This is a genomic window from Clostridia bacterium (assembly GCA_034926675.1).
In the GTDB taxonomy this organism is placed as follows: domain Bacteria; phylum Bacillota; class DTU025; order DTU025; family DTU025; genus JAYFQW01.
In genome coordinates this window covers 1-57,671 of the sequence record JAYFQW010000059.1, presented here as the reverse complement: position 1 = coordinate 57,671, position 57,671 = coordinate 1, and the positions used below count along the sequence as shown (strand labels likewise).

Annotated in this window: 52 protein-coding genes (1 of these 52 running past the window's edge); 37 read left to right on the top strand and 15 right to left on the bottom strand. The window is 59.3% G+C overall.

Annotation, left to right across the window (positions count from 1 at the left end; translation table 11 throughout):
• Positions 1-679, top strand: partial view of an anaerobic ribonucleoside-triphosphate reductase gene (gene nrdD, locus VB144_12820; GenBank protein MEA4884512.1) — the 3' end only. The gene continues 1,028 nt to the left of window position 1, outside the view; 679 of the gene's 1,707 nt are visible here — the last part of the coding sequence; the start codon falls outside the window, past its left edge; it ends in the stop codon at positions 677-679.
• 82 nt (positions 680-761) lie between these two features.
• A complete protein-coding gene (locus VB144_12815) occupies positions 762-1,430 on the top strand; it encodes a 4Fe-4S single cluster domain-containing protein (GenBank protein MEA4884511.1) in 669 nt (222 codons plus the stop codon).
• On the opposite strand, the gene VB144_12810 is transcribed toward VB144_12815, so the two are convergent.
• On the bottom strand, positions 1,369-2,529 hold the full coding sequence (locus tag VB144_12810; protein MEA4884510.1) for an aminotransferase class V-fold PLP-dependent enzyme: 1,161 nt from the start codon (positions 2,527-2,529) through the stop codon (positions 1,369-1,371). The two genes, VB144_12815 and VB144_12810, sit on opposite strands and share 62 nt — an antisense overlap.
• A complete protein-coding gene (locus VB144_12805) occupies positions 2,501-3,433 on the bottom strand; it encodes a selenium metabolism-associated LysR family transcriptional regulator (GenBank protein MEA4884509.1) in 933 nt (310 codons plus the stop codon). The genes VB144_12810 and VB144_12805 overlap by 29 nt, the downstream gene beginning before the upstream one ends.
• A gap of 262 nt (positions 3,434-3,695) precedes the next feature.
• Here VB144_12805 and yedE point away from each other — a divergent pair, with 262 nt between their 5' ends.
• Genes yedE through VB144_12790 form a run of 3 tightly spaced genes read left to right on the top strand, consistent with a single transcriptional unit; the run spans position 3,696 to position 5,374 of the window.
• On the top strand, positions 3,696-4,814 hold the full coding sequence (yedE, locus tag VB144_12800) for a YedE family putative selenium transporter (protein MEA4884508.1): 1,119 nt from the start codon (positions 3,696-3,698) through the stop codon (positions 4,812-4,814).
• The gene (locus tag VB144_12795; GenBank protein MEA4884507.1) at positions 4,804-5,097 is read left to right on the top strand and encodes a sulfurtransferase TusA family protein; all 294 of its coding nucleotides are present in this window, start codon (positions 4,804-4,806) and stop codon (positions 5,095-5,097) included. The genes yedE and VB144_12795 overlap by 11 nt, the downstream gene beginning before the upstream one ends.
• Positions 5,063-5,374 (top strand): DUF3343 domain-containing protein, encoded by a 312-nt coding sequence (locus tag VB144_12790; protein MEA4884506.1) that lies wholly within the window; start codon positions 5,063-5,065, stop codon positions 5,372-5,374. The genes VB144_12795 and VB144_12790 overlap by 35 nt, the downstream gene beginning before the upstream one ends.
• 75 nt (positions 5,375-5,449) lie before the next feature.
• On the opposite strand, the gene VB144_12785 is transcribed toward VB144_12790, so the two are convergent.
• Positions 5,450-6,196 (bottom strand): hypothetical protein, encoded by a 747-nt coding sequence (locus tag VB144_12785; GenBank protein ID MEA4884505.1) that lies wholly within the window; start codon positions 6,194-6,196, stop codon positions 5,450-5,452.
• A 757-nt stretch (positions 6,197-6,953) separates the two neighbouring features.
• Between VB144_12785 and VB144_12780 the strand changes: the two genes are divergently transcribed.
• From VB144_12780 to VB144_12770, 3 genes are all read left to right on the top strand, one after another.
• Positions 6,954-8,129, top strand: coding sequence for an alanine--glyoxylate aminotransferase family protein (locus VB144_12780; protein ID MEA4884504.1), 1,176 nt, complete (start codon positions 6,954-6,956; stop codon positions 8,127-8,129).
• A gap of 146 nt (positions 8,130-8,275) precedes the next feature.
• Positions 8,276-9,562: a nickel-dependent lactate racemase gene (gene larA, locus VB144_12775; protein ID MEA4884503.1), complete on the top strand. Its 1,287-nt coding sequence runs from the start codon at positions 8,276-8,278 to the stop codon at positions 9,560-9,562.
• A gap of 192 nt (positions 9,563-9,754) precedes the next feature.
• Positions 9,755-10,480 (top strand): GntR family transcriptional regulator, encoded by a 726-nt coding sequence (locus VB144_12770; protein MEA4884502.1) that lies wholly within the window; start codon positions 9,755-9,757, stop codon positions 10,478-10,480.
• 201 nt (positions 10,481-10,681) lie between these two features.
• Here VB144_12770 and VB144_12765 read toward each other — a convergent pair whose 3' ends face one another.
• Positions 10,682-12,235, bottom strand: a complete 1,554-nt coding sequence (locus VB144_12765; GenBank protein MEA4884501.1) for a C69 family dipeptidase — start codon at positions 12,233-12,235, stop codon at positions 10,682-10,684.
• A gap of 290 nt (positions 12,236-12,525) precedes the next feature.
• On the opposite strand from VB144_12765, the gene VB144_12760 reads away from it, so the two are divergent.
• From VB144_12760 to VB144_12665, 20 genes are all read left to right on the top strand, one after another.
• Positions 12,526-13,176 carry a DUF6305 family protein gene (locus VB144_12760; GenBank protein ID MEA4884500.1) on the top strand — a complete coding sequence of 217 codons (651 nt, stop codon included), beginning with the start codon at positions 12,526-12,528 and terminating at the stop codon, positions 13,174-13,176.
• A gap of 23 nt (positions 13,177-13,199) precedes the next feature.
• The gene (locus tag VB144_12755) at positions 13,200-14,486 is read left to right on the top strand and encodes a C4-dicarboxylate ABC transporter (protein ID MEA4884499.1); all 1,287 of its coding nucleotides are present in this window, start codon (positions 13,200-13,202) and stop codon (positions 14,484-14,486) included.
• Positions 14,487-14,505: 19 nt separating this feature from the next.
• Entirely contained in the window at positions 14,506-14,661 is a 156-nt protein-coding gene (locus VB144_12750; GenBank protein ID MEA4884498.1) for a hypothetical protein, read from the top strand.
• 29 nt (positions 14,662-14,690) lie between these two features.
• Positions 14,691-15,857, top strand: coding sequence for a succinylglutamate desuccinylase (locus VB144_12745; GenBank protein MEA4884497.1), 1,167 nt, complete (start codon positions 14,691-14,693; stop codon positions 15,855-15,857).
• 95 nt (positions 15,858-15,952) lie between these two features.
• Positions 15,953-17,605, top strand: coding sequence for a C69 family dipeptidase (locus VB144_12740; protein MEA4884496.1), 1,653 nt, complete (start codon positions 15,953-15,955; stop codon positions 17,603-17,605).
• Positions 17,606-17,700: 95 nt separating this feature from the next.
• A complete protein-coding gene (locus VB144_12735; protein ID MEA4884495.1) occupies positions 17,701-19,293 on the top strand; it encodes a C69 family dipeptidase in 1,593 nt (530 codons plus the stop codon).
• A gap of 256 nt (positions 19,294-19,549) precedes the next feature.
• Positions 19,550-20,440, top strand: coding sequence for a MurR/RpiR family transcriptional regulator (locus tag VB144_12730; GenBank protein ID MEA4884494.1), 891 nt, complete (start codon positions 19,550-19,552; stop codon positions 20,438-20,440).
• 45 nt (positions 20,441-20,485) lie between these two features.
• On the top strand, positions 20,486-21,877 hold the full coding sequence (locus VB144_12725) for a neutral/alkaline non-lysosomal ceramidase N-terminal domain-containing protein (protein ID MEA4884493.1): 1,392 nt from the start codon (positions 20,486-20,488) through the stop codon (positions 21,875-21,877).
• The gene (locus tag VB144_12720; GenBank protein ID MEA4884492.1) at positions 21,871-22,650 is read left to right on the top strand and encodes an SIS domain-containing protein; all 780 of its coding nucleotides are present in this window, start codon (positions 21,871-21,873) and stop codon (positions 22,648-22,650) included. The genes VB144_12725 and VB144_12720 overlap by 7 nt, the downstream gene beginning before the upstream one ends.
• Positions 22,634-24,307 (top strand): beta-N-acetylglucosaminidase domain-containing protein, encoded by a 1,674-nt coding sequence (locus tag VB144_12715; protein MEA4884491.1) that lies wholly within the window; start codon positions 22,634-22,636, stop codon positions 24,305-24,307. Before VB144_12720 ends, VB144_12715 begins: the two co-directional genes overlap by 17 nt.
• Before the next feature lie 112 nt (positions 24,308-24,419).
• Entirely contained in the window at positions 24,420-25,676 is a 1,257-nt protein-coding gene (locus VB144_12710) for an ABC transporter substrate-binding protein (GenBank protein MEA4884490.1), read from the top strand.
• 76 nt (positions 25,677-25,752) lie between these two features.
• Positions 25,753-26,652 (top strand): sugar ABC transporter permease, encoded by a 900-nt coding sequence (locus VB144_12705; protein ID MEA4884489.1) that lies wholly within the window; start codon positions 25,753-25,755, stop codon positions 26,650-26,652.
• Positions 26,653-26,683: 31 nt separating this feature from the next.
• Positions 26,684-27,544, top strand: a complete 861-nt coding sequence (locus tag VB144_12700) for a carbohydrate ABC transporter permease (GenBank protein MEA4884488.1) — start codon at positions 26,684-26,686, stop codon at positions 27,542-27,544.
• Between the two features lie 42 nt (positions 27,545-27,586).
• The gene (locus VB144_12695; protein ID MEA4884487.1) at positions 27,587-28,843 is read left to right on the top strand and encodes a GNAT family N-acetyltransferase; all 1,257 of its coding nucleotides are present in this window, start codon (positions 27,587-27,589) and stop codon (positions 28,841-28,843) included.
• Between the two features lie 40 nt (positions 28,844-28,883).
• Positions 28,884-30,662 (top strand): glycoside hydrolase family 3 N-terminal domain-containing protein, encoded by a 1,779-nt coding sequence (locus tag VB144_12690; GenBank protein ID MEA4884486.1) that lies wholly within the window; start codon positions 28,884-28,886, stop codon positions 30,660-30,662.
• A gap of 51 nt (positions 30,663-30,713) precedes the next feature.
• Positions 30,714-31,877 carry a family 10 glycosylhydrolase gene (locus VB144_12685; protein MEA4884485.1) on the top strand — a complete coding sequence of 388 codons (1,164 nt, stop codon included), beginning with the start codon at positions 30,714-30,716 and terminating at the stop codon, positions 31,875-31,877.
• Positions 31,878-31,955: 78 nt separating this feature from the next.
• Positions 31,956-32,885, top strand: coding sequence for an ROK family protein (locus VB144_12680; GenBank protein MEA4884484.1), 930 nt, complete (start codon positions 31,956-31,958; stop codon positions 32,883-32,885).
• 61 nt (positions 32,886-32,946) lie between these two features.
• Positions 32,947-33,996, top strand: coding sequence for a BadF/BadG/BcrA/BcrD ATPase family protein (locus tag VB144_12675; GenBank protein MEA4884483.1), 1,050 nt, complete (start codon positions 32,947-32,949; stop codon positions 33,994-33,996).
• The gene (locus VB144_12670) at positions 33,993-35,138 is read left to right on the top strand and encodes an amidohydrolase (GenBank protein ID MEA4884482.1); all 1,146 of its coding nucleotides are present in this window, start codon (positions 33,993-33,995) and stop codon (positions 35,136-35,138) included. Before VB144_12675 ends, VB144_12670 begins: the two co-directional genes overlap by 4 nt.
• A complete protein-coding gene (locus tag VB144_12665) occupies positions 35,135-35,992 on the top strand; it encodes a class II fructose-bisphosphate aldolase (protein ID MEA4884481.1) in 858 nt (285 codons plus the stop codon). The genes VB144_12670 and VB144_12665 overlap by 4 nt, the downstream gene beginning before the upstream one ends.
• Positions 35,993-36,052: 60 nt before the next feature.
• Here the strand turns inward: VB144_12665 and VB144_12660 are convergent, their stop codons facing one another.
• The 3 genes from VB144_12660 to VB144_12650 form a co-directional block, all read right to left on the bottom strand.
• Entirely contained in the window at positions 36,053-37,114 is a 1,062-nt protein-coding gene (locus tag VB144_12660; protein MEA4884480.1) for an SIS domain-containing protein, read from the bottom strand.
• 73 nt (positions 37,115-37,187) lie between these two features.
• Entirely contained in the window at positions 37,188-37,913 is a 726-nt protein-coding gene (locus VB144_12655) for a GntR family transcriptional regulator (GenBank protein ID MEA4884479.1), read from the bottom strand.
• A 122-nt stretch (positions 37,914-38,035) separates the two neighbouring features.
• Positions 38,036-38,863 (bottom strand): M55 family metallopeptidase, encoded by an 828-nt coding sequence (locus tag VB144_12650; GenBank protein ID MEA4884478.1) that lies wholly within the window; start codon positions 38,861-38,863, stop codon positions 38,036-38,038.
• A gap of 220 nt (positions 38,864-39,083) precedes the next feature.
• Here VB144_12650 and VB144_12645 point away from each other — a divergent pair, with 220 nt between their 5' ends.
• From VB144_12645 to VB144_12625, 5 genes are all read left to right on the top strand, one after another.
• Positions 39,084-40,343: a capsule assembly Wzi family protein gene (locus VB144_12645; GenBank protein MEA4884477.1), complete on the top strand. Its 1,260-nt coding sequence runs from the start codon at positions 39,084-39,086 to the stop codon at positions 40,341-40,343.
• A 91-nt stretch (positions 40,344-40,434) separates the two neighbouring features.
• Entirely contained in the window at positions 40,435-40,887 is a 453-nt protein-coding gene (locus VB144_12640) for a VanZ family protein (GenBank protein ID MEA4884476.1), read from the top strand.
• 130 nt (positions 40,888-41,017) lie between these two features.
• Positions 41,018-41,812, top strand: a complete 795-nt coding sequence (locus VB144_12635) for a hypothetical protein (GenBank protein MEA4884475.1) — start codon at positions 41,018-41,020, stop codon at positions 41,810-41,812.
• 53 nt (positions 41,813-41,865) lie between these two features.
• Positions 41,866-43,122, top strand: coding sequence for a hypothetical protein (locus VB144_12630; protein MEA4884474.1), 1,257 nt, complete (start codon positions 41,866-41,868; stop codon positions 43,120-43,122).
• A 27-nt stretch (positions 43,123-43,149) separates the two neighbouring features.
• Positions 43,150-43,872, top strand: a complete 723-nt coding sequence (locus VB144_12625) for an HAD family hydrolase (protein MEA4884473.1) — start codon at positions 43,150-43,152, stop codon at positions 43,870-43,872.
• A 30-nt stretch (positions 43,873-43,902) separates the two neighbouring features.
• Here VB144_12625 and VB144_12620 read toward each other — a convergent pair whose 3' ends face one another.
• The 7 genes from VB144_12620 to VB144_12590 all read right to left on the bottom strand — a co-directional run bounded on the left by VB144_12620 (position 43,903) and on the right by VB144_12590 (position 50,944).
• Positions 43,903-44,232 (bottom strand): P-II family nitrogen regulator, encoded by a 330-nt coding sequence (locus VB144_12620; GenBank protein ID MEA4884472.1) that lies wholly within the window; start codon positions 44,230-44,232, stop codon positions 43,903-43,905.
• Entirely contained in the window at positions 44,229-45,062 is an 834-nt protein-coding gene (locus VB144_12615) for a DUF1538 domain-containing protein (GenBank protein MEA4884471.1), read from the bottom strand. Before VB144_12615 ends, VB144_12620 begins: the two co-directional genes overlap by 4 nt.
• Positions 45,050-45,754 (bottom strand): DUF1538 domain-containing protein, encoded by a 705-nt coding sequence (locus tag VB144_12610; GenBank protein ID MEA4884470.1) that lies wholly within the window; start codon positions 45,752-45,754, stop codon positions 45,050-45,052. The genes VB144_12615 and VB144_12610 overlap by 13 nt, the downstream gene beginning before the upstream one ends.
• Before the next feature lie 442 nt (positions 45,755-46,196).
• On the bottom strand, positions 46,197-47,378 hold the full coding sequence (locus VB144_12605; protein ID MEA4884469.1) for an ABC transporter ATP-binding protein: 1,182 nt from the start codon (positions 47,376-47,378) through the stop codon (positions 46,197-46,199).
• A gap of 39 nt (positions 47,379-47,417) precedes the next feature.
• Positions 47,418-49,133, bottom strand: a complete 1,716-nt coding sequence (locus VB144_12600; protein MEA4884468.1) for an iron ABC transporter permease — start codon at positions 49,131-49,133, stop codon at positions 47,418-47,420.
• Positions 49,134-49,224: 91 nt separating this feature from the next.
• A complete protein-coding gene (locus tag VB144_12595) occupies positions 49,225-50,223 on the bottom strand; it encodes an ABC transporter substrate-binding protein (GenBank protein ID MEA4884467.1) in 999 nt (332 codons plus the stop codon).
• 139 nt (positions 50,224-50,362) lie between these two features.
• Complete coding sequence (locus VB144_12590) at positions 50,363-50,944, bottom strand: DUF6305 family protein (protein ID MEA4884466.1); 582 nt, start codon at positions 50,942-50,944, stop codon at positions 50,363-50,365.
• A 624-nt stretch (positions 50,945-51,568) separates the two neighbouring features.
• Here VB144_12590 and VB144_12585 point away from each other — a divergent pair.
• The 4 genes from VB144_12585 (at position 51,569) to VB144_12570 (ending at position 55,531) form a co-directional block, all read left to right on the top strand.
• Positions 51,569-51,964 (top strand): GntR family transcriptional regulator, encoded by a 396-nt coding sequence (locus VB144_12585; protein MEA4884465.1) that lies wholly within the window; start codon positions 51,569-51,571, stop codon positions 51,962-51,964.
• Positions 51,957-52,688 carry an ABC transporter ATP-binding protein gene (locus VB144_12580; GenBank protein ID MEA4884464.1) on the top strand — a complete coding sequence of 244 codons (732 nt, stop codon included), beginning with the start codon at positions 51,957-51,959 and terminating at the stop codon, positions 52,686-52,688. The genes VB144_12585 and VB144_12580 overlap by 8 nt, the downstream gene beginning before the upstream one ends.
• Before the next feature lies 1 nt (position 52,689).
• Positions 52,690-53,355 (top strand): ABC-2 transporter permease, encoded by a 666-nt coding sequence (locus VB144_12575; GenBank protein MEA4884463.1) that lies wholly within the window; start codon positions 52,690-52,692, stop codon positions 53,353-53,355.
• Between the two features lie 91 nt (positions 53,356-53,446).
• Positions 53,447-55,531, top strand: coding sequence for an acetate--CoA ligase family protein (locus tag VB144_12570; protein ID MEA4884462.1), 2,085 nt, complete (start codon positions 53,447-53,449; stop codon positions 55,529-55,531).
• A gap of 140 nt (positions 55,532-55,671) precedes the next feature.
• Here the strand turns inward: VB144_12570 and VB144_12565 are convergent, their stop codons facing one another.
• Positions 55,672-57,309, bottom strand: a complete 1,638-nt coding sequence (locus VB144_12565; protein MEA4884461.1) for a carbon starvation protein A — start codon at positions 57,307-57,309, stop codon at positions 55,672-55,674.
• Positions 57,310-57,671 lie beyond the last annotated feature (362 nt).

Below are 57,671 nucleotides of genomic sequence, written 5' to 3'. Positions count from 1 at the left end.
AGGAGGAAATGACGAGATCGGGGAGGTCATTGTCCACGGGACACTGTCAATCGGGTTCATCGGGCTTGCGGAGACCCTGACGGCGCTGATAGGCCCATGCGCGGACCGAAGTGTCCATGATTCGCTGGGCTACGACATCGTATCGTTCATGCGCAGGCGTATCGACCAATATGCGGAATCATATGACCTGAATTTCACTCTTCTCGCCACTCCTGCCGAGGGTCTATCGGGAAGATTCGTCACCATGGACCGGGATAGATTCGGGCTAATGCAGGGTGTAACTGACAAGGCCTACTACACCAATAGCTTCCATCTTCCCGTCGGGCTCCACACGACAATCTGGAACAAGATTGCCTTGGAGGGAAGGTATCACAAGCTCACGAACGCCGGGCACATAAGCTACGTTGAGCTCGATTCGCCGCCCATACACAACGTCGACGCTGTGGAGTCCATCGTGCGGGCCATGGCTGCAGCCGACATGGGTTATGGCGGGATCAACTTTCCTATCGATGAATGCCGTGCATGCGGCCACTCGGGCATCATTGGCGCAGCATGTCCGGTGTGCCAATCGGCCGATATCAGCCGCATAAGGCGCATAACCGGATACCTCTCTACGGTGGATCGGTTCAACGATGCGAAGCGAGCGGAACTCGCCGACAGAGAGTCCCATGAGTGGTGAAGGAATGAACGCCAGGCCCTTCGGGCTGGATGAAGCGAGTGGGAGTGGCGAGCGCCTTGTGCTCGCGAACGCGAACGGCCATGTGCGGCTTGCGGGGTTGATTGGCGAGAGTGTAGTAGATGGTCCAGGTGTACGACTGGTGGTCTTTGCGCAGGGCTGCCCTCATCATTGCGCGGGCTGCCACAACCCTGGGACGTGGGATTTCCGTGGGGGCGATGACGTTTCCCTTGACGATATCCTGGAGAGCCTGACGGCGAATCCGATGCTTTCAGGCATCACCATCAGTGGAGGGGAGCCGTTCGCCCAGGCCCGGGCATTCGAGATCCTCGCGAGTTTGGTTCGCCGCGTACTTCCTATTAACGCAGCGCAGTGTGGTTCTAGAGACTATGGTGTGGCTTCAGCTGTGGCTTCAGCTGCGGCTTCAGCTGTGGCTTCAACTGTGGCTTCAACGGAGGCGCCAGTGGTGGTCTACACCGGTTACACGTGGGAGGCGCTCTCCGCCATCGATGACGCGGACGTAAGCGGACTGCTGCTGGCAACGGATATCCTAATCGACGGTCCATACGTGGAGGCCTTGCGTGACCCCGGGCTTGCCTGGCGAGGGTCATGCAACCAGCGAATACTCGATGCCCAGGCATCTATGCGGACTGGGCGTCCAGTGCTGTGGCGCCCGCGCTCCCATGGAGCGCCTACGCCGCCGCCAGCCTGCTCAGGGCGTCCACGGCTCGGGCAACGTCCGCCTTCGTGTTGAACCAGCCGAAGCTGAACCTCAGGGCGCCCTCGGGGAATGTGCCGATGGTCTTGTGCGCCAGTGGCGAGCAGTGCAGGCCGGAGCGGACCATGATCCCATACTCCACGTCGAGCCTATAGGCTATCTCTGCCAAATCGAGATCGGCCATGGTGATCGATACCGTCGCGACTCTTCTTGCCATGTCCTCCGGGCCATACACCCTTATTTTCGGAATCGCCTTGACTCCATCAATGAACTGCCCTGCAAGGCTCATCTCATGGGCGCGGATGGTTTTGATGCCTGTCTCCATAACGAATGCCACTCCTGCCGCCAGGCCGGCGATTCCCACCGTGTTGGGGGTCCCAGCTTCGAACTTGTCCGGTAGGAAACTCGGCTGATGCTCGTCATCAGACTTGCTCCCAGTGCCTCCGGCGACCATCGGCGCGAACCGTTCTGCGGTCTTCGTGTTGACGATGAACCCGCCTGTCCCAGGCGGGCCCAATAATGACTTGTGCCCGGTGAATGCCAGAACGTCCGGGTTCAGTTGCGCGAAGTCGATATCTAGGAACCCGGCTGTTTGCGCGGTGTCGACAACGAAGTAGGCATTGGCATCGTGAGCTATCCCGCTTACAGCCTCGATTGGCAGTATGCTGCCCGCCACGTTAGAAGCATGGGTGAGGATGATCATCTTCGTATTGGGGCGAAGGGCCTTGCGCATGTCGTCCGGGTCCAGCAGGCCACGGCTGTCGCAGCCTACGACAGTCACATCTATGCCCACACGCTCCTGCATTAGCCGGAGCGGACGGATCACCGAGTTATGCTCCATACTGCTGGTCAACACGTGATCGCCCGCGGAGAGAAGGCCGCGCATTGCGCAGTTCAGGGCGTGGGTGACGTTCAGGGTGAACACTACCTGTTCCTCTGAGGGGGCGTGAAAAAGCGCCTGAATGCCTTCCCGGGCATGATACTCAATCCTGCCCGCGTCGAGGCTCAGGCTGTACCCGCCCCGCCCAGGGCTAGCACACACATTGGTCATATAGTGCTGCATGGCCTGCCATACCGCGGGAGGTTTCGGATTTGATGTTGCTGCGTTATCCAAGTAAGCTATGGTTCGGTTCATCCTGGCTGCCTCCAAGCTGCCCAATTGTGAAACGTCGGAACTCATCCACTGCGGGGGACAACACCTTCTTGCGGTGTGTGATCATATAGAAGCTGCGCCTGAGATCAAGGCCTCTGATCCTTATTTCCCTCAAGGATCCAGAGGCCACATCGCGTGCTACTGCCAGTTGCGACATGACTGCAAGGCCGGTTCCACGGGCCACCGTTTCCCTGATGGCCTCGGGGCTTTCCAGACGGGCGCGGATGTTCAATGTTTCAGGGTCAACGTTCGCTCTTCGCAGGGCGTCTTCGAACGTTTTCTGCGTGCCTGACCCGGCGCCGCGGCACACCATCGGTTCTGCGATAATGCGATCGAGGCTCATCGTGGGATCCCAGTCAGAATACTTGCCTGTAGCCTGGGCGATAAGGACGATCTCATCTTCCATTATGGCGGTGTGATCAATGTCGGAATCGGGGCCTAGTGTGCCGACGACGCCGAGTTCAGCCTCGTAATTCAGCACCCTTTTCCACACTTCCTGTGAGGGAGCTCGAGATAGAGCGATCATGACTTTGGGGTGAATCTGAAGGAATAGTGAGACCAGACGGGGCAGTACGTAATCCGCCGGAACGGTGCTTGCGGTCACCTTCACGTTCCCACATATCTCGCATCTATACTGGTCCACGGCTGAGATTGCCTGGTCGCGCAGCATCAGCATGTCAGCGGCGTATCGTTTCAGGATCTGACCGGCTGGGGTAAGAGCAACCCCGCGGCTCTGCCGCTGCACGATGGCCACCCCAAGCTCTCTCTCAAGGGAGGCTATCTGGACACTGATGGTCGGCTGGGAGATGAAAAGCGCCCTGGCGGCTTCAGTGAAAGAGCCGTGATTCGCCACGCTCATGAATATGGTGAGCTGCCTGAGGTCCACCGCGAACACCTCCATGTCACCAGTATCCCATCTCTGAAGGGTGCACGTCAATTAGGTATGCACGCAGGTTATGGGATCCATATCAAACATTAATGATTCGTATTTGATCAACAGCGCTGCTTGACAGTATAATGCAGGTCGTAGACGGCGTTTCAGGTGAGGCTTTGCAGCGCCATATGTGAAGGCATGAACTAACGGCCATGGCTCCGGCATCAATCAGGTCCGGGCCAGCCTACGGCCACTGGAAGGGGTTCGAGGTCAGATGCGCGACAACAGATGGACCGTAATCGCAGCCGGAGCGGTGATCGGAGGGCTTTCCGTCGGCCTTGTTAAGCTAGGAAACCCGGCCAACATGGGAATATGTGTCGCCTGCTTTATTCGTGACATCGCGGGAGGGCTCGGGCTCCACAGAGCTGAGGCAGTGCAGTACATCAGGCCTGAGGCACCAGGGTTCATACTTGGATCAATGATAGTCGCTCTTGCGACTAGGGAGTTCAAAGCCCGCGGCGGCGCCTCGCCCCTGCTCAGATTCGTCATGGGCTTCTTCCTGATGATTGGGGCGCTCGTGTTCCTTGGGTGTCCGCTGCGCATGGTGCTGCGCCTTGCCGCTGGCGACCTGAACGCGCTGGTTGGCCTTCTTGGCTTCTCCGCTGGGATACTAGCCGGAATCGCCTTCCTGCGCCGTGGCTTCAGCCTGGGCAGGAGCGGAAGTGCTACGCTTGCTAACGGGGCCGTGATGCCTGTGCTATCAGTTGGACTGCTGATTGCCGTGGCTACGGCGCCGGCTTTCATATACTTCAGCGCCAAAGGACCTGGTTCGGCTCATGCACCCATACTCGCATCCCTCGCTGCCGGGCTCATCGTGGGAGCGCTGGCACAGCGTGCGCGTTTGTGCATGGCCGGGGGCATAAGGGATCTCTTCCTGATCCACGATGCGCACCTGTTCCGCGGGTTCGTGGGCATATTCGTTGTGGCGCTTGCTCTAAACCTACTTACGGGCGGGTTCAAGCTCGGATTCGCGGGGCAGCCAATTGCCCACACAGATGGACTGTGGAACTTCCTGGGCATGTCTCTGGTTGGTTTGGCCGCTGTGCTTCTCGGCGGGTGCCCGCTTCGCCAGTGCGTTCTTGCTGGCGAGGGTGATGCCGATGCTGGCGTGACGCTGCTTGGGATGCTCATGGGCGGGGCATTCGCCCACAACTTCGGAACTGCGGCATCGGCTGCCGGGGCGCCACTAAATGGCAAGATTGGAGTTGTGATTGGCCTTGCCGCCATGGCGCTGATAGGCTGCGTGAGCGTGCCATCCAAGGCCGATGCACGGGCAAAACGAGCAGGGGCGAAGCGAGCCAACCGGGAGGAGGGAGCAGCAGATGCAGCGTAAACAGGACGATGCAATGATGGCCTCAGGGAATGGCGCCGGAGCGAGCGGGCACGGAGTGGCGCAGACGATTGACGCCAGAGGCCTCTCCTGCCCTCAGCCAGTGGTGCTTACCAGGAACGCATTAGGCAACATCGAATCGGGGAGGCTCGATGTGCTAGTGGATAATGTGGTTGCCAAGGAGAACGTGATGCGTTTTGCCAGGCACGAAGGGTGTATAGTTGACGTGAACGACACTGAGGAGAATTGTTATGTCATTCACATCGACAAGCAATCCCGCAGGTAATCCAAGCGGCAGAGGGCTTGTGGTGACCTTTCCATCTGTGCACCAGGCGCTCAAATCGGAGGCTCTTCTCAAGCCGTGCGGAATTGACTTGCACCTCGTTCCAGTTCCGAGGCGGATCAGCTCCAGCTGCGGCCTAGCCGCGGAGGTCAAGGGGATGGCCCTCGGCGAGCTTCAGGCATCCCTCGATGAGAACAGAATCGACTTCGAGGGGATTTACATGCTCGCCATGGGCAAGCGGCCTGAACTGCTTCTGGAGGGGCAGGTGTCGGGTAGGTGAGCGGTGGCGCCGCGATGCGAGGGGGGTAGGTGAGCGGTGGCGCCGCGATGCGAGGGGGCTAGCATCGTGGTGCTTCTAGCTGCCGCCTCGCAGCCTCCTGGAATTCGATGCGTAGTTTTCGCTGAGGTTCGATAGTGCCTGCATTATGGGGCTGTTCGCTTCGTAGTACCTCAGCGTGAGGGGTGGGGGGACCTTGGCCACCATACCTTGGAGTGAGAGATCGGTCTCAACCACCTCCACCAGTTGGATCCCATGCCTCGCACACTGCCCGGCCTTGACCAGGTCAAGTGTCTGGCGGTGTGCGAGTCTTTCGTCATCCGGGTACAGTTCTGTCTTGGCGAAATGCTGCCACCCCTGGAATTCGAAACCCACGCCAACGTGATAGAGACGGTCTACCTCCAGCGGCCTGCCGGTCGACGGGTTCACGAGGAATCGCGGCCTGGCGTTGTCAAGGAATTCACGGGAATCTACCAGCCAGTCGAGCCACAGACGCATCAGGTGTTCGCCTGCGTATGCGGCTGCCCACCTGTCGGCCTCTATCTGCCTGGCCAGCACTTTCTGCACAGACCGTGGGATGGTTGCAGCGTACACTGCTCCCTTCGCACCACTGGCCGTCTGGACCAGCCACCCACTCTCTAGCAAGATCTCGCATGCTTGCCTAATGGTCCCCCGGCTCATTCCGGAATTCCTGCTGAGCTCGGATATGGAGGTGGGTCTCGTGAAGGCTATAAGGAGGTACACTTCCTTGGCAGTGGAGCCGAGGTGTCGGTCTAAGGCGAAGTCCGAGTACGTAATGGTTGAGCCGAGTGCAGGGATTACCATTGGGGACACTCCCGCCATGTATTGTTGGGCGCCGCACGACATCACGATGAGGGAGAGCGGAGACGTAGCCTGGCTGCGCGGCGCCTACGAGATACACTGTACTACACTTATGCCATTATGTTCCATAGCCCTTTTGGGCGATTTCCGCTTGCCTCGGGTTCACCCACATTCACCGACTTCGCTCAACGTTGCGGGCTGGATCGTTTCAGTCCAACCACTGAACCGGAAATGCGCAGCCTTAACCCATAGATGGACTGCTTCTGACCACCCCAGCTGTCTGGCCTAGCTGTCTGCACGAGGAGAAACACCACGACAAGCCAGGCGCTTACAGGTTGGCATTGAGCCGTCAAGCCGACCATCAGCTCCTGCATCTAGCTGGTCTTATCGTTGATGCGCCGGTGCTGCCCTGTACCACTCGAGGCCGTTCCCATCGGCGTATCTGATATCGGCCGTCGTGGCGGTGGGGGGATGGACGGGAATCGGCCATCGGAAGGCGGCTGGTTGGAGAACCAGTGTCCAGGGGATGGACACTCCGGGACCACCCGCACCCGCGCCCGCACCCGCCCGCCCCGCCCAGCGCGTCACGGCATATGCGCGCGCTCTCTGGGGACCACCCGCACCCGCACCCGCACCCGCACCCCCGCCGTGATGCGATGCCTGCTTCAGCCGCAGCCTCCCGCAGTTCGATGTCTGGAGGATTAGGGGCGATAATGGAGAAGAACGCTGGCAGCGCATACGTGAAGGGGGATTTGGCGCCATGAACGCAGCAAATTCGCCGAGGCCTTCGGTGAAACGCTTGTTGATGGGCCCAGGGCCGTCGAGCGTGAGCCCACGGGTCCTACAGGCCATGGCGATGCCGACCATAGGGCACCTCGATCCTGAGTTTCTCGCCGTGATGAACGATACTGCCGTGCTGCTAAGAGAGGCATTCGAGACCGGCAACTCCCTCGCGATCCCCATATCAGGCACTGGAAGCGCAGGAATGGAGGCTGCCCTCGTGAACGTCGTTGAGCCCGGCGATCGCGTGCTCGTGGCGATCAACGGCTTCTTCGGCCTGAGGATGGCCGATATCGTGCAGCGCTGTCGTGGTGAGCTCACAACCATATCCGCACCATGGGGCCATGCCTTCGATCCTGCCGATGTGATTCGGGCCATTCGCGAGAAGCACCCGAAGGTGGTGGCTATCGTCCATGCGGAGACATCCACTGGGGTATTGCAGCCGCTTCGAGAAATCGGGAAGGCCTGCAGGGAAGCTGGCGCCATGTTTGTGGCGGATATGGTCACGTCCCTGGCCGGGACCCACGTGGGCGTGGATGATAACCTGGTCGATGTTGCCTACAGTGGAAGCCAGAAGTGCCTGAGCTGCCCGCCTGGCATGGCGCCCATTACGCTTAACGATAGGGCGACCACCGTTGTGATGGGACGCAAATCACCAGTGCAGAGTTGGTACCTGGATCTTTCCATGATCAACCGCTACTGGGGGTCGGAGAGGTTCTACCATCACACAGCCCCAATCAACATGGTGTATGCCCTTCATGAGGCGCTCCTGGCAGTGTCAGAGGAGGGGCTCGACGCAAGGGCATGCAGGCATTCTTCGATTAGCGCACGATTTGCGTGTGCCGTGGAGGCCATGGGGCTGGCGCTGCTGGTTCCGAAGGAGTTCCGAACTCCCATGCTTGCATGCGTGATTACGCCGGAGGGAATCGACGAGGCAGGAGTAAGGAAGGAGCTCCTCTTGGAATACGGGATCGAGATCGGGGGCGGGCTCGGTGAGCTCAAGGGCAGAATATGGCGCATAGGGCTCATGGGGGAGTCCTGCACACTTGCCAACGCAACGCTGGTCATTGCCGCCATAGGTCAGATCCTGCACAGGCGCGGGTGCAAGGTGGATGTAGGCGCGGGGCTCCGAGCTCTCGGCGAATCCTTGTCGTAGCGGGAGATCATAAATCGCACGGACAGAATCGCATCAACGGTCGCACGGACACAATCGCATCAACGGTCGCACGGACAGAATCGCATCAACGGTCGCACGGACACGATCACATCAACAATGCTATAGCTATGGAGGACTGCATTCAAATGCGGATCAAACTGGCCTACGGAAAGGCCGGGTTTGACTGTGATGTTCCAGATAGGAACGTCACAGTCGTTGAGCCGGTGTTCACCCCGGGGCTTCACAACCCCGAAAGCGCAATAGTGGAGAGCCTTCGCAATCCGATAGGCGTTGGGCCATTGCAGAGCCTTGTCGATAGCTCCGATGCGGTTGCAATCGTGTTTTGCGATGCTACTAGGCCGGCGCCGAACCGGACAATCCTTCCCCTAATCCTTGCTGAGCTGGCTCTGGCTGGCGTGGCGCGCGATAGAATCGTGCTGGTAAACGCGCTGGGAACCCATCGAACCAGCCCCCACCGGGAGCTAGTGGAGATGCTGGGGGAGGAGATTGTGGAGGATTACCGCATTGTCCAGCACGATTGCCACGATCAGGCTGGGATGGCGTTGGCGGGCACACTCAGGTCAGGGCGAGAAGTCCGGGTTAACAGAGAGTATCTGAATGCCTCAGTGAGGATCTTGGTGGGATTCATAGAGCCCCATTTCTTTGCAGGGTTCAGCGGAGGCGGGAAGCTCGTGTTGCCAGGCGTGGCCAGCATGGAGAATGTGATGGACGCCCATGGGTATGGGATAATCGCGGATCCCAGATCGACCTGGGGCATAACCCATGGCAATCCTGTGTTCGAGCTTGTCACGGAGGCCGCGGAGCTTACAAAGCCCACCTTCATTGTGAATGTGACGTTGAACAGGTATAAGGAGATCACTGGAGTGTTCGCAGGCGCTCTTAGGCAGGCGCACGCAGCAGGCATTGAGTACGTCCGAGAGTCTGCGATGCGCGCTGTCCCACACGAGTTCGACATCGTGATCACTACGAACAGCGGCTACCCTCTTGATCGAAATCTGTACCAAACGGTCAAGGGAATGTCGGCTGCGGTCGGCATCGTGCGAGATGGAGGCGCCATAATCGCGGCAGCGGAGTGCATCGACGGGGCGCCGAAAGGCAGCCCTTACCAGCAACTCCTCGCAATGGCGCGCACCCCTGAGGGTGCAATGAGGCTCATATCATCACCTGGATTCACCATGCCCGATCAATGGCAGGTTCAGCTTCAGGCCAGGACACAGCTTAGGGCAAAGATCTACCTGCACACTGCTGGACTTTCGGAGGATGAGATTCGCGCCGCGATGCTCATACCCTGCGTGAGTATAGAACACACCCTGCATGAGCTGCTTACAGAGTACGGACCAGACGCACGCATCTGCGTCCTGCCTGAGGGACCGCAGACAATCCCCTACGTTGACCAGTTGCTAGGCTCATAGCGCGGGAATGGCATGCCAGGCGCGGCGCCCGGACACAAGCTTTGCGGTACTCGAATTTGTGCCATTTATCTCTTCATTCCTCTGCAATTGGATAGCAGGAATTGTGGCAGCGACGTGGAACCACGCTCGGTATACCAGAAGCCGCATGCATACTGGATGCAAATTCATGATCTGGAGGAACGCGAGGCTGCCATGAGACTGCTGCTAGAGGATTGCGACGGTTCGCAGCCAGTGGCCTGCGAGGTTTTCCGGCGTGTGCGAACCATGATTCTCGATGGAGAGATCCCTCCAGGATCCCGCCTTGTTGAACGGAGGCTCGCGGAGCAGTTCTATGTGAGCCGTACACCAGTTCGCGAGGCTCTGAAGAGGCTTGAGTCAGAGGGGCTCGTCTGCCGCTCGCGCGACGGCGGACTCACGGTCACCGAGGTATCGCCAGCCGACGCCATAGAGATATTCACAATCCGTGAGGTGCTTGAGGGGCTGGCCACTGGGCAGGCGGCCGTAAGTCGCACCGAGTCGGATCTTGAGGCGCTGACTGCTGCCCTGTGCCACATGGACTCCTCCGCCCTGATGGGCGATGAAGAGGAATGGGGGAAATGGAATCTGGCCTTTCATGAGAGGATATACATGGCGGCGAATAGCCCTCGCCTCACGCGTCTGCTGTCGGATGTCCGCGCCTACCTGCGCAGGTTCACGAGGGTAGGCTTCCAGAAACCAGGCCGCATGCTGGACTCCAATCGTGGACACGAAGAGATCCTGTTGCATCTGTCGGAGGGGGACGCGGTTGAGGCAGAGGCGGCCGCCAGGCGCCACACCAGGCGTTCTCTGGAGACGATTCTCAGTGCCCTGGAAGGCGGCGACGCGCACATCGCGCACACGGGCGATGACTCGCACGAGAGCAGATGCGTTTTGAACTGATGGCCTAGCGATGCAGGCGGCACGGGAATGCAGGGTCTGATTTGATGCAATAGTCGCCGCGGGCGCGGATGACACGCGGATGACACGAGGATGACACGAGGATGACGATGACACGCGTGAGCCGCAGAACCGTAAGGTTCTGCGGCTCCTTTCGCAGTGCTCACATTGCTGCCCGCGGAGGGTGCTCTTGGGATCGCGCGACTAGAACCCCTTGTCGTCGTACTTGGTAATCAGCTGCTCTGCGGTTCTCCAGTACAGGTCCACGGCCTTTTCACACCGGGAGTTGGTGTACTGGGTCAGGAAGCTCACCGCGAGCTCGGGGTTGGTCTTGTAGAGCTCGGCCGCGGTCTTCTCGATCGCTGGCTGAAGCGCGAACTGCTCAGCCTCGAAGGGGTCGCGCACAGCCACAAGGTCCTTGATCATGTCCTGGTAGCGGCGGTTAACGAGGTTATCCATGAAGTCAAACGCCCACCAGGCAGATTCCTTGTAGTTGTCCAGGTTGAACTTGGTCCTGTCGTTCACGGCGTAGTTGGCAGGCAGGTTCCTTACGCCAGCGTACACCGGTACATAGACGGAGGTGTCAGTGCTGTTAAGCCCAAACCAGGCGAGTCCGCCGATGGCGCTCGGGAGCCATCCGCGGGCCTGGATGATGGTGAAGTAGGAGCAGCCGGGGATGGATATGTTGCGCTCCGACGGAGCGTCAACGAGCTTCGCGAATTCGGATGACACATCTGGAGTGGCGAAGGGGCTCTTGTAGAAGCCGCCCTTTCCATCCGGCACGTACCAGTCGTTCACGTTGGCCTTGTCGTAGATGGTGCCAGTGTAGGTGTCGCGGTAGATGGTCATCATGTCCTGCACGGTGATGGGCCTCTCGGCCTTCACCGAGAAGGGATACCGCTCTGCTGTGGAGTCGAGCTTCAGGGATGGGGCTGCCCACGACAGCACTCTCCACTCACGCCTGCGGCTTCCCTGGGAGTTGCTGAAGCCATAGGCCTTGTAGAAGAGGAACGGATCGCTCGACTGAGGATCCCACCAGCCGTTCTCAATGGCCAGATCGAACACGTTTGAGGACGCCATGAAGTTCTCGGTGTCCTTCGGATCGATCGCGCCGATGCGGCTGCGGTTTGCGGAAACGCTTACGTGTCCCTCGGGAAGCCGAACTGCCGCCCAGACTGCGCCTTTCTTGAATGCGCCCGGAGGCATCACTTCGAAGAACCAGATCTCATTGGGATCGCCAACGGTGAGGCACTCGCCGCTGTCGATGTAGCCGTACTTCTCAGCCAGCTCGCCCATTACCTTCACGGCCTCGCGGGCGGTCTTGGCACGCTGCAGGCCGAGGATCTGCAGGGTCTCGATGAACATGAGGCCTTCGCCGGAGGTTAGCTCCCTGCGGTTGCCTATGGTCGTCTCGCCCATGATCACCTGGTGCTCGTTCATGTACGGATATGCTGCGTAGAAGTAAGTGTAGGTCTCTTCGGCCTCTGGGATTTCGCCGATCTTCACAGGGGCCTTGCGGTCGGAGTGAAGAAGCCCACTATAGCATGGGAAGGTATCTCCTGGCTGATGCTTCTTGCCGGGCACCACGAAGGTTCTGGCATCGTACCATCCGTCACAGGTGTGTGCAGTCATGGTCGAGCCGTCCGCCGAGGCCGCCTTCTCCACCGGAATGGATGTACAGGCGTAGGCAGGGATCGCAACGGTTAGGATCGCCACGAGAATTAGGACGATGGCGCTGAACCTGATCCTTGATCTCATCACGCGGGCACCTCCAGCTATTACTGAGCGGGCTCTGGTCCGGACTCTGCCCATCTCGCCATGCTCCTCCGCGGGCGCGTTGGCCTTGATACGATGGCGAAATCCCTAGCGCAGAGGCGAACAGCCGCCCTCATCGAGGGCCGGTATTCTACGATGTGCAGGTCGTTCCTGCCTGGGATGAAAATCAGTACCACATGATGGGAGGAGTTGAACTCGCACCGAAGAAATAGGTTAACAGCAGATGAACGCCAATTCGGCTCTGCAATGCAATCATCGGGGGTGCTTAAGTGATGTTCAGAATCAGTGCACACCGCATTCTGGGGAGGACTGCTATGGTCGCCCTCATCGGTGTAATCCTGCTGGCTGGGGTGGCATCCGGCGAGGTCACAATCCCCAAGCCTGCCGGAATCGAAATCCCGGCTAAGCTTCCGCAGCTCAAGGGGCCGGTTGCAATCACCACAATTGGTCAGGCGCCTGGAGCGTCGTGGGTCAATGTGCTTCTCAAGGGCCTCAAGATTCCTTCCACCATGGAAGACATGCTGAGCCCCAATGATCTGGTCGCTGCGAGCAAGAACCCGTCGACTGCGTTCAAAACTCTCGTCCTTACCATGGGCACCAGCGGCAAGGGCATGGGCGGCGCCGGCGTTGATATTGATGCGGAGATAGCCCGCTGCAACGCACTTGTGACACAGGCCAAGAAGCTAGGGATCTTCGTCGTGGGCGCGCAGATCGAGGGCGCCGCCCGCCGTACTGACCAGGGCGACGAGAGGTCCAACAAGGTCGTATCATCCCAGTCGGATCTGCTTATCGTGCGCAAGGAAGTAGATGGCGATGCCTTCTTCACTAACGCCGCAAAGCAGAGGAACATACCGATTATCCGGACTGTGGAATCATTGGACTTCAAGTACGCTTTCGCTGTGCTGTTCAATTCTGGAAAGTAACCTCTAGTTAGGTGGGATGAGCTGTGTTCGTACACGCCGGGCTAGTCCTCGCGGTGATGATCGCAGCCTTCGTTGTCGTAATCGCTCTGCGAGGCGGCACTGAGATAGCGATGCTGCTCGCAGCGATTGCGGGCGCTCTGGCGCACGGCGCCGGAGTGCCTGCCCGACACATCGTTGAAGGCGCGTTCACCTATTTCGATGTGATTTTCATCTTCATTACCGCCACTTTCTTCATGAACCTCTTGAAGGAGGCGGGCGGAGTCACCTACATCGTGCGGGGCATCATCTCCCGGTTTCACAAGAACCGAGTGGCGCTGCTCCTGCTTCTGACCCTCATCATGCTTGTGCCTGGCGCCCTTACCGGCTCTGGCACTGTCACGGTGCTTGTGGTCGGATCGTTCGTCGGAACAGTGCTCACCTACATGGGCACGCGGAAGGATCGAGTAGCGGCGATCGTGTTTCTGTGTGCAGCCATGAGCGCGGCCGCGCCACCCATCAACCTTTGGGCGATGATGGCCGCCGGCGGCGCTAACATGCCATACGTTGGCTTCACTTTGCCTCTTGCGATCATCTCCATTGCAGGCGCGCTTTTCTCCATGTTCTTCCTGGCGCGTGGGGGAAAGCGAATAGATGCAGCAAAAGCCCTGCGGGAGATCCCGGAGCCGCCCAAGGGCGCATCCTGGCCTCTCGTGGCAGTTCCATTCGCGATTTTCTTCGGCATAGTGCTTGCGGGAAGGCTTGCGCCGTTCTCCATGCCGATCCTAGGGCTTCCGCTTGCGTTCGCCCTATCGGCCGTTGCGGTGGTGCTCCTGTCCCCCGTGAAGCTGCCCGTGATCAAGATCCTCTCGCGCACTATCGATGATCTGCTTCCGTTGCTCAGCACGGTCACCGTGGTGGGAGTGCTGGTTCAGATCATGGCGCTATCTGGCGTCCGAGGGCTGATCTCACTCTCCGTAGTCACGCTGCCCCTTTGGGTGCTGTTCGCGGTCCTGTGGATGGTGCTTCCACTGTCTGAGGGCGTGTTTCAGTTCGCGGCGGCGCCCCTTCTCGGGGTTCCGCTTGTGTTCCTGTTCAACATGAAGGGATACCACCCTGTTATCGCGCTAGCCGGCATGGCTGCCATGTGGCCTTTGGGCGACTGCCTGCCTCCCACTGCGCCTGTGGGAAGAGCTGCGGTAATGAGTGCGGGCTACGACGGGGATTACCGCGGATTCCTGAAGGAGTGCATCGTTCCTGGGCTCTTCATCCTCGCCATCGGCACGCTCTACTTGCTGTTCGCGCCCAAGCTAGGCTTCCTGGCGCGCGGATGATGGGACGGGGGTGGATGTAATGCAGATGACAATTAGCGTTCTCTACTATCTGATGACTGCTGTTATCGCAGCCGTGCTGGCGGTGAACCTGCTTCGCGCTAAGGATACAAAGAAGGCTATCCTCTATGCTGCGGTGCTTACGCCGTTCATACTGCGAGTGCTTCGAATCAAATGAGAGCCTGAGGAAGGAGGCGAGATAAGCAGATGCCAAGCAAGACTAGCTCAATGACGGCGAAGCTGATCGTGGTCATCCTCTGGCTCGCGATCGTGATTCCAGGAGGCCAGGAGCTGTACGCGCACCGTCACTACGAGGAACCGGTGGTGCTAGGCCCTGGAGTCACTGAGGTGAAGAAGCTGTCCGACTATGCGCCATCACTCAAGGGCGCCGTGAACGACTGCAATATCTATGTTATGGACAGCGGAGAGCCCGGCGGTGTCATGCTTCTGTTGGGAGGCACTCACCCTGAAGAACCCGCCGGCGTGCTTTCAGCTGTCACCATGATCGAGAATGCAAAGCCAACAACAGGCAAACTGCTCGTTGCCACTAGAGCCAACCGTAGTGCCTCCACGGTGACGCGTCCTGGCGATGCGTATCCGCAGTACTACACGATCAACACTGAGTTTGGATCCCGGAAGTTCCGAATGGGCGACAGGTGGGCGAATCCTCTCGACTCATGGCCGGATCCTGAGGTGTACATCCATTATCCAAGCAAACAGCTCCTGGCGTACATGGACATCAGGAACCTCAACCGCACATGGCCCGGAAGGCTCAATGGCAGCGTCGCTGAGCAAGCGTGCGCCGCCTTCATCGAGCTGATAAAGCAGGAGAATGTGGACGTCTTCATTGACCTCCACGAGGCGGAGCTCGAATACTCGGTTATCAGCACGATAGTGGCGCACCAGAATGCCTCAGAAGTGGCTGCCATGGCGTCGATGACACTCTCAAGCGATTTCAAGATGGGTATGGAGTACTCTCCCAAGACTCTCCATGGGCTTTCACATAGAGAAGTTGGGGATTTCACGAACGCCATGCCTTTCGAAATTGAGGTGCCCGAGCCGTTCCTAGATAGGGTGCGGGGGAAGACCGACGAAGCTCTGCTCCTTGAGGGCAAGGACGAGTTCGTCATGAAGGCCGGCGAGGCGGGGCTGCTATACGAGAAGATAGATGAGAAGGGCTGGCCAATCGATGAGCGCGTTGGCCGCACCAACTCAACCATCGCAATGATTCTGGAGATCTACAACATGCTCTATCCAGAGAGGGAAATCAGCATGACGGATCTTCCGCTTCGTGATGATGTGGTCGCGAATGGAGTTGGCAGGTATCTTCTCGATCCACTTGCCGCGCCTGCAGATAGGGTAGCCACAGAGTAGAACGGTCACAGGGTGTGAGAAGGCGCCTGCCAGCAGCGCGGTGCTGCTGCTACGACGCGGGGCGCACGAACGGTGCGCAGAATGGGAGTGACACAATGGCAAAGAGGCTATCTATCGTGGCTGTGGCAATAGCCGCCCTGGTGGTCGGCTCATGGACGACACTTGCCTGTACGTCGATCCCAGTTACTCCAGGCGCGTCAGCCGATGGCTCGGCGATGACCACTCATACTGACGATTCGGGCAGCGATACATTCCAGATGAGGATTGTCCATGCGGCTGACTGGCCCGCAGGCGCCACGAGGAAGGTGCTCAAGAACACCGATTACGGCGAGTACGAGCAGATCGCTGAGCCCATTGTGGTGTCTGGCGAGATTCCTCAGGTTTCCCATACTTACGCCTACGTCAACTCCTCATACTCATTCCAGAACGAAAAGCAGGTTGGAATGGGCGAGACCACGATTGGCGGCCGCAACGTGCTCTACAACAGCCAGGCCTGGTTTGACCTTGTGGAGCTTGAGCGAATCGGCCTTGAGCGCGGCGGCACTGCCCGCGAGGCCATCAAGGTCATGGGCGAGATGGCCGAGAAGTACGGCTACTGCGTTTCCGGCGAGTGCCTGACCGTCATCGACCCTAACGAAGCCTGGATGTTCGAAGTCTGGGGCCCCGGCCCGCTGTGGGCGCCCGGATGCGGCGAACCTGGAGCGGTGTGGGTTGCCGCCAGGATTCCCGATGGCGAGGTCGGCGTGTCGGCGAACCGTAGCCGCATCGGCGCCATCGACCTGTCCGATCCTGATCATTTCATGGCTTCGCCCAACGTGTACACCCTTGCCGAAGAGCTAGGGTTCTGGGATCCTAAGGCCGGCAAGGAGTTCAAAGTGTACGAGACCTACGGTTACAAGGCCTACTCTGCGTACAACGGCAGGCGAGAGTGGAGGGTGTTCTCGCTTCTGGCGCCGTCGCTCAATCTTGACCCTCGGACCGAGAGATACCCGTTTTCGATCAAGCCCGACAAGCCCGTATCCGTGCAGGATATCATGAGGATCGTGCGCGATCACTACGAAGGAACCGAGTTCGACCTAACAGTGGGAATGGCGGCTGGTCCGTTCGGAACGCCTAACCGGTATCCCACATCCAGCAAGTTCAACCCTCCTGGAAGCTCCGGATGGGAACGGGCTATCTCGATGTTCCGAACCAACTACTCCACGGTCGTAACCGCCCGCCGCGGAATGCCGGATTGGATAGGCGGCCTGACGTGGTTTGGATGGGATGCTCCTCACTCCACCTGCTACATTCCGATCTACTGCGGCGCGACAGAGCTGCCCAAGTCGTTCGACACTGGCATGAGGGGCGGCTCATACGACGTGTTCAGCAGGGAATCGGCATGGTGGGCGTTCAACTTCGTCTCCAACTATGCTGACCTCAAGTACTCCTACATGATCAAGGACATTGCCGCAGTGCGCGATCCTCTCGAGAAGGAGTTCTTTGCGCTGCAGCCCGCGGTGGAGAAGACCGCGCTGGCGCTTTATGCCATGGATCCGGAGCTTGCTAGGAGCTACATCACCAACTACACGAATGCGAATGCGAATCGGGTGGTGGACGCATACTGGAAACTCGCTTCGCAATTGGCCGGCAGGTACACTGATGGATACGTGTACGGCGATGACACCGGCGATTATCAGTCAGTGGGCTATCCGGATTGGTGGCTCAAGGCCGTTGGGTTTGGCGAGAGCACCATTCCGAAGAAATAGCCGTCGAGCGGAAATTGGGATAGTCAAAGGCGAAAACGTGAGGCTGCGCTCGACCGCAATAGACCATCAAAATCGGCGAAAAGGGAGAGAGACGATTGACGAAGAGGCTGTTTAGGAAGGGCATGGCGCCCCTCGTCCTGGCGCTCGCAGTGCTACTGGCAGCATGGACAGTCCCATCATTCGCGTGCACCTCGATTCTGGTGGGCAAGAATGCCTCAGTCGATGGGTCAGTCATGACCACGCACACCTGCGACGGCAGGTACGAGTTCCAGATCAAGCTCGTGCCGGCCAAGGATTGGCCGGAGGGTTCCATGAGGCCGATCATGAATGGCGGAGGCGAGGGCGCTGATCTTCCTCAGGCTGAGAAGGTCGGAGAGATGCCGCAGGTTGCTCATACCTTCGCATACTACGACATCGCTTACCCCTTCGCCAATGAGAACCAGGTAATGATGGGAGAGACCACCGTCGGCGGCCGCCGGGAGCTGTACAACCCCAATGGCCCATTCCTTATCTGGGAACTGGAGAGGGTCGGCCTTGAGCGCGCCCGCACTGCCCGTGAAGCGGTCCAGATCATGGGCGAGACCGCTGAGAAGTACGGATACGGCGACGGCGGCGAATGCCTCACCGTTACCGACGCGAACGAGGCCTGGTTCTTCGAAGTGTACGGCGCTGGCCCCTTCCAGAAGGGCGCCATATGGGCCGCTGTTCGCGTTCCCGATGACGAGATCGCAGTGTCTGCGAACCGCTCCAGGATCTTCGAGCTGAAGGAGAACGATCCCGACAACTACATGTTCTCCAAGAACGTATTCGAGTTTGCCAAGGAGCAGGGCTGGTGGGATCCTGCGAAGGGTCCGTTCAACTTCGCAGCTGCTTATGGCCCCAAGGACTCGTTCTACAACAGCCGCCGCGAGTGGCGCGCCCTCTCGCTGCTAGCGCCGTCGCAGAACTTCGACCCCTGGGCGAAGAGCTATCCATTCTCCATCAAGCCGGACAAGAAGGTCTCCGTCGCTGATCTGGCAAAGATAAAGCGCGATCACTATGAGGGAACTGAGTTCGACCTGACCCAGGGAATGGCTGCTGGCCCCTTCGGCAACCCCAACAGATACGCTACCTCCGGCGCTCTGGGCGAGTGGGAGCGGGCGATCTCGATGTTCCGCTGCTCATACAGCATCATCACCCAGTCGCGCGCGTGGCTCCCGAACCCCATCGGCGGAGTGATCTGGTTCGGTGAGGATGCTCCTCATTCCACCACTTACGTGCCGTTCTACTGCGGCGCCACTTCGGTGCCGAAGTCGTTCGCCATTGGCCGCCGCGATGTGCTCGACAAGGGCGCCGCTTGGTGGGCGTTCAACTACGTCTCGAACTTCGCTGATCTGAAGTACAGTTACATGATCAAGGACATTCAGGAGGCAGCTGGCAAGTTCGAGAACGAAGCATACCAGATGCAGCCGGTAATCGAGAAGGTAGCGGCCGACCTGTACAAGGTCGATCCGAAGCTCGCTATCGAGTACCTCACCTCTTACTCGAACGCCAATGCGGATAGGGTCGTCGCGGCCTACTGGCAGCTAGCTGATAAGCTCGCTGTGAAGTACCAGGATGGCTACATGAACCTGAAGACAGTAGGCTACCCAGAGAACTGGCTGAAGGCAGTGGGCTTCAAGAAGCTCGTAGCTCCTGCCGGCAAGTAGGCCTTCGTCGGAACTAGCACCGTGACCAGCTGGCGGACTGGCCGTCTGGCTGGTTGAATGCCGGTGGCGCAGCACCCCTTTCGGGCGCTGCGCCACCGGCTTCCTCATATCTGCAGGAGTAGAACTTCTCCACAAATCGTTGCATGAGTAAGAAGGAACTCTCCAACTGATGGCGAATTACTCCACCAAAGCAACAGCATATGTGGAGATAAACTCCATAGAACAGTATTGTCCAGCGCAGGGGGGAGCGGTTCGTATGACGGGGGTCATGTCGGATGCACCGAACGTGGAAGCGATGATTCCGACCGCCAGTTGCCTATCGAAGCTGAGAAAGCTATATGATGCACTCCGGCCCGCACAGCGCAAGGTGGCATCATTCATCCTTGAGAACGGGAATCAGGTCGTGTACCAATCCATCACCGAGCTGTCGAGTGCGACGGGCACAAGCGATGCTACGATCATTCGGTTGTGCAACACGCTGGGATACAGCGGCTATCAGGAACTGAAGATTGCGCTCGCCAGAGAGCTAGTCTCGCCCGACAGGAACATCCATGAGGATATCCTGCCATCTGACTCGCTGCCTGTTGCGGTTAGAAAGGCATTTCGCTCAAACATCCAGGCCATAAGCGATACGATAGATGTTCTGGACCTCGGCGCCCTGCAGGAAGCAGTAAGCAAGATTTCAAGGGCGAAGCAGGTGTACCTGTACGGAGTCGGCACTTCCTCTCTGGCTGCGCAGGATGCATACTACAAGCTTCTTCGGGTGGGCATTCACGCGAACTTCTACTCCGACCCTCACATGCAGGCCATTTCCACTGCGTTGATCTCGCCAGGCGATGTAGCGATCGGATTCTCACACTCGGGTTCCACAAAGGATGTTGTGGATGTGCTCACCCTGGCCAGGTCCCGTGGCGCACATATCGTGTGCATTACCAATCGCGCCCGGTCTCCAGTGGCGAAGCTCGCAGATATCGTTCTCAGGACAGCCTCAGAGGAGACCCCATTCGGCTCTGGCGGGATGCCATCGATGATGGCCCAGCTATCTGTGGTGGATGCGCTTTTCGTGGGGATCTCTCTGGCCATATACGACAGGGCCATAGAGTTCATAGAGCGCACGGGCGAGACCGTGAAGAACAAGAAATACTGAGCGACCGACGGCAACTTGCCGAGGGAGGCAACGGAGGCGCTTTCGATGTTCAACGTCGGATCAGGCTGCAGTCGAATACAGTTGCCGACGTCGATTCCTCTTGCCGGATACCTGGCGCGGACGGAGTCATCCTGTGGCATGCACGATCCCCTGTTCGCCAGGGTGGCAGCTGTGGAGAGCGAGGGCCGCGCGCTCACCGTCGTATCTCTCGACCTTCTCTACTCCGACACCGGCCTGGCCTGTGCGATACGCTCGGCAGTGGCGAAGGCGACACAGGCTGATCCATCTTCGATCATGATCTGTTGCACTCACACACATTCCGCGCCTGCCTGCATCTTCCCTGATTCAGGTCGGCACGATCCGTCGATTGTGGCCGCTATCACTGGAGCAGCGGCGGATGCTGCTCTTGACGCATGGTCATCGCTCGAACTGTGTGAACTATACCATGCCTCAGGCACGGTGACTGGGGTCGCCAGCCGGCGAAGCGAGCTTACGGGCGAAGCCGGACCGATTGATCAGTTCGTGTATGTGGCGGAATTCCGGTCGCGGGCCCAGAGCCACGCCGGGGTCGCACGCAGTGTTGCACGCATCGTCAGTTTTGCGTGCCATCCCACCGTGCTCGGCCCGGACAACCTGATGCTCACGAGGGATTTGCCGGGGTTTATTGTGGATTCATGTGAGGACGATATGCGAGCGTCCGGAGTGGAGCGCCCGTTTGGAATGTTCCTTAATGGCGCCGCTGCGGATGTGAGCACAAGGTACACGCGACGCTCCCAGACCTTCGACGAGGCTGCAAGGCTGGGCAGGCAGGTCGCGTCCAGGGCGTCTGAGCTTGCAGCGATTGCACTGCCGTCGAGCAGTGCGAAAGTCAGCCTCATGTGCAACCATGTGCAGCTTCCCCGGAAACCCTCCGTGAGTTGGGAGCGGGCGCTCGAGTCCATTGGCCAGGCTGAGTCGGAGGCCGAGCGACTCGTGAGGTCCGGCGCCGACCACATGGCTGTCAAAGCAGCTCAAGACCGGGCTGCAGCTTGGAGGATCGTTCTAACCAGATCCAAGAACCGAGCGGAGGCCGAGGCCAAGAGCGATGCGGCAATCACCGCTGCTGCCGCTCGAGGGGCAATCCGAGCCGAGATATGCATGGCTCGGCTGGGCGATCTGGTGATGGCCCTCATACCTGGTGAGCTTCCATATGACACTGGGAAGGCAATGGAAGAGGCGATGGCGCGCGCCCGACCGTGGGGCTCCTGTGGATGCTCTCGGGAGTGCGTATGGGTGGTCGGATACTCCAACGGTCATTTCGGATACCTTGTGCCCGAACGGGCGGCGCCGGATGCCTATGAGCAGGTCATGTCGGATCTTGCGCCGGAGGCGACTGCGGAAGTCGTCAGGGTTGCAGCAACACTTTCGAGCAAGGGGATGTGCATAGATCCATGTTAGCTCTGAACTACCTGGACAGTGTCAAGCAGATCTTGAGCAAGGTCGGGGAAACCCAGCTCCAGGCGATAGAGGAAGCCGCGAGCGTGGTGGCCGAGACGATCAAGAACGGCGGCAGGCTCCATCTATTCGGCACAGGCCACTCTCACATTATCGCGGAAGAGGCGTTCTACCGGGCAGGCGGGCTGGTGCAGGTGAACGCGATACTCGAACCGGCTCTCATGCTTCACGACGGTCCTTTCAAGTCCACAGCCATGGAGCGCCTGGAGGGATATGCGCAGATCATACTGGATCACTCTGGGATTTGCCCCGGCGATGTCTTGATGATCATATCCAACTCTGGGCGGAATTCTGTTCCGGTGGAGATGGCTCTGGCGGCAAAAGCAGAGAAGATCCCGGTTATCGCTCTTACCTCGCTCGCCCACTCGAAGAGTGTGCCATCGCGTCATTCCAGCGGCAAGCGCCTTTTCGAGGTGGCTGACATCGTCATAGACAACTGCGGTGTGCCGGGTGACGCCGTGCTCTCTGTGAATGGGTCGTCCACTCAGGTTTGTCCCACGTCCACAGTGGTTGGGGCCGCCATTATCAACATGCTGGAAGCAGAGATAGTTGAGCGTCTATGTGCACTGGGAATCAAGCCGTCGCTGTTCGTTAGTGCCAACATGGACGGGGGAGACGAGTTCGACCGGCAGTGGGTTCATGTGTTGGAGAGAGTGCCCACAGATGGGGCCCATGTCCGTCCTCAGGAAGGTGAGTCTGTTGGCGCAGAGAATTGACCGGTTCCTGGTCATAGCCGATTCCGACAAAACGGTGCGTTCATTGGCCTGTGGCGTCCTAATGGGTTTCCTTAAGAACGAACTCCATGCGGAAGCAGTCCTAGCGCACGCGGCGCCCGAGGGTGGGCCGGAGCAAGCCGCATTGGTGCGGCTCTCGGTCGACCCAGACGCCGAGATGGCTCATTCGGTGGATAAGCCGGACACGGTGGAGGCAGAGGAGTTCCACATCAGGGCGAATGACGAGGCAGGCCTGCCGAGAATCGACATCTCGGCCAGGGCCGAAGCCGGATTGCTCTACGGTGTTGAGGAAGCCATGGCGCAGTTCCGGCTGCACCGCGGGTTCCCCGTAATCGACAAGACCTTCAGCCCTGCGTGGGCAGTCCGAGGCATGAAGGGGCTCCACTGGAACCCTCAGGATTACCTGTCAGTGCTGGACTTCTTGCCCTCCTGCAAGTTCAACTACCTCATGCTGTGCTACGGGATGACGCCGGAACACTGTCGCAGATTCAGAGATCCATACTCCGAAGAGCATCGAGAGGCGATCGCGAGAATAGTGCAGGGCTGCAAAGAGCGGTTCGTCACCGTGTGTGTCGCTGTGAACCCATCGCTCAGGAGTGTTCCCCCTGCAAGGTACTCAGGCGACGAGGATTTGCAGATAGTGGTGGATAAGCTCAGAGCATCGTATGACCTTGGCGTTCGCCATTTTACGCTTGCCCTGGACGACATATCCCTGGACCTTCAGAGGAGCGAAGACCGAGCCACATACCGAAATCTCGGAGAGGCGCATGTTGACTTCACCAAGCGCCTGCGAGATGCCCTGCTTGCCATCGATTCGGACAACAGACTGACTCTGTGCCCAACCACATATTTCACAAATCACGCCCGCGCGTATCCGGATTACGCGCGCGCTATCGCAGAAGGGGTTCCAGATGATGTGGAGCTCTTCTGGACCGGTCCTGACTGGAACTCGGTGTCAGTTACATACGAGGACGCCTGCGAGTACGCCGAACTGGCAGGCCGCAAGCCGTTCCTGTGGCTCAATTATCCCGTGAACGACTACCTCAGGCCTCAACCTTGGCGTCTTGTGCTGGCGCCCACTACTATGAGGTGCACGCGCCTTCCCAACGCGGTCACCGGGGTCATCGCGAACCCTATGCGACAGGTGGAGGCGTCGAAACTGCCTCTGTGGAGTATCGGGCGGTATTGCTGGGATCCAGCGGCCTACGATCCAGAGGCTTCACTCGAGGAGGCCTGCGCCGTTGTAGCCGCTGAACACAACGGATCGGCAGAGATCCTGTACGCAATCGTGGCAGCATATGTCGGGGCCTATAACCCCCTGATGGACTTGGCCAGCGCATTGACGAATGCGACTCCCTGTGCACTTCGGCAGATGGAGGAGCGATTGCAGCAAGCAGCCCGAACCATACGGCAACTGCTTCCTGCCCTCAAGGCCGAGCTAGGCGAGGTACGGCTGTACAACGAGCTGAAGGAGGGCTTTGGGAGATTCTGCAACTTCGCTGACGCTTTCACTGCGTGGAGATGCACAGTTCGTCTGTCTGACGAGGCTCAACGCCACGACCTGTCTGACGAGGCGCTTGCAGACGCATCGAGCTTCGCCCGTCTGTCCAAAGGTCTGTTCGGGACTATTGGACTATGAGCCCGCAATACCTGTGCGGAGGTGGTGCATCGGGCAGCAGGCATTCCTGATCGCGTACTTACTGTCGGAGCATCCTGGAACAGAATCAAAGATACGAGGGAGGTCTACCTAGATGAGGAAGCTGATTCCGGCAATCCTGGCGTTCCTGCTTCTCGCAGTTCTTATCGCGCCTGTGGGCGCCGCGAAGAAGACCACGATCACCTTCTGGCAGGCTGGTGGCGACGCCGTGTCCAGCGCAGTGATTCGCGACATCATCAAGGACTTCGAGGCTGAAAACCCCGATATCAAGGTGAATTTCCAGGCGATTCCGTGGGGTGAAGACCCGCACGTGAAATTCCAGGTAGCCATAGTAGGCGGCACGATCGCTGACGTCTTCACAGTCGGAGACCCGTTTGAGCACGTGCTCGCCGCCAGCAACGCTCTGGAACCGCTGGACGGATACGCCTCAAAGGGGATGTTGGCTGACTTTTACCCGGTGTTCATTGAGAGGGGCACATTCAGCGGTCAGCTGGTTTCTCTGCCATGGTTCGGCACCATAAGGGCCATGTTCTACCGCAAGGACCTATTGGCTGCCGCAGGCGTGCCCGAGCCCACTACCTCATGGACTTGGGACGAATTCGTGACCTATGCCAAGAAACTCACGCGCGACCTCAATGGCGATGGTGTGATCGACCAGTATGGTTTCGGCACTTCAGGCCGGTACGTGTCCCAGTTCCAGCCGTTCGTGAAGCAGAATGGCGTGGATTTCATGGATGAGGACAAAGAGATCGTAACAGCCAACAGCCCAGCTGCAATCGAAGGCATCCAGTTCTATGTCGACCTTATCCGAAAGCACAAGGTGACCCCGCCAGGCATCACTACCATCAATCTCGAGGAGATCCAGAAGATGTTCGCCGAGGGCAAGGTAGCTCTCTTCTTTGACTGCGAAGATACATCTCAGCGGTTCATAAATGAACCCGGGCTTGCCGGCAAGTTCGGTGTCGGGCTGTTGCCCCACAACAAGAAACACGCGGCATTTGGAGGCACCGATGTGATAGTCATGTCGAAGCAGTCGAAGAACAAGGAAGCTGCCTGGAAGTTCTTTGAGTGCATGGTGTCGCCCAAGGCCATGGCGGCTTACTGCAAGGCGACTGGTTTCTCGCCCGCCAGGAAGTCTCTTGCCAGCCACCCTGATCTTAACGATCCGATCCGGAGGGCGTTCGCGAAGCAGATGGAGCTCGGGGGGTACTTCTACTTCAAGCATCCCAAGGCAGGAGGGATTAGTCCGCTCGTCAGGGCGGAAGTCCAGCAAGCAATGGAAGGCGACAAGACCGTTGAGGCCGCAATGAACTCATTGCAGAAGAGCCTGGAGGACCTAATTCGTAAGTAATGGGCCGAATGTAGCTAGTAGCCCGCGCCGGGGCGATCCCGGCGCGGGCGGCTGAGAGCCTGGAGGAATTGACCCGATGAAGAGATCGGCTACTCACAAGATAGGGGAAGCGCTCGAGCTGTACACCATGGTTGCGCCTGCGTATATGGTCTTTCTGGTGTTCATCTTTGTTCCAGTGGCATGGGCCTTCTACCTCAGTTTCTTTGACTATAGCATATTGTCGTTGACGAGCCCGAAATTCACAGGCATCAAGAACTACATACGCGTGTTTGCCGACCCGGTCTTCAGGATTGCATTGTGGAATACCTTTCGCTACAGCCTGGGCACGGTTGCGCCGCGGATCGTGCTCGGCCTGGGATTTGCGCTGCTCTTGGACCAGAAGCATCTTATCGGAAAAAACGTCTTCAGAGCATGCTACTTCCTGCCGGTTGTCACATCCATGGTTGCGGCCTCGATCGTGTGGTCACTCGTGTTCAACGCCAGCCCCGACGGATTGGCAAACCAGTTTCTCGCGGTGTTTGGGGCCTCACCCAAGGGATGGCTTGCGAATTCGCGCCTTGCGATGCCGTCAGTGTGCGTCGTGGGCGTGTGGAAGGATCTCGGGTACGTAATGACCATATACATCGCCGGGCTTCAGGGAGTGCCGCTGGAGCTCTACGAGGCGGGAGCCGTGGACGGCGTGACCACGTGGCAGCGCATACGATACATCACGATCCCGTTGCTGCGTCCTACGACGTTCTTCATTCTGGTGACGGAGATCCTGGGCTCGTTTCAGGTGTTCACGGAGACCTACGTGATGACTGAGGGAGGACCCGGCTACAGCACCACTACCCTGATCAACCTTCTATACAGCAAGGGTTTCAAAGAATTCGATATGGGATACGCCAGCGGACTCGCAGTCGCCCTTTTTCTCGGGCTTATGGCTCTGAGCTGGGCTTTGCGGCGGATGTTTCGCGCGGATGAGATCGTGTACTAGCAGTTTGTCAGCAGGTTGGAGGTGGATGCTCATGAGTGCGAAACGGCACATGGCTCGGCAGAAACTACGAGTCGAGATTCTGAAGCATGTTCTGCTCGCAGTGGGAGCTTTTGTAATGATAGTCCCGTTCATCTGGATGATATCGACTTCTCTTACTCCTGATTCGGTCATTCTGTCGCACAAGTTGATCCCTCATGCCATTACGTTCTCGAATTACGTGAAAGCGTGGAATTTCTCGCGGAACTTCGATGAGGAAGTGAGCCTTGGAACGTTCTTCATCAACAGCGTAATCGTTAGCTTCTTCATTACGGTTCCGTCGCTGCTCATTGACTCGCTCGCGGGATACGTGCTGGCCAGGCGGCGAATCCCCGGTCGGGACCTGCTGTTCTACATGGCGCTGGCCACAATGATGATTCCTTTCTATGTGATAGCAATTCCGCTCTACCTTGTGGTGCGAAAGCTCGGTTGGCTCGAGAGCTACCAGGGGATGATCGTGCCGTTCCTGGGCTCCGGGTTTGGCATCTTCATGTTCAAACAGTTCTTTCAGGGCATACCGGAGGACCTGGAGGACGCTGCACGCGTTGATGGATGCTCGCCCTTCAGGACATACGCGTCGGTCATGCTGCCGCTGGCCAAGCCGGTTGTAGCCACCATGATGATATTCAAAGTCATGTGGTCGTGGAATCTCTTCTTCTGGCCCTTGCTCATCATCAATGACATGCGTCTGAAGACGATTCCGCTGGCCTTAACGATGTTTCGAGGGCTGAATGTGACCCAGTGGGGCACTCTGTGCGCGGGCCTGACCATTGCCACCATTCCGGTGATCATCGTGTACCTGTCGATGCAGGACATGTTCCAGAAGGGCATAATCATGGGCGCCGTGAAAGGGTAGCACAGAGAGGTAGTTCAGAGCCTGTGTGCAGGAGGTGCGGAAGTGGGGTCTGCCGATTGCCGGGGTGCGCCATGTGAGCTCGACGGGCCGCGCCCGCCCGCGCTCGCCGAGATTGATCACGTGCTTGACCTCGTGAATGCCGTGTTCAGTCCGGAAGACAGAACCATGGGCCTTGAGTTCCCTCAGCTGTTTAGGAGGTCCAATCTCCATAGGCTGAGGCTGTTCGTGGATCCTGCCACAGGAGCGCCGGCAGCGCATGCTGGGTACGTTGCTCAGAAGCTGGTGATCGAAGGATGCACGGTTCCAGTGGCGGCGCTTGGCTCTGTGTGCACTCGGCCTGAGTACCGCGGGATGGGCCTCGCCTCGCGTCTGGTGCAAAGCATCATGAAGCAGGCGATCGACGAAGGCCTCCCGCTTATGATGATCTCGGGAGATCTCGGAGTGTACAAGCGTCTCGGAGCTGTCGAGGCCGGGGAGTTCCTGAGGGTGGAGGCCCAGCGGGAGCAGATTAGGAACTTGATCGAGGTCATGTCGGAACGATCCGGGTGGGCAGAGGCGAATATGCGGCCTGCTGTCCGGAGTGACATAACAGAGATGGCATCAATCTACCGACGTGAGCCGGTGCGATATGTCCGCAGTGTCAGGGATTTCGAGGAGTTGACCTGGTGGCGGCCTGACATGAAGCGGCTCTACTCAACTGAGAGCATGTGGGTGGCGGAAGCTCAAGACGGGTGCGAACGGGCAGAGAGTGTGCAGGCTGAGGGTCAGCAGCAGAGTGTTGCCGGTTCGCATGCCGGGGCTAGGGCCGGTGTCGGGGCTGGAGGATCGAGTATGCTAGGGTACGTTGTGGCCCGGAAGCGTAAGCTGGATGACGGCCGGACGAGGCTGCACGTGGCTGAGTACGCCGGAGCTAGGTGGAGTGTGCTGTTGATGGTGGCTCGTATGTGTGTCGAGTATGGACCTGACCTTCTCACATTCACCATGCCGGCGTCCGATCGCGAGATGAAGGCGCTTGTGCGGACCGCACGGATTCCCGTGCGCGAAACCACTCTGCCTGAATACACGATCATGTCGCTGAACGATGAGGCGCTCGCAGCCTGCGCTGGCCGGGCCATGGCTGATCGCGAAGATGCTGTTGGTCACGCCGCGCGGGCTGCCGTTTGGTCCGGCCTTCGCGGCCCGGAGCTTGTGCGCTGGATATTCGGAGGATCACAGGTTGTCAACTCAGGCTCGGAGCTTCTGCCGAGCCATGCCTCAGGTAGGCTTCCGCTTCCAGTGCCCGGGCTCAACTACATATGACGCCGGGTCTTTCGGGTTTGACCGCAGTGGAGGGCTGAGCATGGAAACAGGAACAGGGACAGGAACAGGGACAGGAGCAGGGATAGGGCCGGGTCCGAACCTAGGCCTCATGGTCGAGAGCATTCTCTCTCAAATGAGTCTGCGCCAGAAGATAGGCCAGATGACCATTGTCGGTTTTCCGGAGCGATTCGCCGGTCAGCTTCCGGATGGGATACTCTCTCTCCTGGAAGACCCGGGGGTAGGCGGCGTGGGCATCTTCGCGCGCAACGCCTCTGATCCTGCAGAGATGGCGGAGCTTACCACATGCCTTCAGGATGCTGCCAGGGCCGCGGGGGCGCCAGTCCCGTTGCTCATTTCGGCCGACCAGGAAGGCGGCATTGTGCTTCAGGTAACGGCAGGGACGACTGCTTTCCCGGGAAACATGGCGCTGGCGGCCACGGGAAACCCCGAGAATGCATACGAGTCCGCCAGGATAATCGGACTCGAGTCTCTGGCGATGGGCATCAATGCTGTGACAGCGCCTGATGTGGATGTCAACACCGACGCCGATAATCCCATCATCGGGGTGCGCGCCGCAAGCGACGACCCTCAGACAGTCGCAGCGTTCGGAGTCCGGGCCGTGCAAGGATTCGCTTCAGCCGGGGTATTGTGCATGGCCAAGCACTTTCCGGGGCATGGCAGAACGAGCCAGGACTCGCACCTTGGTGTGCCGGTCCTACCAGGATCCATCGATCAAATCCGCGCCATCGATCTTCCGCCGTTTGCGGCCGCGATAGCTGCAGGGGCGCCAGCGGTCATGACTGCTCACATCCAGAGCCTAGCCCTAGACGCATCTGGCGTTCCGGCCACCCTATCACAGTCGGCGCTCACGGGGCTGCTCCGCGATGAATTGGGGTTCGACGGCCTCGTGATAACTGACTGTTTGGAGATGGGGGCTATCCAGCAGACGGTAGGCACGCCGCAGGCTGCAGTGCAGGCAGTGGCGGCCGGAGCGGATGTGGTGCTCATGTGCCACACCCTGGATCTGCAGTTGAGGGCCATCGACGAGCTTGAAAAGGCGGTTCGATCAGGGGTCATAAGCTGCGAACGGGTGGATGAATCATGCCGCAGGGTGATACGTGCGAAGCTCGAACAGGTCAAATTCCTGCGCGAAGCCGGCTGGGCCGGGCATCCCCTTCCATTGCCTCCTCTTGATCTGGTCGGATGCGCCGACCATCTCCGCGCTGAGGAGCGCATCGCTCGTGCCTCAGTGACACTCGTGCGAAACAGTGCGGGCCTTCTGCCCCTGGGGAAAAACGGGCGACACAGCCACGGGCAATGCAGCTCTGGCCGTCGAATTGCGGTGGTGTACCCGTCGACAATGCCCAGGCTCCGAGCAGAGGACTCAGCGGATGCTGAGAGCGTGCTTGGGGAGGAGATCGCGCGCCGCGTCGGGGACTCATGTGTGTTTGAGGTCGGGGTTGAGCTTTTCCCGAGCGCAGAGGATACAGCTCGAGCGATTGGCGTTGCCATGTCCTGCGATCTGGTGGTGGCAGCTACATCATCGAAAACGCCAGAGCAGGAAGAAGCCCAGGGAGCGCTGGTGCGTGCCCTTATCGACACCGGTAGGCCCGTGGTGGCCTGCGCGATTCGGAACCCATACGATCTGCGTGCCTATCCGCAGGTGGATACCTACATGGCTACATACGGCTATCGGCCGTGTTCGATCCGCGCCGCCGTGGAAGTCATGTTCGGAGAGGCCAAGCCTGCGGGCAGACTTCCCGTATCCATTCCCGGTCTGCACAGTCGCGGACATGGATTGATGAGTTTCTCACAATAGGGCAAGGCGGGGTTTGTCCCCGTGAATATGCATAGGGAGGCCTAGTTGACCATGCACAGGAATGCACGGCTAGTATCGGTTTATCTCTGCGCGGTCTTTGTTCTGGGTTTCGTTGTCCTTGCTCCATGTGGCGCGGCGGCAGGACGTCCGTTAGCGGTGTGGATGTGGGGGAGCACTGTCCGGTCGAATGGCGCGCCGGCCATTGCCAAAACGCTTGTGGAGAATCACGTAACCGACGTTCTACTGCTGGTGAGGGGAACCTCCGGGAAGGCCGAGTACAAGAGCGCGTTTGCGCCGGCTGCTGAGGAGGGACGCGACGCTCTCGGCGAGATGATCGCCGCGTGTCATCCAGCGGGAATCAAGGTTCACGCGTGGTTCGTGTTCAACCAGGACAAGGCGTACGCCGACGTTCACCCCGAGGATCAGATATGGCATCACGGAAAAGCTGCAAGCGAGTTCAAACCGTATGCGATAACCGATGGCAGAGTGTGCCCCGATTCGAAAGAGCACCTCGCCTACACTAACGACATGATCAGGGAAGTCGTCACCAACTACGATGTGGACGGGATTCACTTGGACTACATCCGCTATGGGCACGTCGTCTACTGCTTCTGTCCTAAGCATGTTGAGAAAGCAGCGAGGCTTGGCATCGACATCGAACGCGTCAGAAAGGTGATATTCGACACATTCTACGCGACGCCGGCCAACCCGAATGCCTATTTCGAGGCATACGAATCTGGCGATCCCGACGTAGCGGCATGGGTCGCTATGCGGCAGCAGGAGATCAGAGAGGCTGCTCAGAGCATGAAGGACGTGGCAAAGTCAGTGAAACCCGGAATCCAGTTCTCCGCAAGCCTCATGCCGGACCAGGCAGTCGAGGCGTCCCGCGCGTCCGGCACGTGCCACTACAGCCAGAGCTACTCCGATGCAGCAGCAATATACGACTTCATATGCACTATGTCGTACCATCAGGATTACGGAGAGCCCGCGTCGTGGGTGGGAGACGTCGTTTGCGGCGCGATTAAGCAGACAAAGGGAGCGATTCCTGTGTGGGCCGGGATTCAGGCGTACGGCAAGGATGCTACAGGCAAGACTGTGGCCGAAGCCTCCAAGATAGGCCTTGCCGCAGGCGCCGACGGGCTTGTGTTTTTCCAGTTCGGCGCCATGAACGATGACATATGGACTGGCGTTCAAGATGTGGCGGGCCATAACTAGTCGGTCGACGGTGGCAGGTTCTGACCAGGTGTGTCGCTGAATCGGATTGTGGAAGGCCGCTGGAGGAGGCACTCTGCGGTGGCGGTAGATGAGCAGTTTGCTGTGGGAGTCGATATAGGCGGGACCAATCTACGGGCGGCCATCGTCCGCGGGTGCGAGATCCTGAATGTGGCGAGGCATCGCGGATGGGACCCACAAATGCAGCCTGAAGCCGCGATGGACATGGTATCGAGGGCGATTCTGGATCTGATGGCTGATAGTGGCCTTCGACCAGCTCAGGTGAGAGGCATCGGAGTAGGCGCTCCCGGGCGTGTCGATTATGCGGACCGCGCCGTGGTCGGAGCGGTCAACGTGCCGTGGGCGAGGGGAAAGGTCAGGCTGCGGGTGGGTCAGATGTTGGAGCAGAGGCTAGGCATTCCCGTGAGAATGGAGAATGACGTGGCAGCAGGCGCCATCGGCGAGTACCTTTTCGGCGAATTCCGAGGAAGCTCCAGTTTCCTATATGTGAGCCTGGGAACGGGGGTCGGGAGTTGCTGCATTACAGGCGGCAGGATCATGCGCGGCGCCCATAACGACGCCTATGAGCTCGGACACACCATCATTGACATGCATGGACCAAGCTGCAGCTGTGGGATGTTCGGATGCATTGAGCTGATGGCCGCCGGTCCTGCCATCGCGGAGATGGCAGGCATGAGCGCCGAGGCAGCCGTGCACTCGGCTCGCCGCGGCGACCCGAGTGCACGGGACGCAATCGACAAGGCAGTTCAACGCCTCGCGATCGGCCTGGCCAATGCCATCAGCCTGCTGGACCCCGAGGTGATCGTCATCGGAGGCGGGCTCTCGCGCGTGGGCGATCTCATAGTTGAGCCGCTGGTGGAAAAGGTGAAAATCCTATCTTGCTCACCCTATGTGGAGTCGATTCATATCCGGGCGGCGCGGTTCGGAGATGACTCTGGGATTATCGGCGCGGCTAGCCAGTTCACCGAAGCTTACGAGGCTCTCAGGTAGGCGCCGGGTCTTCCAGCTGCGTGGAAAGGCGCGGCGGCCCTGATGGATGGTGTGGAGGAGAATGGACAACAAGCTAGTTCTGGGTGTGGACGGCGGCGGAACGAAGACCGCCTGTGCTGTGGCGGACGCTCGGGGAAACGTTTTGGGATTCGGAGCAGCAGGCCCTTCCAATCACCTTCGGGGGCCAGGAGGTGCACAGGAGGCCGCACAGGCAGTTCGGCGCGGGGCCGAGGAGGCGCTGGCCCAGGCCAGAAAGGCTGGCCATCTGGGCTGTGATGACCTTAGCCGCATAAGTGTGGCCTGCCTTGCTCTGGCTGGAGTGGGGCTCTCAGGCGTGTCCGATCGCATGATGAACGCGGCGCGAACTGCGCTTCCAGTAGGTGATATAGTCCTGGAAAACGATGCGGTGGCCGCTCTTGCCGGAGCCAACGGGCGAGCCGAAGGGGTAGTCGTGATCGCTGGCACTGGAAGCATCGCGGTGGCGATATCTCCCGATGGCAGGCGTGGGCGCGCCGGGGGTTGGGGATACCGGATCGGCGACGAGGGCAGCGGTTACGATATCGCAGTGCGCGGCCTCACCGCCGTAAGCAGGGCGCATGATGGGCGGGGTCCGGCCACATCGCTTGTTGATGCTGCAATGAAGCACTTCGGCCTGGAAAGCCCGGATGACCTGAGAAGTGTCCTGTACCGGGATGGCCCTGGATCAGCGTGCGCGCTTCGCGACATCGCCTCCTTCTGCCCGGCCGTGGTTCACGAGGCTCTAGGCGGCGACCGGGTGGCGATGGACATCATGGAGCATGCAGGCCGCGAGCTTGCTGCGGCAGCGTGGGCAGCAGCACGGTCCGTCGGGATGCCTGAAGCCCAGTTCGCCGTCGCCCCGTGCGGAAGCGCGTTCATGGCTGGGGAGGTCCTCATCGATCCCTTCCGCGCAGAACTGGGCAGGCTGACCCCGGGCGCCCGAGTCGCCGAGCCTATGTTCCCGCCGGTGATAGGCGCATTGATACTTGCCATCAAAAGGCTCGACCGCCTCGATCCCGGCGGGCGCGTCATCGAGAACCTACAGCGTTCGTGGAAGAAAGCCGAATCCAGGAAGGTCGGTGAACACGCTTGAACCAGATTCTCGAGCTTGTGTGCGCCCACAAGGCCGACATCACGGCATCGTGGGAGTCGCTCCACGGTTTGGCGGAAGGTCCATTTGAGGAGCACAGGACTTCCGAATATGTCGCGCGTCGCCTGTCGGCTGCGGGCTATCATGTGCAGAGCGGGCTCGCTGGCACGGGAGTCGTGGCATCGTTGGGCCAGCTATCTTCGCCAGTCATCGCGCTCAGAGCTGACATGGACGCTCTGTCGTTCCAGATCGATGGAGTGAGCGCCTACAGGCACACCTGCGGGCACGATGCTCACACTGCGATGGTGATCGCAGCAGGTGAGATCCTGGCAGCGGCCTTTCCCGAGGCCTGCGGGCGCCTGAAGCTGGTGTTTCAGCCAGCTGAAGAGACAGGACTGGGAGCTGCGAAGATGGCGGATGCAGGGGCCATCGATGACGTAGATGCCATGTTCGGCATCCACCTTCGCCCATTGGCCGAATGTCCGCTCGGCCGAGCCACGCCGTGCCTTTGGCATTCAGCCGGCAAGACTCTGCGCTACTCCATTACAGGAGTTCCGTCTCACACAGGAAGACCTCATCTGGGGGTGAATGCGGCGAGCGCAGTGGCGGCGGCGGCAGTGTCCGTGAACGCAATCAGGCCCGATCCGCTCAGGTGTGCGACCGTGAATGTGGTCAGCATTTCAGCAGGGCTTGATACGGCGGGAGTGATACCCGCCTCAGGGCAGATAACCATCAACATCCGCGCCGATAGCGACGAGCACGCTGAGGAACTCCGGGGCAGCGTGGACCGAGCAGTTAAGGGCGCAGTTGGGAGCATCGGAGCCGAGGTGGAACGGGCGGGCGAGAAGACAATGCCGGCGCCCATGTATGACGCTGGCCTGATTCGCACGGCCCGGGAGGCCATAGCCGCGGTGCTCGGAGATGGCGCAGTGATCGAGAAGATCATCACCCCAGGATCTGAGGATTTCCATGTGTATCCTAGGAGGAAACCTGGGCTGCGCACTGCATATATAGGCCTCGGCGCCAACTTGGTCCCTGGCCTGCATCACCCGGATGCCGCCTTCCACAAGGATGCACTGCTTTACGGGACGGCGATTCTCATAGAAGCCTTCAGAAGGGCGATCGCCCAGGAGGGATTGGAATGAGATTGTACGCCCTCGGTGAACTTCTAGACGCGTTTGGCAAGCCTGGCGCTGTGGCCGCATTCAACTTCATCGACCTCGACGACCTGAAAGGGATTGTGGCGGCGGCCGAAGAGGAACACACGCCAGTGGTCATTCAGGTGAGCCAGAGCACGGCCAGGTCAGTAGGTGTTGGCTACATGGCTGCCATTGGTCGAGCGGCAGCTCAGATAGCCGCTGTGCCGCTGTGCCTTCACCTAGACCATGCCAGCGACTTTGATCTGATAGTGCAGGCGGTATGTGCCGGCTTCAGCTCTGTGATGGTCGATGGTTCACATCTTCCATTCCCCGAAAACGTCGCCTTCACCAAGGAAGTGGTGAAGGTTGCCCATGCAGCCGGGATTTCGGTAGAGGCTGAACTAGGACGGATCGGAGGAAAGGAGGACACCCAGGATGTGCTGGCTTGCGATGCGTCCCTGGCCGATCCTGATGAAGCACGGGAGTTCGTTCGCCTCACCCGGATCGATGCTCTGGCGCCTGCGGTTGGGACGTCTCATGGGCTGTACAAAGGAGAGCCTCACATCAGGTTTGACCTGATAGAGGCTGTTCGCGATCTGGTGAGTGTTCCTCTCGTGCTGCACGGTGGGTCCGATATTCCGCGCGAGATGGTAAGGCGCGCGATTGACGCAGGGATACGCAAGTTCAACGTTGCCACCGATCTCCAGGTTGTTCACGCGAACATGCTCCTGCAGGCGCTGGCAGGCTACTCCGGGGCGGGCGCGCCCGACATGCGCAAGCTCCATGCAAGAGTGGTCGAAGGAATTCGCCTGGCCGCTCAAGACAAGATTCGAATGTGCATGTGGAACCCGGAAAGCTAGTTCTCAGAGAACGCCAACCTTTACGCGAGAATCATCTGGGTTTCCTCCCACGCAAGCATTCTAGCTTTTCAGCACTACTACCTTCGAGAGGTTCCTGGGATGGTCCGGGTCGAGCCCGCGCGCTTTGGTTATGTACACTGCGATCAGCTGGAGCACTGGCAGGTAGGCGGCGAGCCGTTCATGCTCGGGAAGCCCGGAGTTGATGAAGACAGAGTAGTCTGCACATGCTAGTTCCTCGCACGGCCTATCGTGGATGACCAGCGTGCGCACGCCGAATGACTTCATGTGAGAGATGAGTTTGGCTTCCCCGGCAAGCCCCGAATCAGAGGCGATGAGCACGATGAGCATGCCGGAATCCGCCATGGACATCGGGCCGTGCCTGAACTCCAGGGGATGGTATGCCTCAGAGGATGCGAGGCTCATCTCCTTCACCTTGAGTTTGCCTTCCTCGGCAAGCCCGTAGAACGGCCCGCCGCCCAGGTACACTATCTTCTCGGGAATGCGATCCCCAATCGCCTGGGATATTGCCTTCTCGCTGCTTTCGAAGGCGGCCCTTGCGGCTTCCGGAACAGACTCCATTCGCTTAATGGCTGCGTCATCGCCGGCCCACATCGCCCCCATGAGCGTGAGAGCGTACAGCATGCTTGTGGCCGACCGAGTCATCACCACATTCGGCTCGTCGGACTCTGGCATGACAATAGCCCCGGGAAGGGTGCGAGCCATCTCCCCGTTCTGGGCGCAGGTGACCGCCATGACCATCCCCTGGGTTCGCTCCTTGTAGGCCTGTATCGCGCTTATTGTCTCGCTGGTGTCTCCTGAACGGGAAATGGGGATCAGCGTTGATGCATGAGGTGGACCCGCCGGCGCCCAGTATGGCCAGTACAGCGTGACCTCCGAAGCGGGCAGCGCCTGCACACGATCATGACGGGTGAATGCCCGAAACGCTGCAGCGCCTGACTGGGCAATGTAGTACGAGGACCCGCACCCTGTGAATATGACCGCTGCACCGTGCTGTGCGGCGGCCTTATGTATCGACGACTCCCTAGCGAGCGTGGCGGGCAGCGCCTTGCGAACCATGTTGAACTGAGTTCTAATGTCTCGTTCAGTTGCGGATTGTGTCATTTGCAGAGCCCTCCTATTGTGACAGTGGATGACTGGACGACAGTGAGCATATGTGCGGGCTGCTGGCCGCACACTACTTAAGCTCCACGCAGTAGCGGCATCTATCACCGCGGACCACGCCTTTGCAGAACTCGATTGGCCTATCGCCGTAGGTGTATGTGACCCTCTCCAGCAACATGGCGGGGGCGCCGGCATCCACACCAAGCAGCGAAGCTTCCTCGTTGCTGAGGAGTGTAGGCTCAAACCACTCAGTGGCTCTCACTGGGACACAGGCATACCTGTTCCTGAGGATCTCGTACAATGGTGATTCTGCCAGGCCATCGCCTGCAAGACCAGGAAAGACGGTGCACGGAAGATAGGACGATTCGTATATGATGGGCTCGCTATCGGCGCGGCGCAGGCGTGTGATACGGGCAACAGCCTCTCCCGAGGGGATTCCGAGGCGTTGCGCCACTGCTGGGGGCGAGGGCATCTCACACACGCCGAGAATGTCGGACGTGGGCGAAAGCCCCTTCTCCTTCATGTAGCTGGTGAAGGAGTAGAAGGCGGATAGGGTCTGTTCGAGCTTCGACTGTGCGACGAATACGCCCTTGCCCTGCCTGCCCACGAGCAGTCCTTCGGTGGCTAGCTCTGCGATGGCCCTTCGCACCGTGAGCCTACTCACCCCGTGCTCCTCACACAGCTCTCGCTCAGTGGGGATCCTGTGGCCGGGAAGCCAGTCGCCGCGTTCAATTCTGCCGCGTAAAGCCATCTTCAGCTGGTGGTACAAGGGAGTGAACTCGCCACTCGCCGCTGCCATCGAGCACTGCCGCCTTTCGCACAAAGCTTAGAATGTTATAATGATAAGCTATTCGACAGCAGCCTCTCTTCTCCTCCTGCCCGGCGCAGAGAGACTGCCTCGCTCGCCATGGCTGATGGGATCTACTTGGCGACTGTCTCAGCAACACGGAGTATCGTTCTGAGCGCGCGGAAGACCTCAAGATAGCCGGACGCGGCGAACTCCAGTGTGCGGCCTCCCACGCGGTTTACGCCCGGGATGTCTTGCGCTGCATCAGCCATGGCTGTCTGGGGGAGTTCCACCTGAAGGCTGACTGGAGATGTAAGGACCAACGGGCGCACGCGAGCGCGGGTCCGCACCGCGTGAGCGGCTGAGTCCTCTATGAGTGCGCATGCTCTGGCAGGGCTGAGAGTGGAGGCGGCATACCGCCCGAGCCCCTGCTTGACCTCTGCCGTTGTGATTCCGGGAATCGCTGCCCGCGCCTCGGCAGCCAGCTTGTCATCTCCAGTGACGAGCACCACCGGAACACCGTACACCCCTGCTATTGCCGCATTGATCACAGTCTCCCCCACACTCTCGCCGTTCAGGCGGATCTCACGGCAGGTGGCAGGGGAGTGGTAAGTATGATCGATTACTGCCCGCTCAGTTCCTGCCTTCGCGTGATACCCGATGAACGCCGCAGCGTCGAAGGAGGAGTCGAGGCCCTCCATCATGCTGTACTGCTTGGTGCTTCCCAGGATGATCCTTACATCCGGATCCATCAGGTCGAGCCTCAGATTTCGCATGTAGTAGTGGGAGTCGTTCACCACGATCTCCGTGGCGCCGGCGGCTCTTGCGCCTCGGATCGCCGCATTCACCTCCGCAGTCAATAGCTCTCTCGTCAGGCCGTAATCCTCACCGCCTGGATCCGCCTGATCGGGGTGAACCACCCCGGCCACGCCCTCCATGTCGCACGAGATATAGATTCTCACAGCACTGCACCTGCCTTCATGTTGACGTGCGGCTTAGCTCCATAAGTATACTCAACGTTCGTTCAAGGATTCCTTCAGGCTTCCATTGGCGGGTCGGCTAGCCTATGGCCCTGGCTTGTCGGCTGTAAACACGAAATGTGCAGGATTACGGTTCGCGGAGGCGAAGAACCGTACATTGGCTGGTTGCGTGCAACCTGGTTTCTTCGGAGGAGTGTGTCCCTTGAAAGAATCGATTTGCTCTGGCGGTCGCCGGCCCAGAGGCGCCGGTTTCCTCGCATTGGCGTTGGCACTGGCAATCGTGGTTGGCTCGGCTCTTCCGGGCGCTGCGGCCAGCATTGGGTCGAGCGCGGCCGGGAAGCCAGCGTATGCGCTCACGCTCGGCCCTTATGGCGCTATTGCTGTCTCCGGTGAAGCATGGGCAGGGGTCGGCCTTTGCCATGGCGACCAGGGAGATGCTGCATCGTTCGGGCTGCGCAGCGATGGGCTTGAGTTGCTGCTCACTGGGGGCGCTAACGGGCAGGCTGCATTCGTTGGGATGGCATCGTTCAAGTGGGGTCCTGGCAGGTCAGGATCGCTTGTGCTCTCGGGCATCGCCGATCCCATGCCGGTAGCCGGGTATCGGCTGTCGCTGGGTTCGCTCGAGTATGTGCGGTTCGTGGGCGCCATGGAGAGCGAACAGAAACGCGCTCTCATGGCGCAGAGAATCGAGTACAGTCCATGGCCATGGCTCACCTTGGGGATCACCGAGACTGCCGCAGTGTCAGGCGAGGTGTCCCCAGTGCTGTTCTTGCCTGTGCCGGGCCTGCCAGTATACGCTCTGCAACATCTTGCTATCAAGCAACACCCTGTTCAGGACCGGAACATCAACGTTAACATGGGGGTGGACTTCCGGGCTGAATTCCCCATATCGCGGGGCACGGAAAGGAAAGCAGAGGCATACGGAGAGTTCTTCGCGGACGACGCTCACTTGCTGTGGGACCCCGACCCGGCTCCGTACCTTGTTGGCGTTCTGGCGGGCATCGATGTTCCGGAGATCCCTGGGATGCGCGCACTGGGCGTGAACCTCGAGTACGTTGGGATTGCGAACTTCGTATACTCCCATAAGAATCCGATCAACAACTACACGTACCACGATGCCCCGCTCGGTCATCCATTGGGCCCAGATGCCGACACGCTGATCCTGACAGTCTCGTATCGCTGTTCGCCAAAGTCGACGCTGACTCTATCGGGTGCAGTTGAACGCCACGGGGAGGGTTACATAGGGCATTCATGGTCTCCAGGCCATGGAATGGATGAGGCCTTCCTCACGGGCGTGGTCGAGAAGACCGCCATGGCCAGCCTGGGCTGGAGATGGGCTGTTGTTGGCCCCCTGTCGCTCAATGCCAGGATCGGGTTCGCCGCCAAGGGCAACTACCGGCATGTGGAGGGCACGAACTGGGCAGGGTGGAACTGCGAGGTCGGTGTCGGGGTTTTGCTCTAGTGGTGAGCTGCGAATCGCAGACCCCTATGCTAGCTCGGAGCCTGTTTGATTCAGTTGAGATGCGCAGCCATCAACAATTGGAGGCACTTGCTTGAACCGACACAACTCGACATCATCTCGGCCAAACCCGGTCCTGTGGTGGAGCCTGGCACTGGGCTTCCTGGCTATCATTGCGGCGGCGTGGTCACGCCCCGAGCTTGGCGCTGACGCTGCCCGAGCCTTCGTGGCTCATCTGTTCCCAGCGCTCACTGGCCGCCAGGTGCATCTTGCCGTGGCAATGCTTCGGAAGGCCGCCCATGTCATTGGATACGGCCTGTTCACATTGATACTTACTAACGCAATTCTATCGCTTCGCCGGGCGCCGCACACACGGGCCGATCTCTCGCGGATCGTCGTCATCTCCGCCCTGCTGGCTCTCTTTGTTGCGATACTGGATGAGCGTCTCCAGATGATGATCTCGTTTCGGAGCGGCGCAGGGCAGGATGTGGGGATCGATTTCCTGGGCATATTGGCAGGAGTGCTGTTCAGGCTGTGCCGGCCCTAACGGGCTCAGGGTTCTGCTGGCCACTGGATCTGGATCCAACAGCGTTCTGCAGCGTCTCATATTGGAGGGGCAGTCATCTGGGACGGCTCTGCTCCACTGGTCACTCGTTATCGAATTGGGGGGATTCATCATGAGAAAGACCCGCTTTGCCAGGGCTAGCCTTTGGGCTATCGCACTTCTCATCGCCCCGCTGGCATTGTCCGGATGTTTCGGCCCGCTCAGGGTGGAGACTCGCGTGCTGTACGACGACTTCAGCACCGCGGCGAATCCATGGCCCTCTGGCAGTTCTCCCGATCAATCCGCGTCCTGGGGCCGGGTCGGTTCTGGGCTGTCGGGCTACTATCACATGGACGTGAGTGGGCGCCCGAAGACGGCCACGGCTGGATTCCCGGTAAGCTCGCTGCAGCATTTCAGCGCTACCGCGAAGGCTTGGCTGGAGCAGCCAGCAACGAATGCCTCCTATGGGCTGGCATTCGGAGTAACCGGGAGCGGAGGTGCAACGAGCAACACCAAGTTCTACCTATTCCGCGTTGACCCTAACGCTCAAACATGGGAGGTCAGGAAGTACGACGGCGGGTGGGCCAGTGCCCCAATCGCCAGCGGCGGAAGCGCGTCGGGCATAAGCCCGGGCACTGCCGTGAACGAGCTATCGGTCAGTTCGGTGCTGGGGCTGGCTGATGTGTACGTGAACGGAAACCAGTTGAACGGTCGTTCTTTGGGATGCCCTGCACTTGGCTCAACGTCGTACTTGGCTTTCTACATTCAGAATGAGTTTGTTCCTGCCTACGTCGGGTTCGACGATGTCGCAGTTCTTGGCGTCAGCTTCAGCCTGAAGGATGCCAGGACCGTTCCGTGCATCGAGCCTTGCCCCATACCGCCGGGCATTGGCCCTGAAGCAGCGCCAATGCCTATTCCAGGGCAGTGAGAAGATGCCCCGGGGGAATGGCGGTCGATGGTCCGAATATGGAGGGGAGTTCGATGCTGGTCCGAGTGGCGCCATTCGCTTCGTGCCTGCGCGATTCCGGCGCGATGCAGGAACGGCTCGGTCACTGCATAGCGGAGCTTAGCCGGATTGAGGGAGTCCAGCTCCAGGTAGACGCAACTAGCTGGGCACATGCTGGTCGTTGCGATGGTTGGCATGTGATGGCGAGTAAGGGAGAGCCTGATGCCACTGTGCTCCTCATACTGAGCGGCGGCACTGAGGCGCAGGCCCTGTCCTTCCTGGCCGGCGCCAATGACCCCATGTTGATGCTAGCCCACTGCGCGGATAACGCCCTGCCTGCGGCCTTGGAGATCCTTGCTTTCGCCAACATGCAGGGCAGGCGGGGAAGGATAGTGCAGATCCGCAATGGATGGCAGGCCGAACTCCTCTCCTTGCTTCAGTTGACCGCGGTACGTTCCAGGCTCGGAAGGGCCAGGATCGGTCTGATCGGGACCAGGGATATCGAGGTGATGCCTCAGTGGGAGATGGAGGACCGGGTCAAGCGCGCATGGGGGCCGACGATTGTTCAGATGCCCGTGGAGACGCTGATCAACGCTTACCGGGCTGTGGGTGAGGGAGAGGCGCGTGCGGCTGCGGAAGACCTGGCGGCGAGAGCCGAGCGAGTGTGTGAGCCTTCTCTGGACACCATGGCAGGGGCAGGAGCGCTCTATGTCGCGCTTCGAGGCATAGTGGACTCGGAAGGGCTTGATGCGGTTGCGGTCAGGTGTTTCGATTTGCTGGATACTGTACATAATACTGGGTGCTATGCCCTGGCTCGCCTGAACGAGGAGGGAATCCCGGCTGCATGTGAGGCAGATGTGCTATCATGCATTGGGATGCTCCTGGTGCACGAGGCAGCCGATCAGCCGAGCTTCATGGCCAATCCGTCCTCCATTGACCCGGAGGGTGGAGTCGTAACCTTCGCCCATTGTACAATCGCCCGCACCATGACTGCTCGACACAGATTGCGTTCGCATTTCGAATCGGGCATAGGGGTGGGGATAGCGGGGGAACTCAGTCCGGGGAGGGCAACGGTGTTGCGCCTCGGAGGGCGCGGGCTCGATGGGGCGTTCATCGCAGGCGGCAGTATTGAGAGGTCCATCCCCAGGGAGGACATGTGCAGAACGCAGGCGGCGGTGAGATTCGATTTCCCAGGCGATGCCCGCCAAATGCTGCGGCGCCCTCTGGGCAATCACCACCTGCTGATTGCCGGCGACTGGACTGGGCTGCTATCAGAGTACTGCCAGCGGTGAGCAGAAATTCGCTACCGAGGTGATCATGTGATTCGGACTGTCATGTTCGACTTGGACGGGACTCTAGTGCCCCTAGACTACGATCGGTTCCTAAACGGGTACATCCAGGCCATTAGTTTATGCGTGGCGAGCTTCGTTGAACCGCGCCAGTTCATCCGGCAACTCCTGGCCTCCACTGAGACGATGGTGAGATCGCAGAATCCAGCCAAAACAGTTCGCCAGGTGTTCTGGGAGGATTTCGAGGCCCGGATAGGGCTTGTGGATGGCCTGGCGCCGGCGCTTGACTCTTTCTACGCCGACGATTTCCCGAGTTTGCGCCAAACGCTGGAGGTAGTGCCGCACCCCAAGGCGAGAGAGATGATCGAGGGGCTTCTCGAAACGGGGTACGATGTCGTGATTGCCACCAACCCGGTCTTCCCGATGGAGGCCATCACCGAGAGAATGCGGTGGGGCGGGGTGGATGGATTGCCCTATGCGCACGTCACATCGTATGAGACCTCACACTACTGCAAGCCGAATATCGAGTATTATGAGGAAATACTCGACCGCATCGGCAGGTCGCCTGAGGAATGCATGATGGTGGGGAACGACTGCCTCGAAGACATGGTGGCAGGGGATTTAGGGATCACCACCTACCTGGTTGAGGACTTCATGCTTGACCGCGGGCCCGACCGCAGGGAGCCGGACATGAGGGGCCGGTTCGAGAATCTTGTGCAGTTCGTGGAGTCGCCCGAGTTCAGAGCGATGTGAAACACGGGCTGCCATATGTGGGCCTTCCCCTCATTCACCATCCGTGGGCATGTGCACTATTCCCGCGATTTTGGATACATCGAGCACAAAGGATATGCCTGTTCCAGGCTTCTCCAGATGCCCTGATTCGACGATGGCCTGCAGCACCTGATCTGTGAGCTCATGTGGAATCAATGTGAGCACTACTTCCTTCTCCGGCTCGATCAATACGCCGAGGAACCGCATCCGTTCGTGTACACCGGTTCCGCGGCCGTAGAGGATTGTGCCTCCCTCCGCGCCCGCGCGGCGTGAGGCCTGCACTATCTCGTCTGCCCAGCCCTTGTTGATTATCGTCACTATCAGGTCGTAAGGCTTTGTCACGGCGTATTCCTCCCATCTTTTCCAGCAGCGCTTCCCCGGTAGACGAAACTCAGACCCTCAACAGCAAGTGTTGAGGCAAGGGCTATGAGGCACACAAGCCCGAACCCTGAATCCAGTGTGGGCTTTCCCCGTTGTGCGGCGGCGATGCCTAGGCCCAGCGACATCAGAAAGGTCACAGTGAGCGGCCCCGTGGCGACTGCGCCCGCATCGAAGGCGATCGCCACGAATGCAGGATCGATCCAGCGGAGCAGCCCCAGTGCGAGAAGATAGCCGGGGATGATGATCCTGGTCAACGGTATTCCCAGGGTGATGAGGCAATAGCCGAGCGACACAAGAAGAGCGACGCCTCCGGCCATGGTGAGAAGGAGAGTCCTTGCGCGGATGTGACCGCTTGACGCCTTCTCAACCTCCTCGCTCAGCACCTGCGCTGATGGCTCCGCCAGCACCACCAGCAGCCCTAGGATGAACCCAACAGGCGCAACAACCCAAGGCTGCGCGAGAAGCCCCAGCTTGGCGCCGAGCCTGTGCCCCATGGGGACGAAGGCGATATTCACGCCCTGGAGGAACAGAGCCAGTCCTACGAACGTGGAGATCATTCCGGCGGCCACCCTGCGCACGAATGCTCTAGGAAGCCTCAGGAACAGCACCTGGAACACAACGAACAGCACTCCGAGGGGGATGAGCGTCCGAGCAACCTCAGCCGCCACGGCGCCAAACCCGCTGAAGACTGCAAGCCCCATTGCCGCCCACGCACTCCCGCCCGCCCCGCCTGCTCCACAGGCCTGTGCTGCCTGTGCTGCCTCAAGGGCGCCGATCATCATCGGGTCCATCTGACGATCACCCCCCAGACCATCATCACCAGGACAGGACCCAGAGTCGCGAGCCCCACAAGGCCAAACTCATCGGCAAGCGATCTCTTCCGCTGCAGAACTGAAGCTGTCCCAAGGCCCAGAGCGATTACGCAGGGCACTACCATCGGGCCGGTTGCCGCCGAACCCGAGTCGAAGAAGAGCGGCGCCAGCTCAGGCACTGTGAAGAAGGACAACAGTATCGCGATGGAATACCCCGCGATGAACAGGAGCCGCGAAGGGATGTTCAGGACGATGCGGAGCATCGCAACTGTCACCAGAAAGCCCATCCCCGAGGATATCATCACGCCCAGCATGCGCACACTCAGGGATGAGTCTTGGAGAGAGGCCACTTGCGCAGTGAGTACGTGCAGCGACGGATCTGCGATGGTGACGCTGAAACTGAACACGAACGCAGTGATCACCAGAAGAGCTGGGGAACTACGTGCGGGAAGGCTTGCACCGATGATCTCGCCCATGGGCAGAAGCGCGATTCTTGTCCCACGGAGGAAGAAGAGGAGTCCAATGGCGGCGAATGAGGCGCCGATGGCGATGCGCGCCAGATCAGTCCATGACACATCCAGGAAGAGTGCGCCGAGGGACGCGACGGCGATTGTGAGTGGAGCCACGGCCGTGATTACTTCCATGAGCGCCTGGCATAGCGGCGACGTCAACAGGGCATTCTCCTTTCGACTATTGTGCGGCGTGCCCATATTGGCTTATTCCGTGCCCAGCGCAATTGACCTTCCGGTTGATCGTATTTCCATGCATTGCACCTTAATCTGTCTGATCATCATGGAAAGTTGCGGGAGGTTCGGGCGCCTTCCCCAGCGCACTTGGGTGCGGATAGTAAGGCCGGGCAACCACCGGACATAATGAAGCGCGAAGGCCCCCAGGCGGTCAACGGCGCCACGCACGCCATGCGCAGGACGCATAGCAATACGAGCACGCCCCCGCTGGGAGCCTTCGCTGATGTCCAGTCACTCACTGCCGGATGTCTCGTCGATGCCCCGGCGAGGAAGAACGTGCTGCGCATGCAGAAAGGCGGAGCTGATCACTATGACCAGTGCGACACTCGTCGCGGGTTCGCCTCACCACAGGCCGGACCCTACGGCACTACTCGGCCGCCAGCACGTGCAGGGAGTTCTCGTCGAACCTGATGCCAGCTGTGTCGCCCACCTCAAGAGGCGTGCTCCTAGCCGGATTGTGATCAATAAGTGTGAAGGGCGGACTGCCGGCGTCCATTCCGTCAAGCTCAAGTCCGTACTCCATGTAGGAACCGAAGTAGACCGCCTTGATGACCCGCCCACTGGTATGGGCAGGAGGTTCCTCGCCGGTATCGGCGCGAGCAAGCGACGCGGCCTCAGGCCTGCACACAACCAGCACACGTCCTCCGCACTCGGAAGCCTTCTCATCTAGGCCTGCGACACCCTCCACAAGGATCTCCTGCCCGAACAGATTCACCCTGAAGAAGTCTCGCCCTGAGGCGGCGCCGGCCTGCTGGACAGGCAGGGCGGCGGGCGTCCTGACGCAGCCAACCATCAGGCCAGGTAGGAAATTCACACGGCCGATGAAATCGGCCACGAACCTCGAAATAGGCTCGGAGTACACCTCTCGAGGCGTGCCAACCTGCTCGATCCGACCGCGGTTCATTATCACAATCCTGTCGGAGATGGCCATCGCCTCAGACTGGTCGTGAGTCACATATATAGCCGTGATCGACAGCCGCTGCTGGATTCTGCGGATCTCCTCTCGCATCTGCTCGCGGAGCTTAGCATCGAGGTTCGAGAGTGGTTCATCGAACAGCAGCACCTGAGGCTCTACCACCAGTGCGCGAGCGAGAGCAACGCGCTGCTGCTGCCCACCTGATAGCTGCCCTGGCTGGCGAGATTCGAATCCCGTAAGCCCGACCAACTCCATCATCCGCTTCGTCCGTTCGTGCTTCTCGGCATTGCCAGCCTTTCTGAACCGCAGGCCGTACGCCACATTTTCGCCAACGGTCATGTGAGGGAACAGCGCGTAGCTCTGGAACACCATGGCGGTGTCGCGGTTGTTCGGGGCCACATTGGTCACGTCGCGGTCGCCTATGAGCACACGGCCTGATGTTGGATTCTCGAAACCGGCGACCATCCGGAGGGTGGTGGTTTTCCCACACCCGGAGGGGCCAAGGAAGGTGACTAGCTCGCCTTCGTTGATGGTGAGGCAGACGTTGTCTGCGGCTGCTGCCTGAGCGCCGCCTGGGCTAACGAACACCTTGGTGAGGCCATCGAGCTTAACGCTCTTTGCTGAGATCGACATTTCAACTCAACTCCTGCCAACCTTCTGCCGTAACCTGCTCTACCTGGGAATCATCCCGCTTGGCGATCGCTGTTCGCCCACGAACGCCCTCATTATGGCGAACGCGGCCATCACGATGACTATGAGGATGATGGAGAGGACACTGGCTGCGCCGAGCCTCATGATCTCAGTCTGCGACAGCACAAGGCATGTGAGATGATTCCACCTGGCCGACACGAGGAAGACCACGGCGCTCACAGCTGTCATGCTGCGGACGAAGGTGTATGAGAGGCCTGCCAGCATTGCAGGGCGGACCAGCGGAAGCGTGATGTGCTGGAAGGTGTATCTCGTTCCAGCTCCGAGGTTCGTCGATGCCTCTTCTATGGAGCGATCGATCTGTTGCAGCGATGCGACGCCCGCTTCTATGCCCACTGGCATCTCGCGGAACACGAAGCACAGCATGATTATAAAAGGGGTTCCAGTGAGGAGAAGCGGAGGTTTGTTGAACGCAAGGATGTACCCAATGCCCACGACCGTTCCGGGCACTGCGAAGCCCAGCATCGACGTGAATCCGAGCAGGCTCTTGCCAGGAAACTCCTTGCGCACGAGCAGAAATGCGATAACCATGGCGAGCACTCCGGTGACTGGGGTCGCTCCGGCAGCCATGATCACTGTGGACCTAATGCTCTGCCTTCCTACGTCCCACGCATATCTGAAATGCTCGAAGGTCGGGGTCCAGTTCACTCCCCATAGCTTAACGAAAGCGCCGGCTATCACCACTGAGTAGAACATGATGGTTATGACGGACACTGCCCAACACACCGCCTGGCAGAGCATGGTTACGCCAGGTGAGACCATGGGTATGGTGTGCATACTGGGTTTGCCTGTAACCGTCACATACGACTTGCGCGACACCCAGTACCTTTCCACCGCAAACGCGATCATGGCCGGGATAAGGAGCATGATGGCCAGGGCCGAACCTCGGGGCATGTTGAACATCCCCGTGAATTGCAGGTAGGCCTGAACCGACAGGACATCATACCTACCCGAGAGCACCATGGGGTTTGCGAAGTCTGCAAGCGATGTAACGAATACGAGAAGCCAAGAGCTTGCGAGCCCAGGCATGGCAAGCGGCAGAGTTATGGTCCGGAACACGGCAACCCGGGAGGCGCCCAGGTTCAGAGCGCCATCCTCAAGGTCGGCGTTGATCGCCTTGAGGACGCCGTCGAGGACCATGTAGGCGATGGGGAACATGCCGAGAGTCTGCACAAAGACCAGGCTCCACAGGCCGTACACATTGAAGTCCTGAATTCCCAGAAGTTGCTTTGTGATCAGCCCGTTTCGGCCCAAGAGGAGTATCACAGATAGGGTGAACATGAACGGCGGAGATATGATTGGAAGAAGCGCCATCTGCCGAAGGAATTGCGCGGGCCGCGCATTGGCGCGATTGAGCCCGAATGCGAAGATGAAGCCGATTATCGTTGAGGTTGTGGCTACTATCGCGCCGAGCCTGAAACTATTCGTGAACGACTTTCGGAGCCACCTCTGCTTGAGGACGTATCTGTACGTGTCGAGGCTGAGCTTGCCCTTGGGAGCGATGCTTAGCCACAGCACTTTGAACACTGGATAGACCACGAAGACAAATAGGAGAATGACCACTGCTATGAGTGTGATGAGAAGCATCGGGTCGCGCGCGAGCGCCCTCAGGTTCGACGATAGCTCTCGTGATCTGCTGGTCCGGGGCGCGTCGTGCCTTGTAGCAGTAGCTGATCCCACTGATCCACCCCCCTTAGCTAGAAACGGGGAGGCGGCGTTTGCTGCCTCCCCATCATGAGTTCCCATGCGAGATCTCAGGCACGCTTGGCAACTACCTGCTGCTGTAGATCTCGTTGTTCCAGCGTTCCACGAGCCTCTCCTTCTGGGATGCGGCCCACACATCGTCCTGATCAATGGTGTTGACCTGATCTATCGGGATCGCGCCGGGCATGAGCTGAACCTTTACAAACGGGACAACGCCCATCTTGGCATAGATCTCAGCCGCCCTGGCTCCGAGGCCCCAATCGTAGAGCTTCTTCGCGTTCTCCGGCTGCTTCCCGCCCTTGACCAGCGAGATCGAAGCGACCTCAAAGCCAGTTCCCTCCGATGCGAAGGTGATCGTGATGGGGTATCCTTGGGAAATAAGCTTGACCTGATCGTGGGCGTAGCCGATTGCCACTGCGCACTCGCCCAAGGCTGCGCTCTTTCCAGGCGCTGAGCCTGATTTGGTGTACTGCGACATGTTCTTATCGAGAGCCTTGAGATACTGGAAGGCCTTCTCCTCGCCCCACAGCTGGACTATAGTGGCCAGCATGTTGTAAGCAGTTCCAGACGTGCCTGGGTTCGCCATCTGGATCTGGTTCTTGAACTGAGGCTTGAGAAGATCGGCCCATGAGGTCGGGGCCTCAACCTTCAGCTCCTTTAGCCTCTGGATGTTGCTGGCAAAGGAGAGCGGGCCTGCATAGATTCCGATCCAGTAGTTGTCTTTGTCCCTGAACTGCTTGGGGATGTGGTTGGCGGCAGCCGACTTGTAGGGCGTCGTCAGCCCCTTGTTCTTGGCCTCGATGTGGCCTAGGCCCACACCGCCGTACCATATGCTGGCCTGTGGATTTCCGGACTCGGCTTCCATCCTAGCCACGGCCTCGCCGGTGGTGAGCCTCACCCACTCGACCTTTATCCCAGTGTCCTTCTCGAACGCCGCGAACGCCTCGCGTGCGAGCGGTTCGTCGAGAGTGGTGTACGCCACGACCTTCTCGGCTGCTATCGCCGGTGCGACCATTAGAGCGGCGAGGGCAAGGCATGACAGAACAACGAGTAGACCACGCTTCATAAGAGAGCCTCCTCCTGCAGTGCTGGGCGGTATGCCCAGTGATCATTATTCTGTATATTTCTACATGCGGGCGGATGGTTCCTTCAGATGTTATCCAAATCAAGGGCGACAAGCCAGTGCACAAGGCCACAGTGACCTCTTAGGATCTGCCAAATGCCTGGCGTAGTGCATCTGAGAGCTCCGCGGCTGACTCGATTATCACGAGCGGGATGTTGTTCGCCCCGGTGGCGTCGCGTATGAAACCATCGGAGTCGCTATTGGCTGTGGCGATGAAGCAGGTCAGCCACTTCCAACAGGTGTTCAGCAGTCTCTCTTCGAACGGATCGCGCCCCCCCGAGCCGCCAAGGTACACGCCTATGAGGAAAACCCCGCGAGCTTTGGCCTTCGCCATCAGGTCCATTACGCGTCCGGTTTCCACCCGTTCAGTGGTTCTCGCAGCCTTTAACGCATCAGGACTGCTGCTGAACGTGACCAAGATGCTGTTGAACCCCAGAGTGTCACAACAGATGGCGCCTGAGCTAGAGGTTGGCTTGAGCCCAGCTGCTTCAGCCGCTGCTAGGACGCGCTCAAAATCATCGCCTCGCCCGGCAGTCGTGACGTACACAGGGGGCTTCGGCGCCGGAGCAGCCGCGAATGCAGCAGGGCCTATGGAGACCGCTGCGAGGATGAGCGCGACAACGAACGATCCGGCCAGTCTGCGGATGCCTGCGACTGTGTTCAATGCAGATCACTCCTCTCCCGCAATCAGGGCAGACATTCATCATGAATCCATCGAATCCTTCCCAGAGTGCGTCGAGTCGCATCTGCCAGTGTCAGTACAGTAGCAGGCGACACTGTCGGTCGGGCGCGCTGCCTGGGGAATGGCTTGGCCCACGAGAATACGCCGATCTGTGGAGAAGGGGAAGCCGCATTGCCAACTCATCCCCTTCCTACACGTGGGCCTGCTCCTGATTCTGATGTTGGCTTCACTTCAATCGTGTAACTCCCGGAGAATCCACGCTGCGGTGGGCCGGGGCATTCGATGAACTCCAGCGTGACCGCAACTGCCACAAGGAAAGAGCCGAACGCAAGTATCCAGCCGCCAATCACGCGCACAAATTCCAGGAAGGATCTTCTGCCAGCCTGCCCCATGCGCACACGCTCCTTTGAACATCCTCGACTGCGCTCATCTCTTGTACCAGATACGCAGTCGCACCATCATGTGTGTCCGGCCATATCTCACACACTCCGCTTGACACCTGTAGTCCCGGTGTCTATAGTGCATATATACGATATACACACCACGCCTTCGGTTCGCACAGGAGCACGAACACGTAGGCCGGGAATGGAAGCAGGGATGCCGTCTGTGAACATCAGTGTGTCGCCGAACAACCCGGTTCCCCTGTACCAGCAGATAGTCGACCAGATCAAGGCGAAGATCCTCTCAGGAGAGCTCCAACCCGGTGGCTCGCTTCCATCCATGCGACAGCTCGCTGAGGAGCTGCTCGCAAGCGTAATCACGACGAAACGGGCCTACTCCGAGCTTGAGAGGGAGGGGCTCATCATCACAAGGCCTGGGCTTGGCGCCTTCGTTGCCGACCTTAGCGGAGATACCGTCGAGCGTGTCAAGACTGAGCTTGTGGCTGGGCATCTGCGGGCTGCGGTGAAGTCGTCTAGGGAGCTTGGCATCGCGGATGATCAGGTCATCAGGATGCTACGGGAAATGCTTAGGGGATCGTTGGGAGGTCGTAGGGATGAGTGATACTCTGCTTAGGCTCTCAGGCGTATCGAAGAAGTACCCAGGGTTTGAACTGAAGGATGTATCGTTTGAGCTGCACAGAGGTTACATCATGGGCCTGATCGGCCCGAATGGCGCGGGCAAGACCACCACAATCAGGATAATCAACAACCTGGCCAGGGCCTCCGCTGGGGAAGTGACAGTATTCGGCCTCGACAGCGTGGGGGACGAGACCGAGATCAAGCGGCGCATGGGGTATGTTCCCGAGAACCACAATTTCTACGATCAGATGTCGGTGAACTGGACTGCGGGGTTCGTGCGAAGCTACTACCCCAAGTGGGATCAGGCATACTTCGCGGCCCTGCTCGACAAGTACTCCATCGATCCTAGGAAGAAGGTGGGCGATCTCTCCAAGGGAACCAGGGCGAAGCTCGCGGTGGCTCTCGCCATGGCTCACAGGCCGGAACTGCTCATACTGGATGAGCCAACGTCCGGGCTGGATCCAGTGGTCAGGCATGAGCTCCTCGGCGAGCTCAGGAGTTTCGTGGGCGATGGGGAGCGGTCTGTGCTGTTCTCGTCGCACATAACGCCTGACCTTGAGCGTATCGCCGACTACATCACGATCCTCGTGGATGGGAGAGTGGCGGTAAGCGACGACAGAGAGAGCCTGCTTGAGCGATACCGATCCGCGAATCCTACGGCATCAATCGACGATATTCTGATGTCGATTGTGAAGGGGAGGGCCTGACATGCTGAAACTAGCCTGGAAAGACCTCTACGCTAACCGCTCGCAACTGCTGTTGCCGATTGGGTTCGCTGGCGCAGTGCTCGTGATCGCCGTGGTCTCGCGTCGCAGTGACGCATTGATGTTCGTGGATTCGCTTATGGGAACCTATTCGATGCTCATCGGCCCATTCTTCGCACTTGCTTCCATGATGCTGGAAGAGAAGAACCGCACCCTTGGGTTTCTCCGAACCATGCCTGTAAATGCGGGTGAGATCGTGGCATCGAAGTTCGTATCCACCCTCGCCGCGACAGCGATCCTCGCCGTGTCCTTCATCGGGCTATCCACCCTGAGCGCTGAGGCGTTTCCAGCGTGGGAAGGCAGGTCCTGGAGCATGTTGGGGATCACGATGTCGATGTTCGTGAGCCTCGCAGAGGCTGGAGTGGCGCTTGGGATCTCATTCAAGTGGGGAACGAGCGCGGCGAGAGCGGCAATCATGGTCATGGTGACGCTCTTCTACCTCGGCCCAATAGTTGTCCTGAGGAAAGGCGCGAGCATTGAGGACATCTTTCGTATGATCACCAATCCGGACGCCCGAACTGCACTGATTGTCGCCGCCGTCTCGCTTGCGATATACTTTGCTGAGATGCTTGTGGCGCAGGAGCTCTTCAGGCGCAAGGAGATCGCGTGAAGGGGTTTGTGCGAAGGGGATTGTGCGGGGAATCCTGCGCCCGGGCCCAGGCCGTGAGGCACTAGTCGCGCGCAAAGGAGCTGTAGGCGGAGTGTATGAGCACGTCGTGAGGCCGGCAAGCATTGCAGTTATCGGCGCCAGCAATGACCTGGCCAAACCGGGCGGGCGTGTGATTGCCAACATAGTGTCCAGTGGCTTCGCAGGCCTGCTTTGGGCAGTCAACGCCAAAGATCCGCACGTCGCAGGGGTTCCAACGTTCAAGTCAGTCGACGAATTGCCCTCGGCGCCGGAGCTCGCGATCATCGCGATACCTGCCCCTGCCGTTCGAGGCGCCATGGAAGCACTCGCGTCTCTGGGCGCCCGTGCGGCGGTTATCCTCAGTGCGGGGTTCGGAGAGGCATCTGAGGAAGGGAAGCGCGAAGAGCAGCACCTGCTCGAGATCGCTCGCAGGGCTGGGATGACGCTTATCGGACCGAACTGCATGGGTGTGCTCACTCCGGCTTACGCGGGGGTGTTCGCTGGCCTCACTCCGAAGCTCGAGCCTGGCCGGATCGATGTGATCAGTGGCTCTGGCGCCACCGCCGACTTCCTTCTGGAGATTGCGGTAGAGCGCGGCCTTCCGATCAGCAATGTGTTTACGGTTGGAAACGCGGCTCAGGTCGGAGTGGAGGATGTCCTTGGGATGATGGACGATCACTTCGGTCCGGGCGATGCGCGTGTGAAGATCATATACATGGAATCAGTCAGGAAGCCCAGCAAGCTCCTGAGACACTCCCGCTCCCTCATAGGCAAGGGCTGCTCCATCGTTGGAGTGAAATCGGGCGCGACATCTGCCGGATCCCGGGCGGCGGCAAGCCATACCGGGGCGATGGCGACTAGCGATGCCGCTGTGGAAGCGCTCTTCGAGAAGGCCGGGATAATACGGGTCAAGAGCAAGTCCGAGCTGGTGGATGTGGCCGGTATCCTTCTCACTGCAGGAGCTCTGAACGGGCGAAACGTGTGCGTGCTCACCGACGCGGGCGGGCCAGGTGTGATGCTCGCAGATGAACTGGTCAGGCAGGGGCTTGACCTGCCCGAGCTCGGCGAACATACTCAGGCCCGGCTACGAGAGTTCATGTGGCCGGGCAGTTCAGTGAAGAATCCCATCGACTGCCTTGCCACCAGAACGCCCAATCAGATCGAGCAGGCCATGAAGGTCATCTCCGAGGAAGAGCGCGGCCGAATTGATGTGGCAGTGATAATCATGGGGGACCCTGGGATGGGCGGCATCCGCGAGATGTACCAGGCGATGGGCAGGGCCATTCAGGGCAGCCCCATTCCGGTTATCCCGGTCGCAACGTGCCCCGTCATGTCACGCGATGCGCTCGTGGAGTTCCGCGACTCGGGCAGGTTCTTCTTCACCGAAGAGGTGGCGCTAGGCCGTGCGCTGGGCGCGGTGGTGAACAGACCTCGGCCTGCAGCGCCAGTGACTACGCTGCCCGGCTACGATAGGGATGCCATAGCTCATCTCCTGAACACGGAGTGGCCCGGCGCCGGCGCTGGCCCCCTCCCTCCGGAACTCGCAGCGCGCGTGCTCGTGGCTGCGGGCTTCCGACTTCCGGCCCAGGCTGTGGCCCAGCTGCCCGGGGAGGTGGAGGCGGCGTGCAGGGCTGTCGGATTCCCCCTGGTCATGAAGGTCATCGGGCCGATTCATAAGACCGATGTGGGCGGCGTGGTCCTCGGAGTGGACGGTCCGGAGCGAGCTGCCGCCAATTGGGAAAGGCTCATGTCCATCGCTGGAGCCACGGGTGTGCTGTTTCAGCCCATGGTGGAGGGAACCGAGATGATCATCGGCGCCGCCCGTGAAGGCGAGTTCGGGGCTATGGTCATGTTCGGCCTGGGTGGAATCTTCACCGAGGTTCTCAAGGACGTGAAGTTCGCCTTGGCGCCTCTCGGGCTCGACGAGTGCGTCGCGATGGTGAACTCCATCCGTGGCCGCCGCCTTCTCGATGGCGTTCGCGGCGGGCGGGCCGTCGACATTGAGGCAGTTGCCGACTGTATTGCCAGGGTTGGCCTTCTGGCATCGGACTTCCCGGACATCACTGAGATGGACCTCAACCCCATCAAGGGCTTCGGTTCCCACCTATACGCCGTGGACGTCAGGATCATCGCGGGCCGGCGGATTTGCCCACAGTAGTGTGCTCTGCTTTGCGGCAGAGCACACGGAAGACATAGCGACGGCCGCCCGAAGAGCGGGCCTACTTGCCCGCGCTGGCGGCCGCCGCTTGCTGTTAGTTGGTCAAGCATGGTCAAGCATGACCATGCGCGTCAGGGCAATCAGGCTTTCATGTCGGTATGGGCAAGCTTCCCCTGCCTCACCTTGCTGAGCACGCTTATTGCCTCTACGATCATCCAAACTTCCAACACCATGATGATCCCGTCTATCACGACCAGGAGCACATTACCCTTCGCGAGGTAGTTGAGGAAGTTGGCTACCATGCCCCATGTGGTCATGATCACCATGAACACCATCGGGATCAGAGTGTAATGGATGGGCTTGTGGTTCTTCGCCAGATACACTGTAATGGTGAGCAACGCCAGGCCTGCGAGCAACTGGTTAGTGGCTCCGAACAGAGGCCATAGCACGTTGGCGCTGCCATGGAAAGCCATTAAGTAGGCGGTGACGGTTGCGATGCCGGCGGCGATGTACTTGTTGTCGAGCCACTTCTGCCCAACACTGTCGCCAAACTCGGAGATCACGTAGCGTTGTAGGCGCGTGGCGGTGTCGATAGTTGTGCTCGCGAAGCTGACCATGAAGACCGCCAGTATGTTGAGTGCCAGCGCATTGGAAATGCCCACGGACTCGACAATCCTAGCGCCTCCCTCGGCAAATGTGGGAAGTGCGGGAATTTTCGCGTAGTTCGCATACGTAGTGAGCCATGCCTCTTTGGACATTCCCGTAGTGACCGAGATGATGACCAGTGTGGCCAGAGCGGCCTCGAGGAGCATGCCTCCATATCCCACCGCCAACGCGCTGGGCTCCTTGTCGATCTGCTTGGAGCTAGTTCCGCTCGACACCAGGCTGTGGAAGCCGGATATCGCGCCGCAGGCTATGGTTATGAACAGGAACGGGAACATAGGAGGCGCACCGGCGGGCGCGGACACAACCGCAGGCGCCACCATGGGCATGGGCTTGATGATGATTCCTATCATCAGCAGCACCATGGCCACTCCAAGCTCCAGCGCGTTAATGTAGTCGCGCGGCTGCAGCAGACGCTGGACAGGCATCGTGGAGGCGAAGAAGATATAGACCATTATTATGATGAGCCACACAGGCTTGGAGAGGCTGACCGGGATGAACAGCCCAACCCAGATCGTGAAGTACATGGCGATGATCGCCGCGATGGACCCCAGGAGCAGGCTTCCTTTCTTGTTGTAGAGGTACCACGAGAGCGTCATGGCTATCGCAATCTCGATCCAGATTGGGAAGACGCACTGAGGATACTGGACAAACAGGTTTGCCATGAGGATCGCGAATATCGCTATCACGATCCACAGGGAGAAGAAGATGATCAGGAAGAACAGTGACCTTGTGCGCGGATTCACAACTGATCCCGTGATGTCGCCAATGGATCGCCCGTCGTGGCGCATTGAGATAACCAGAGCTCCGAGGTCGTGCACCGCTCCTGCGAAGATTGATCCGAAGACCACCCACAGCAGGGCGGGCACCCATCCCCATATCACCCCTAGCACTGGGCCGACGATCGGGCCGGTGCCGGCGATAGATGTGAAGTGGTGACCGGCAAGGATGAACTTGTTGGTGGGCACGTAGTCCACGCCGTCGTTGTGTTTCTCAGCAGGCGTGATGTTATTGGTCGCCAGTTCGAATACCTTTGAGCCGAGCTTCTTCCCGTAGAGGTTGTACGCCAGGATGTACAGGACGAACGTCACAACCATCACCAAGAGAGAATTCACGTAGTTCACCTCCGCACGTCATTGAGCAAGCTGATGCCTCCTGTGCTATCCAGAGGTGGTGATTCGATGCACATTGGCGAATTCCTGCTAATTTGTGCATGTCAGACTTAACTACTTGGGAATGAAGCCAAATAATGCAATACAGCACGCTCTGCGACTTGAGAGATAGGGGGAACTCGACGTACCCTGCCCAGATTGCCATCGTTGGGCGCAATAGGCCAACTGACGACATGACATTACGCTCCACAAATTGACAATACGGAATTAGCACGGGTCCGGGCGTGCCGGAACCTGGGAATAACGCAGGCAATACATTCTCTTGCTGGGGTTGTGGGGCTTGATGAGTGTAGCATGGAGTGGAT

Excerpts from the sequence above, each read along its gene's own strand:
- VB144_12685 (MEA4884485.1), top strand. The coding sequence starts at position 30,714 with ATGCACAGGAATGCACGGCTAGTATCGGTTTATCTCTGCGCGGTCTTT.
- VB144_12575 (MEA4884463.1), top strand. The coding sequence starts at position 52,690 with ATGCTGAAACTAGCCTGGAAAGACCTCTACGCTAACCGCTCGCAACTG.
- VB144_12795 (MEA4884507.1), top strand. The coding sequence starts at position 4,804 with ATGCAGCGTAAACAGGACGATGCAATGATGGCCTCAGGGAATGGCGCC.
- VB144_12710 (MEA4884490.1), top strand. The coding sequence starts at position 24,420 with ATGAGGAAGCTGATTCCGGCAATCCTGGCGTTCCTGCTTCTCGCAGTT.
- VB144_12790 (MEA4884506.1), top strand. The coding sequence starts at position 5,063 with ATGTCATTCACATCGACAAGCAATCCCGCAGGTAATCCAAGCGGCAGA.
- VB144_12660 (MEA4884480.1), bottom strand. The coding sequence starts at position 37,114 with ATGACACAATCCGCAACTGAACGAGACATTAGAACTCAGTTCAACATG.
- yedE (MEA4884508.1), top strand. The coding sequence starts at position 3,696 with ATGCGCGACAACAGATGGACCGTAATCGCAGCCGGAGCGGTGATCGGA.
- VB144_12595 (MEA4884467.1), bottom strand. The coding sequence starts at position 50,223 with ATGAAGCGTGGTCTACTCGTTGTTCTGTCATGCCTTGCCCTCGCCGCT.
- VB144_12725 (MEA4884493.1), top strand. The coding sequence starts at position 20,486 with ATGTTCAACGTCGGATCAGGCTGCAGTCGAATACAGTTGCCGACGTCG.
- VB144_12615 (MEA4884471.1), bottom strand. The coding sequence starts at position 45,062 with ATGGACCCGATGATGATCGGCGCCCTTGAGGCAGCACAGGCAGCACAG.
- VB144_12810 (MEA4884510.1), bottom strand. The coding sequence starts at position 2,529 with ATGAACCGAACCATAGCTTACTTGGATAACGCAGCAACATCAAATCCG.
- VB144_12690 (MEA4884486.1), top strand. The coding sequence starts at position 28,884 with ATGGAAACAGGAACAGGGACAGGAACAGGGACAGGAGCAGGGATAGGG.
- VB144_12750 (MEA4884498.1), top strand. The coding sequence starts at position 14,506 with ATGCAGATGACAATTAGCGTTCTCTACTATCTGATGACTGCTGTTATC.
- VB144_12665 (MEA4884481.1), top strand. The coding sequence starts at position 35,135 with ATGAGATTGTACGCCCTCGGTGAACTTCTAGACGCGTTTGGCAAGCCT.
- VB144_12720 (MEA4884492.1), top strand. The coding sequence starts at position 21,871 with ATGTTAGCTCTGAACTACCTGGACAGTGTCAAGCAGATCTTGAGCAAG.
- VB144_12705 (MEA4884489.1), top strand. The coding sequence starts at position 25,753 with ATGAAGAGATCGGCTACTCACAAGATAGGGGAAGCGCTCGAGCTGTAC.
- VB144_12635 (MEA4884475.1), top strand. The coding sequence starts at position 41,018 with ATGAGAAAGACCCGCTTTGCCAGGGCTAGCCTTTGGGCTATCGCACTT.
- VB144_12745 (MEA4884497.1), top strand. The coding sequence starts at position 14,691 with ATGCCAAGCAAGACTAGCTCAATGACGGCGAAGCTGATCGTGGTCATC.
- VB144_12765 (MEA4884501.1), bottom strand. The coding sequence starts at position 12,235 with ATGAGATCAAGGATCAGGTTCAGCGCCATCGTCCTAATTCTCGTGGCG.
- VB144_12770 (MEA4884502.1), top strand. The coding sequence starts at position 9,755 with ATGAGACTGCTGCTAGAGGATTGCGACGGTTCGCAGCCAGTGGCCTGC.
- VB144_12605 (MEA4884469.1), bottom strand. The coding sequence starts at position 47,378 with ATGTCGATCTCAGCAAAGAGCGTTAAGCTCGATGGCCTCACCAAGGTG.
- VB144_12700 (MEA4884488.1), top strand. The coding sequence starts at position 26,684 with ATGAGTGCGAAACGGCACATGGCTCGGCAGAAACTACGAGTCGAGATT.
- VB144_12740 (MEA4884496.1), top strand. The coding sequence starts at position 15,953 with ATGGCAAAGAGGCTATCTATCGTGGCTGTGGCAATAGCCGCCCTGGTG.
- VB144_12730 (MEA4884494.1), top strand. The coding sequence starts at position 19,550 with ATGACGGGGGTCATGTCGGATGCACCGAACGTGGAAGCGATGATTCCG.
- VB144_12580 (MEA4884464.1), top strand. The coding sequence starts at position 51,957 with ATGAGTGATACTCTGCTTAGGCTCTCAGGCGTATCGAAGAAGTACCCA.
- VB144_12655 (MEA4884479.1), bottom strand. The coding sequence starts at position 37,913 with ATGGCAGCGGCGAGTGGCGAGTTCACTCCCTTGTACCACCAGCTGAAG.
- VB144_12675 (MEA4884483.1), top strand. The coding sequence starts at position 32,947 with ATGGACAACAAGCTAGTTCTGGGTGTGGACGGCGGCGGAACGAAGACC.
- larA (MEA4884503.1), top strand. The coding sequence starts at position 8,276 with ATGCGGATCAAACTGGCCTACGGAAAGGCCGGGTTTGACTGTGATGTT.
- VB144_12630 (MEA4884474.1), top strand. The coding sequence starts at position 41,866 with ATGCTGGTCCGAGTGGCGCCATTCGCTTCGTGCCTGCGCGATTCCGGC.
- VB144_12780 (MEA4884504.1), top strand. The coding sequence starts at position 6,954 with ATGAACGCAGCAAATTCGCCGAGGCCTTCGGTGAAACGCTTGTTGATG.
- VB144_12760 (MEA4884500.1), top strand. The coding sequence starts at position 12,526 with ATGTTCAGAATCAGTGCACACCGCATTCTGGGGAGGACTGCTATGGTC.
- VB144_12785 (MEA4884505.1), bottom strand. The coding sequence starts at position 6,196 with ATGGTAATCCCTGCACTCGGCTCAACCATTACGTACTCGGACTTCGCC.